Annotated in this window: 51 protein-coding genes and 1 pseudogene (1 of these 52 running past the window's edge); 23 read left to right on the top strand and 29 right to left on the bottom strand. The window is 66.2% G+C overall.

From position 1 onward, the window contains the following. The 7 genes from L6Q96_13580 to L6Q96_13550 form a co-directional block, all read left to right on the top strand. Window positions 1-34, top strand: the 3' portion of a protein-coding gene (locus L6Q96_13580) for a Crp/Fnr family transcriptional regulator (protein MCK6555590.1). 677 nt of this gene lie to the left of the window's left edge; 34 of the gene's 711 nt are visible here — the last part of the coding sequence; its start codon lies beyond the left edge, outside the window; the stop codon is at window positions 32-34. Between the two features lie 43 nt (window positions 35-77). Beyond that, the gene (locus L6Q96_13575; protein ID MCK6555589.1) at window positions 78-1,226 is read left to right on the top strand and encodes a TIGR04053 family radical SAM/SPASM domain-containing protein; all 1,149 of its coding nucleotides are present in this window, start codon (window positions 78-80) and stop codon (window positions 1,224-1,226) included. A 90-nt stretch (window positions 1,227-1,316) separates the two neighbouring features. Further along, window positions 1,317-3,623, top strand: a complete 2,307-nt coding sequence (locus tag L6Q96_13570; protein ID MCK6555588.1) for a PAS domain S-box protein — start codon at window positions 1,317-1,319, stop codon at window positions 3,621-3,623. A 210-nt stretch (window positions 3,624-3,833) separates the two neighbouring features. Continuing rightward, window positions 3,834-5,138 carry a HAMP domain-containing histidine kinase gene (locus L6Q96_13565; GenBank protein MCK6555587.1) on the top strand — a complete coding sequence of 435 codons (1,305 nt, stop codon included), beginning with the start codon at window positions 3,834-3,836 and terminating at the stop codon, window positions 5,136-5,138. Between the two features lie 153 nt (window positions 5,139-5,291). Beyond that, window positions 5,292-7,502 (top strand): hypothetical protein, encoded by a 2,211-nt coding sequence (locus L6Q96_13560; GenBank protein MCK6555586.1) that lies wholly within the window; start codon window positions 5,292-5,294, stop codon window positions 7,500-7,502. Beyond that, window positions 7,502-8,482 carry an alpha-L-glutamate ligase-like protein gene (locus tag L6Q96_13555; GenBank protein MCK6555585.1) on the top strand — a complete coding sequence of 327 codons (981 nt, stop codon included), beginning with the start codon at window positions 7,502-7,504 and terminating at the stop codon, window positions 8,480-8,482. The genes L6Q96_13560 and L6Q96_13555 overlap by 1 nt, the downstream gene beginning before the upstream one ends. Next, window positions 8,479-10,191, top strand: coding sequence for a glycosyltransferase family 39 protein (locus L6Q96_13550; protein MCK6555584.1), 1,713 nt, complete (start codon window positions 8,479-8,481; stop codon window positions 10,189-10,191). Before L6Q96_13555 ends, L6Q96_13550 begins: the two co-directional genes overlap by 4 nt. Here the strand turns inward: L6Q96_13550 and glgA are convergent. The 3 genes from glgA to lon all read right to left on the bottom strand — a co-directional run bounded on the left by glgA (window position 10,109) and on the right by lon (window position 15,459). Beyond that, window positions 10,109-11,641 carry a glycogen synthase GlgA gene (glgA, locus tag L6Q96_13545; GenBank protein MCK6555583.1) on the bottom strand — a complete coding sequence of 511 codons (1,533 nt, stop codon included), beginning with the start codon at window positions 11,639-11,641 and terminating at the stop codon, window positions 10,109-10,111. The genes L6Q96_13550 and glgA overlap by 83 nt on opposite strands. A 229-nt stretch (window positions 11,642-11,870) precedes the next feature. Next, window positions 11,871-12,869, bottom strand: coding sequence for a galactose-1-phosphate uridylyltransferase (gene galT / locus L6Q96_13540; GenBank protein MCK6555582.1), 999 nt, complete (start codon window positions 12,867-12,869; stop codon window positions 11,871-11,873). Between the two features lie 136 nt (window positions 12,870-13,005). Further along, on the bottom strand, window positions 13,006-15,459 hold the full coding sequence (lon, locus tag L6Q96_13535; protein MCK6555581.1) for an endopeptidase La: 2,454 nt from the start codon (window positions 15,457-15,459) through the stop codon (window positions 13,006-13,008). Between the two features lie 127 nt (window positions 15,460-15,586). On the opposite strand from lon, the gene L6Q96_13530 reads away from it, so the two are divergent. Beyond that, window positions 15,587-16,009: a DUF2203 domain-containing protein gene (locus tag L6Q96_13530; protein MCK6555580.1), complete on the top strand. Its 423-nt coding sequence runs from the start codon at window positions 15,587-15,589 to the stop codon at window positions 16,007-16,009. A gap of 232 nt (window positions 16,010-16,241) precedes the next feature. Here L6Q96_13530 and L6Q96_13525 read toward each other — a convergent pair. Continuing rightward, window positions 16,242-16,340, bottom strand: a pseudogene (locus L6Q96_13525) (cutinase family protein). An 883-nt stretch (window positions 16,341-17,223) separates the two neighbouring features. Here L6Q96_13525 and L6Q96_13520 point away from each other — a divergent pair. The 4 genes from L6Q96_13520 (at window position 17,224) to modC (ending at window position 20,920) form a co-directional block, all read left to right on the top strand. Beyond that, the gene (locus tag L6Q96_13520; protein MCK6555579.1) at window positions 17,224-18,069 is read left to right on the top strand and encodes an LLM class F420-dependent oxidoreductase; all 846 of its coding nucleotides are present in this window, start codon (window positions 17,224-17,226) and stop codon (window positions 18,067-18,069) included. A 215-nt stretch (window positions 18,070-18,284) separates the two neighbouring features. Continuing rightward, entirely contained in the window at window positions 18,285-19,025 is a 741-nt protein-coding gene (modA, locus tag L6Q96_13515) for a molybdate ABC transporter substrate-binding protein (GenBank protein ID MCK6555578.1), read from the top strand. A 156-nt stretch (window positions 19,026-19,181) separates the two neighbouring features. Beyond that, window positions 19,182-19,853: a molybdate ABC transporter permease subunit gene (modB, locus tag L6Q96_13510; GenBank protein ID MCK6555577.1), complete on the top strand. Its 672-nt coding sequence runs from the start codon at window positions 19,182-19,184 to the stop codon at window positions 19,851-19,853. After that, window positions 19,850-20,920: a molybdenum ABC transporter ATP-binding protein gene (gene modC, locus L6Q96_13505; GenBank protein MCK6555576.1), complete on the top strand. Its 1,071-nt coding sequence runs from the start codon at window positions 19,850-19,852 to the stop codon at window positions 20,918-20,920. Before modB ends, modC begins: the two co-directional genes overlap by 4 nt. A gap of 41 nt (window positions 20,921-20,961) precedes the next feature. On the opposite strand, the gene L6Q96_13500 is transcribed toward modC, so the two are convergent. Together L6Q96_13500 and L6Q96_13495 are read right to left on the bottom strand one after the other, a co-directional pair. Beyond that, window positions 20,962-21,519, bottom strand: coding sequence for a carboxymuconolactone decarboxylase family protein (locus L6Q96_13500; GenBank protein MCK6555575.1), 558 nt, complete (start codon window positions 21,517-21,519; stop codon window positions 20,962-20,964). Window positions 21,520-21,551: 32 nt separating this feature from the next. Beyond that, window positions 21,552-22,205: a phosphoribosylanthranilate isomerase gene (locus L6Q96_13495; GenBank protein MCK6555574.1), complete on the bottom strand. Its 654-nt coding sequence runs from the start codon at window positions 22,203-22,205 to the stop codon at window positions 21,552-21,554. A 163-nt stretch (window positions 22,206-22,368) separates the two neighbouring features. Between L6Q96_13495 and L6Q96_13490 the strand changes: the two genes are divergently transcribed. The 4 genes from L6Q96_13490 (at window position 22,369) to L6Q96_13475 (ending at window position 25,249) form a co-directional block, all read left to right on the top strand. Continuing rightward, the gene (locus L6Q96_13490) at window positions 22,369-23,034 is read left to right on the top strand and encodes a thermonuclease family protein (GenBank protein MCK6555573.1); all 666 of its coding nucleotides are present in this window, start codon (window positions 22,369-22,371) and stop codon (window positions 23,032-23,034) included. Window positions 23,035-23,083: 49 nt separating this feature from the next. Continuing rightward, window positions 23,084-24,229: a DUF2961 domain-containing protein gene (locus L6Q96_13485; protein ID MCK6555572.1), complete on the top strand. Its 1,146-nt coding sequence runs from the start codon at window positions 23,084-23,086 to the stop codon at window positions 24,227-24,229. A gap of 100 nt (window positions 24,230-24,329) precedes the next feature. After that, the gene (locus tag L6Q96_13480; GenBank protein MCK6555571.1) at window positions 24,330-24,674 is read left to right on the top strand and encodes a hypothetical protein; all 345 of its coding nucleotides are present in this window, start codon (window positions 24,330-24,332) and stop codon (window positions 24,672-24,674) included. A gap of 62 nt (window positions 24,675-24,736) precedes the next feature. Next, window positions 24,737-25,249 (top strand): DUF456 family protein, encoded by a 513-nt coding sequence (locus tag L6Q96_13475; protein ID MCK6555570.1) that lies wholly within the window; start codon window positions 24,737-24,739, stop codon window positions 25,247-25,249. Between the two features lie 12 nt (window positions 25,250-25,261). Here L6Q96_13475 and L6Q96_13470 read toward each other — a convergent pair whose 3' ends face one another. Next, complete coding sequence (locus L6Q96_13470) at window positions 25,262-25,462, bottom strand: hypothetical protein (GenBank protein ID MCK6555569.1); 201 nt, start codon at window positions 25,460-25,462, stop codon at window positions 25,262-25,264. A 284-nt stretch (window positions 25,463-25,746) separates the two neighbouring features. Between L6Q96_13470 and L6Q96_13465 the strand changes: the two genes are divergently transcribed. The 4 genes from L6Q96_13465 (at window position 25,747) to L6Q96_13450 (ending at window position 27,563) form a co-directional block, all read left to right on the top strand. Beyond that, window positions 25,747-26,193, top strand: a complete 447-nt coding sequence (locus L6Q96_13465; protein MCK6555568.1) for a PspC domain-containing protein — start codon at window positions 25,747-25,749, stop codon at window positions 26,191-26,193. A gap of 71 nt (window positions 26,194-26,264) precedes the next feature. Further along, complete coding sequence (locus L6Q96_13460; GenBank protein ID MCK6555567.1) at window positions 26,265-26,780, top strand: sigma-70 family RNA polymerase sigma factor; 516 nt, start codon at window positions 26,265-26,267, stop codon at window positions 26,778-26,780. Beyond that, the gene (locus L6Q96_13455; protein MCK6555566.1) at window positions 26,777-27,220 is read left to right on the top strand and encodes a hypothetical protein; all 444 of its coding nucleotides are present in this window, start codon (window positions 26,777-26,779) and stop codon (window positions 27,218-27,220) included. The genes L6Q96_13460 and L6Q96_13455 overlap by 4 nt, the downstream gene beginning before the upstream one ends. Window positions 27,221-27,350: 130 nt before the next feature. Continuing rightward, window positions 27,351-27,563 (top strand): PspC domain-containing protein, encoded by a 213-nt coding sequence (locus L6Q96_13450; protein ID MCK6555565.1) that lies wholly within the window; start codon window positions 27,351-27,353, stop codon window positions 27,561-27,563. Between the two features lie 62 nt (window positions 27,564-27,625). Here the strand turns inward: L6Q96_13450 and L6Q96_13445 are convergent, their stop codons facing one another. The 3 genes from L6Q96_13445 to L6Q96_13435 all read right to left on the bottom strand — a co-directional run bounded on the left by L6Q96_13445 (window position 27,626) and on the right by L6Q96_13435 (window position 30,534). Then, complete coding sequence (locus L6Q96_13445) at window positions 27,626-27,961, bottom strand: STAS domain-containing protein (protein ID MCK6555564.1); 336 nt, start codon at window positions 27,959-27,961, stop codon at window positions 27,626-27,628. Between the two features lie 159 nt (window positions 27,962-28,120). Then, window positions 28,121-28,561, bottom strand: a complete 441-nt coding sequence (locus tag L6Q96_13440) for an ATP-binding protein (protein ID MCK6555563.1) — start codon at window positions 28,559-28,561, stop codon at window positions 28,121-28,123. Beyond that, on the bottom strand, window positions 28,558-30,534 hold the full coding sequence (locus L6Q96_13435) for a SpoIIE family protein phosphatase (protein ID MCK6555562.1): 1,977 nt from the start codon (window positions 30,532-30,534) through the stop codon (window positions 28,558-28,560). The genes L6Q96_13440 and L6Q96_13435 overlap by 4 nt, the downstream gene beginning before the upstream one ends. A 144-nt stretch (window positions 30,535-30,678) precedes the next feature. Here L6Q96_13435 and L6Q96_13430 point away from each other — a divergent pair, with 144 nt between their 5' ends. Then, complete coding sequence (locus L6Q96_13430; GenBank protein MCK6555561.1) at window positions 30,679-31,257, top strand: hypothetical protein; 579 nt, start codon at window positions 30,679-30,681, stop codon at window positions 31,255-31,257. Here the strand turns inward: L6Q96_13430 and L6Q96_13425 are convergent. Continuing rightward, on the bottom strand, window positions 31,239-31,550 hold the full coding sequence (locus L6Q96_13425; protein MCK6555560.1) for a hypothetical protein: 312 nt from the start codon (window positions 31,548-31,550) through the stop codon (window positions 31,239-31,241). The two genes, L6Q96_13430 and L6Q96_13425, sit on opposite strands and share 19 nt — an antisense overlap. A 162-nt stretch (window positions 31,551-31,712) precedes the next feature. Then, window positions 31,713-32,504 carry a glutathione S-transferase N-terminal domain-containing protein gene (locus tag L6Q96_13420; GenBank protein MCK6555559.1) on the bottom strand — a complete coding sequence of 264 codons (792 nt, stop codon included), beginning with the start codon at window positions 32,502-32,504 and terminating at the stop codon, window positions 31,713-31,715. Window positions 32,505-32,703: 199 nt separating this feature from the next. Here L6Q96_13420 and L6Q96_13415 point away from each other — a divergent pair, with 199 nt between their 5' ends. After that, on the top strand, window positions 32,704-32,865 hold the full coding sequence (locus L6Q96_13415) for a (2Fe-2S)-binding protein (GenBank protein MCK6555558.1): 162 nt from the start codon (window positions 32,704-32,706) through the stop codon (window positions 32,863-32,865). Window positions 32,866-33,876: 1,011 nt separating this feature from the next. On the opposite strand, the gene ade is transcribed toward L6Q96_13415, so the two are convergent. The 17 genes from ade to queA form a co-directional block, all read right to left on the bottom strand. Continuing rightward, entirely contained in the window at window positions 33,877-35,622 is a 1,746-nt protein-coding gene (ade, locus tag L6Q96_13410) for an adenine deaminase (GenBank protein MCK6555557.1), read from the bottom strand. Beyond that, window positions 35,619-36,179: a hypoxanthine phosphoribosyltransferase gene (hpt, locus tag L6Q96_13405; protein MCK6555556.1), complete on the bottom strand. Its 561-nt coding sequence runs from the start codon at window positions 36,177-36,179 to the stop codon at window positions 35,619-35,621. Before hpt ends, ade begins: the two co-directional genes overlap by 4 nt. Window positions 36,180-36,278: 99 nt before the next feature. Then, window positions 36,279-36,461, bottom strand: a complete 183-nt coding sequence (locus tag L6Q96_13400; GenBank protein ID MCK6555555.1) for a hypothetical protein — start codon at window positions 36,459-36,461, stop codon at window positions 36,279-36,281. Between the two features lie 320 nt (window positions 36,462-36,781). Then, on the bottom strand, window positions 36,782-37,528 hold the full coding sequence (locus L6Q96_13395) for a TlyA family RNA methyltransferase (protein MCK6555554.1): 747 nt from the start codon (window positions 37,526-37,528) through the stop codon (window positions 36,782-36,784). Between the two features lie 4 nt (window positions 37,529-37,532). Then, window positions 37,533-38,426 carry a polyprenyl synthetase family protein gene (locus tag L6Q96_13390; protein MCK6555553.1) on the bottom strand — a complete coding sequence of 298 codons (894 nt, stop codon included), beginning with the start codon at window positions 38,424-38,426 and terminating at the stop codon, window positions 37,533-37,535. Between the two features lie 69 nt (window positions 38,427-38,495). Beyond that, a complete protein-coding gene (gene xseB / locus L6Q96_13385; GenBank protein ID MCK6555552.1) occupies window positions 38,496-38,756 on the bottom strand; it encodes an exodeoxyribonuclease VII small subunit in 261 nt (86 codons plus the stop codon). 51 nt (window positions 38,757-38,807) lie between these two features. After that, window positions 38,808-40,028 carry an exodeoxyribonuclease VII large subunit gene (gene xseA / locus L6Q96_13380; GenBank protein ID MCK6555551.1) on the bottom strand — a complete coding sequence of 407 codons (1,221 nt, stop codon included), beginning with the start codon at window positions 40,026-40,028 and terminating at the stop codon, window positions 38,808-38,810. Window positions 40,029-40,050: 22 nt separating this feature from the next. Next, entirely contained in the window at window positions 40,051-41,211 is a 1,161-nt protein-coding gene (locus L6Q96_13375; protein MCK6555550.1) for a divergent polysaccharide deacetylase family protein, read from the bottom strand. Window positions 41,212-41,286: 75 nt separating this feature from the next. Then, the gene (locus L6Q96_13370; GenBank protein ID MCK6555549.1) at window positions 41,287-42,639 is read right to left on the bottom strand and encodes a S41 family peptidase; all 1,353 of its coding nucleotides are present in this window, start codon (window positions 42,637-42,639) and stop codon (window positions 41,287-41,289) included. Window positions 42,640-42,826: 187 nt separating this feature from the next. Then, window positions 42,827-43,456: a class I SAM-dependent methyltransferase gene (locus L6Q96_13365; protein ID MCK6555548.1), complete on the bottom strand. Its 630-nt coding sequence runs from the start codon at window positions 43,454-43,456 to the stop codon at window positions 42,827-42,829. Window positions 43,457-43,508: 52 nt separating this feature from the next. Further along, window positions 43,509-43,697: a helix-turn-helix domain-containing protein gene (locus tag L6Q96_13360; protein MCK6555547.1), complete on the bottom strand. Its 189-nt coding sequence runs from the start codon at window positions 43,695-43,697 to the stop codon at window positions 43,509-43,511. A 159-nt stretch (window positions 43,698-43,856) separates the two neighbouring features. Continuing rightward, window positions 43,857-45,581: a single-stranded-DNA-specific exonuclease RecJ gene (gene recJ, locus L6Q96_13355; protein MCK6555546.1), complete on the bottom strand. Its 1,725-nt coding sequence runs from the start codon at window positions 45,579-45,581 to the stop codon at window positions 43,857-43,859. 8 nt (window positions 45,582-45,589) lie between these two features. Next, window positions 45,590-46,492 (bottom strand): protein translocase subunit SecF, encoded by a 903-nt coding sequence (secF, locus tag L6Q96_13350; protein MCK6555545.1) that lies wholly within the window; start codon window positions 46,490-46,492, stop codon window positions 45,590-45,592. Window positions 46,493-46,498: 6 nt separating this feature from the next. Next, window positions 46,499-48,058, bottom strand: coding sequence for a protein translocase subunit SecD (gene secD, locus L6Q96_13345; GenBank protein MCK6555544.1), 1,560 nt, complete (start codon window positions 48,056-48,058; stop codon window positions 46,499-46,501). 41 nt (window positions 48,059-48,099) lie between these two features. Continuing rightward, window positions 48,100-48,441: a preprotein translocase subunit YajC gene (yajC, locus tag L6Q96_13340; protein MCK6555543.1), complete on the bottom strand. Its 342-nt coding sequence runs from the start codon at window positions 48,439-48,441 to the stop codon at window positions 48,100-48,102. 2 nt (window positions 48,442-48,443) lie between these two features. Further along, window positions 48,444-49,625: a tRNA guanosine(34) transglycosylase Tgt gene (gene tgt, locus L6Q96_13335; GenBank protein MCK6555542.1), complete on the bottom strand. Its 1,182-nt coding sequence runs from the start codon at window positions 49,623-49,625 to the stop codon at window positions 48,444-48,446. After that, on the bottom strand, window positions 49,622-50,650 hold the full coding sequence (gene queA, locus L6Q96_13330; protein ID MCK6555541.1) for a tRNA preQ1(34) S-adenosylmethionine ribosyltransferase-isomerase QueA: 1,029 nt from the start codon (window positions 50,648-50,650) through the stop codon (window positions 49,622-49,624). Before queA ends, tgt begins: the two co-directional genes overlap by 4 nt. 246 nt (window positions 50,651-50,896) lie before the next feature. On the opposite strand from queA, the gene L6Q96_13325 reads away from it, so the two are divergent. Then, window positions 50,897-57,541 carry a S8 family serine peptidase gene (locus L6Q96_13325; GenBank protein ID MCK6555540.1) on the top strand — a complete coding sequence of 2,215 codons (6,645 nt, stop codon included), beginning with the start codon at window positions 50,897-50,899 and terminating at the stop codon, window positions 57,539-57,541. Window positions 57,542-57,671 lie beyond the last annotated feature (130 nt).

The following is a 57,671-nucleotide window of genomic DNA, read 5'->3' as shown; positions in this document are numbered from 1 at the left end:
CCTGGCTTACCAGGACAGCATCGAGGGCGCGTGAGTTGTGTGGGACTGAGTCAGCCTGTGCTATGGGACCACCGAACATGACGGCGTCTCGACCCTCGGGCCCATTTGGCCTCGATTTTGCCCGCACACCGTTCACGGTCATCTGGGAAGTTACGCGGGCCTGCGACTTGCGCTGTGTTCACTGCCGCGCCGACGCGCAACCGGCGCGTGCCCGGGATGAGCTGACGACTGCCGAAGGCAGGGCTCTGCTCGACCAGATCCGCGACCTGGGCAGTCCGGTGTTCGTTATCACGGGGGGCGACCCACTTAAGCGCCCCGATCTGTTCGAGCTTATCGAGTACGGTGTGGGATGCGGCCTCAACGTTGCGGTGACGCCCAGCGGCACACCGCTGTTCACCCCGGCCGCTGTGGCGCGGCTTGCCGATGCGGGTGTGAAACGCATCGCCCTCAGTCTGGACGGGCCGACGGCGGAGGTGCACGACGCTTTCCGCCAGCAGCCGGGTTCTTACGGTTGGACGGTCGAGGGAATTCGGACGGCCGGCAGGAGCGGTTTGCCGGTTCAGATCAATACCACGGTGACGCGACGGACGCGCGCGTACCTGCCGGCGATGGCCGCCCTCGTTGGCGAGTTGGGTGCGGTGATGTGGAGCGTGTTCTTCCTGGTCACCGTGGGCCGGGCACGTTCCGCCGATCAACTGGACCCTGTCGAGTACGAAGAGATCTTCGCGTACCTCTACGAGCTGTCGAAGAGCTCGACCTTCGCGGTACGAACGACCGCGGCACCGCACTACCGGCGCTACGTTCTGCAACAACAGCGCCTGGAGAAGCGCGCCGGGGTGGTTACGGGCCCGCAGGCGCGCGTCGCGGGTATGGTGGACATGCCGCGTGCCCTGCGTGGCGTGACCGACGGCAATGGCCTGGTGTTCGTGGCGCACACGGGGGAAGTGTACCCGAGCGGATTTCTGCCGATTCGGGCCGGGTCGATCCGGGAAACGCCGCTTGCCGACCTGTATCGGGAGGCCCCGATATTCCGTCGACTCCGCGACACCGCAAGTCTGGACGGCAAGTGCGGTCTGTGCGAATTCCGGCACGTGTGCGGCGGGTCCCGAGCGCGAGCCTTTGCTGTTACCGGCGATCCCATGGCGGCGGAGCCCTCTTGCACTTACGAACCGGGGCCGGCAGTCGAGGGCTCCCTCACCAGCGTAGGCGCCGCAGTTCCACTGTGAGGTCGAGACGGTGCAGGATGGGGACGGGGCGCGCCTCAGCCCGAACGGCATTCTCCGACGCGCCCCGGGTCGGCTGCGACGCACACTACCATGGCGACGGTTCCGATCCGGGTTCTCCTCGTAGAGGACTCCGCGGCCGACGCGGAGTTGATCGTCCACGAATTAGAGCGGGGCGGCTATGCCCCCGAGTGGCAGCGCGTGGAGACCGAGGCGGCGCTCGCGGCCGCCTTGCGCGATGGAGAGTGGGATCTGGTCACCTGCGACTTCCGTTTGCCCTTACTCGACGCGTCGCGCGCACTGGAGCTGATTCGTAACGCCGGGATTCAAGCCCCGGTTATCGTCGTTTCCGCCGAACACAGTCCTCGGGCCGCGGTGACCGCACTCAAAGGTGGCGCGGCCGATTACGTCGAGAAGCAGACGCTTGGCGCGATCGTTCCGAGCATCGCTCGCGAACTCCATCGCGCCGAGGCGCGGCGCGCGCGGCGACTCCTGGCGGCGGCCCAGCGCGAGTGGGAGCAGCGGTTCGCGGCAATATTCCAGGAATCGCTGGATGTCATCCTCATCATCGATGCGGCGACCGGGACTATTCTAGAGGTCAATAAGAGCGCCGAGCGGCTCCTGGGGTATGCTGCTGGGAGCCTTAGCGGCAAGGATTTCTCCACGCTGCTGCCGGCCGACAGCCCGGTGGGGCCAGTAGAGCAGGTGCGGGTGCGCGGCGACGTGTTCGAGCAGCAGGAGTTTCGCTGCGCCGACGGCTCCTCGCGTCCGATGGACCTTACTACAACCATGGTCGAGTGGAACGGCCGCGCGGTCATCATTGCGACCCTGCGGGACGCACTCGAGCGTCGACAGGCGGAGGAGGAGCGGGCGCGCCTGAGTGCCGCCGTGGAGCAGGCGGTCGAATCGATCATGATCACCGATCCCGACGGGCGGATCGTCTATGTGAATGCGGCCTGCGAACGGATGACCGGGTACGGGCGCGCCGAGCTGACGGGGCGGACGGTGGATCTGCTGCGGACCAGCGAACGCGACGCGGCTGCCTTCCAGGAGATGATGTCCGCCCTTTCGGGCGAACAGAACTGGCACTGGGCAGAAGTCCAACGGCGCAAGGACGGGACCTTTTACGAAGCCGACGTCGTCGTGTTCCCGGTGCACGAGAGTTCGGGCCGCCTGATCAACTACGTCGGCCTTGCCCGCGATGTGACTCGCGAACGGCAGGTCGAGGCGCAACTGCGCCAGGCGCACAAACTCGAAGCCATTGAGCGGCTCGCCGGCGGCATCGCGCACGACTTCAACAACCAGCTCACGGTGATCAAAGCGTGTACGCAGTTCCTACTGGCCAAGCTGCCGGGCGATCACCCGGGCCGTCGCGACGCCGATCGCATCAACGATACCGTCGACACCAGCGCGCGGTTGATCCGCCAACTGCTCAACTTCAGTCGACCCCACCCGATCGATACGCGTCCCGAGAGCCTGGCGGCACTCGTCGGCGAAATGGTGCCGATGTTACGGGTGATGCTGGGCGACCACATCCGACTCGAGGTCCGCAGCGCCCCCGAGGTCTGGCCGGTGCGAGCCGACCGCGGCCGGATAGAGCAAGCCGTGATGAATCTCGTTGCCAACGCGCGCGACGCCATGACACCGGGTGGCCGCGCCGGCGTCGGCGATACGGTTACGGTGGAAACCGCGAACGTGACCCTCACGGAACGGGAGCACGGTCTCGTAGAGGACGTCAGGCCCGGCAATTACGTCGTGCTGACGGTGCGGGACAACGGACCCGGCATCGCCCGGGACGTGCGAGAGCACATATTCGAGCCGTTCTTCACCACGAAAGAGATCGGCCAGGGTGCCGGTATGGGTTTGGCCACGGTGTTCGGTATCGTCAAGCAGCATGGGGGCCACATCAACTGTGCCAGCGGCCCGGAGGGTGGCACCGCGTTTCGCATCTACTTCCCGCCCGAACACCCCGTGGTACCCCGTGTGCGCGAGGCCGGTGTTGAGGCTTTGCCCGCTCGAACCGGGCGCCCGACCGTACTGGTGGCGGAGGACGAGGACAACCTGCGCGACCTGCTGGTGCGCGCGCTCGAGGATGCCGGTTACCTCGTGCATAGCGCCGGCGGGGCTGCCGAGGCCCTGGAACTGGTCGGGCGGATCGGCACACCGATCGACGCCATCGTCTCTGACGTCGTCATGCCCGGCGAAAGCGGCGCGCTGCTGGCTCGACGCCTTCGCCGCGCCTACCCGTCGTTACGGGTACTACTGATATCCGGATATCTTGCCGAAGACCTCGACCTCGCCGACATCGCCGGCGCACGCTTCCTGCAAAAGCCTTTCGATATCGAAGCGTTGCTGCACCACGTCGCAGCACTTCTCGGGGACCCTGCGGCCGGCGCCTGAACCGGGGCCGCCGCGGTCCTCCGCCGAGCGGTGGGCTGGGGGTGCGGACCGCAGTCGTGCCGCGCGCGGGGCGCCGCCGAATCCTGTACCCATCGGCACTACTGTGCCGGTCTGACCCAATTTTCGAGGTGGGCACAAGTTTGGTGCGCGAGCCGGGGCGGTTTGGCATGGAACTTGTGGGTGAGGAGGTTGGGGAAGGAGATCATGGGAATGGCAACGAGGAAGTCGACGGTGGTGACGTTGCGGTGGGTGCTGATCATCGCCTTCTCGTACCTGCTGATAGTCGATCCGGTGGCGCAGGCGGTACCCGGGTACGTCGCCTTACTGATCATCGGGGCCCTGGCGTCGAATCTGGTGGTGGCGCGCTTGCCCGAGGCATGGTGCGAGTCTCAGGTGTTCGAGATCGTCATCGTCATCTTCGACGCATTGTGGGTTACGCTTGGCCTGAGCTGGGCACCAAACGTGTCCGGCGATCTGTTTCTGTTGTACTTCCTGGTCATCTTCGTGGCCGCGGTCGGTGGTTCGCTCTCGATGATCGTGGGTAGTGCGGTGGTGGTTGCGGTGGCGTACGGGGCCATGCTGTCGATGCGGGACGGTAGCGAGCCTTACCTGACGACGGCGGCATTGCTGCGGGTGCCGTTTCTGTTCGTGGTGGCGCTCTTCTACGGCTATTTCGTTACCGAGATCCGTGGTCGCCAGTCCGAGGCCAACGATGCGCGGTCGCGCGAGCAGGCCAAGACGGAGTTGCTGGCCGCGGTGAGCCACGATCTCCGTGGACCGCTCGGTAATGCCGAGAACCTGCTGGCCCTGGCGCTGGAGATGCAGGAGGGCGGCGCGTCAGTCGACCGTGGTCTCCTGTTGCGAGCCCAGGTCAACGTGCGGCGGGTGAGTCTGCTGGTCACCAACCTGCTGCAAGCCGCCAGTATCGAAGCCGGCAAGGTGTATTTCCAGCTCGCGCCAGTGCAGGTGAATGACGTCGTCGACGATGTGCTGACCCTCGCTCAGGGCGGCGCTCAGCTCAAGGACATCAGCCTGCGACGCGAGTTGGCCGATGGTCTCCCGGCGATAGTTGCCGACCAGGTTCAGCTCGGCCGTATTCTGGGCAACCTGATCGATAACGCGATCAAGTACACGACAAACGGCGGCAAGGTGGTCGTCAGTTCGAGTGCGGACGAGAGGGCGGTCTGCGTGGCGGTAAGGGACACCGGTCCGGGCCTGTCCGCCGAGCAGTGTACGAGTGTCTTTGCGCCGTACCGCCGCGGCAAGGCCTCGACACGAGCCGCGGGGACCGGGCTTGGTCTCTACATCGTGAAGCGATTGACGGAAGCCCAGGGCGGCTCTGTCACCGTTACGAGCGAGGTTGGTGTGGGTTCGACGTTCACGGTTTCCTTCCCCCGACCCGTGCCGGCGGAGCGGGAGCCCATGGGTTTCCCGACGCGGGCCGTCGAGGTGCTGGCGCCACCCCCCTCCGGCGCTGGTGCCGACGCGGACCCGACATCGGTACGGGCGGCGTGAACGGGACCCACTCGCGGGCACGGTGGCTCACCCTGGCTGCGCCGCCGTGCCCTTATTCTTCCGCGCCACTGCCAACCCCCGGAAACTGTGCGGCCCGTCGGGTTCCCCGATTTCCTTGATCGTCCATAAGCCCGCTGTTAGAGGGGAGCCCGCATGCGGTTCCTGCTTGTGTTCGCGCTAGCGTCCTGGGCGGGCCTGGCGGCGGCGCAGGACCTTCCCGAACCGACTGCCGGCACGGAAGTCTTCAGCGGGGCGGGCGAGGCTCCGGGTCCGGCCGAACGACCGCCGCGTCCGATCACCACGTACTGGAACGTCCAGCTCTTCATGCAGTTGAGCGGCGGCCCGCCATCGGCGCACGTTGCCGCGCTGCTGCCGCTCTCGGATCGGCATCAAACGGTGCTCGAACGGCGCGTCGCCGCCGAGGGCTTTGTCTATCGCGACGTACCGGACGCCCCGAATCTGCGCGGTTCGTTCACCCGCGTCGATCCTGCGGTCGGGTCGGGACGCATCGCCTACGACTTCACGGTGGCGATAACCGACAGCAGTCAGACCGTCCCGTCGGTGCCGCTCGCGGCGCTCGCCGTTCCGGAGCGGCTACGAAGGTATATCGAGGCGTCGCCGTTCATTCAGTCCGCAGACCCGGAGGTGAAGCGAAGGGCGCGGGAGTTGATTGCTGGCGGGCGCAGCGCGGAGGACGCTGCCTGGGCGCTGTTTCAGTACACTGCGGCGTTCGTGCGCGGGGGAGCCGGCGAGGCGACAGAGGACGCTCTTACGGTGCTGCGCGAGGGGCGCGGGAGTACGGCGGGTAAGGCGCGCTTGCTGGCCGCCTTGCTGCGCAGCGTCGGGGTTCCGACGCGTGTGGTTGGCGGGCTCAAACTCGCTGACGCCACCAAGCGCCGAGCGACGATCTCCTGGGTCGAGGCCTTTTTCGGTGACGGATGGGTGCCCCTGGACCCCGGCGGCGGGCACTTCGGCTGGCTGCCGAACGACTATTTGAGCCTGTACCGCGGTGACGAGCCGCTGCTCGTGCACACCTCGGGTACGACCCTCGACTACGGCTTCGTCGTGCACCGCAGCAGTCGTGAAGGTGCTCGTGCGGCGGCGGAACCCACTCCTGGACCGCACGGCGGGGGTCCGGAGACGCAGGTGGGGGGCGAGCAGGTCAGGACGGCCTCGAGCTACGTGGAGCGACCCGTGGCTTCGGTTGTGGTGTTTGCCGATCAGAGCGTTCCGGAAGCGGTTACCCAGCGCCTGCTCCGCGAGGCCCAGGCGGACGAGATCGATGTGGTTCTGCTGACGGCTCGTTTCGAGTCGCGATACTTCCGCGAGCAGTACCTGCAGAGACTGATCCTCAACAACCTGAGTTTGGTCCGGGGTGCCCATGTTGTGCTGGTGGCGACTCACGACGATGCCGGTCTGTACGCCTTGATGGCCCTCGGGGAGAAGCACCTGACGTTGCGGGACGCGCGCGTGGTGGTATCCGGGGGATTCCCGCGCGCGGTCGGCAGGGTGCTCGGCACGGTGCTCTATCGCTTGGTGGTGCCTACCGGCGAGGTCGTGCTGGTCGACCGGCCCGCCGATCTGCTGGCGCTCTGGGAGATGGTGCGCGCCAACGTCATCAATGGCGTGCCGATGGCCGAGGAAGCGAAGAAGTGGGACCTGGACCCGGTGGTTCTGGACCGCCGTAGCTACGAGGATCTGGGAGTGTGGCGCCGTGTCGTGGTCGCCGGCTGGGTGCGGGCGGTGCGGGCTCAGGTTCCGCTGGAGGCTTTGACGCTCATCCTGGTGCTGCCGGTGATCGCGGCGTTGATCGTCGTGGCTCGCACGGTGGTGGGCGTCGAGACCTTCGGGACGTTCTCCCCGGTTATCGTGTCGTTGGCCTTCGTAACCACCGGGCTGCAGTGGGGGGCCGCGATCTTTGCGGCCATCGTCGGCGTCGGGGCCGTAGTCCGCGGTCTGCTGCAGCGGGTGCGGCTGCAACTGGTGGCCCGGTTGGCAATCCTCATTGCGATCGTTGCCGGTACGATGGCGGGTCTGACCGTACTCGGAGCGTCGTTCGGGATCGGGGCGCTGATCAACGTCAGCATCTTTCCGATGGTCATCATGGCCGGGGTGATCGAGAACTTCTCTTCGTCTCAGGCGGAGCTGGGGACCCGTGAGGCGATTCGGCTGGCGGTCAACACGTTGGTCCTGGCGGCGATCTGTTACCTTGCCGTCGATTTTACCGGGTTACAGTCAGTACTGTTGAGTTTTCCGGAGTTGCTGGTGGCGGCTATCGCCGTCGACATCGGCCTCGGGAAGTGGCGCGGATTGCGACTGCTAGAGTACGTCCGTTTCTTCGACCTCGGCCGGCGGGCGAACTGATGGTCGGTCTGTACAGACGGGTGCGGCGTCTGCGGCGCGAGGTCCTCGGGATCAACCGACGCAACGGCGAGGTTCTGCTGCGGGTGAATCCGCAGCGGTTGGTGGCCCTGGTCGACGACAAGGCTCGGACGAAGGCGGTACTTGTCGAGCACGGGATTCCCGTTCCGGTCACGTTCGGGGCGTACACTTCGACGCGACAGCTCGGCGATTTGCTCGATGAGGCGATGCGGCGGCAGGAGTTCGTCTTGAAGCCGGCCAGAGGTGCGGGTGGGGAGGGCATACTGGTCGTGGTGGGGCGCCGGGCAGAGCGCTTCCTGACAGCCGGCGGTGCGCAGGTGTCCGCGGCCGATTTGCTGTCGCGGGCTGCCGACATTCTGGCCGGAGCCTTCGCCATGAGCCAGGCCCGCGACCAGGTCATTCTGGAAGAGCGCCTCGTGCCCGAGCGTACCCTGGCTGCATATACGCCCGGGGGCGTTGCGGACGTGCGCGTCGTGGTGTTCCACGGCGTACCGATCATGGCCATGGCGCGGCTGCCGACTCGGCAGTCGGCCGGGCGGGCGAACCTGCATGTCGGGGGCATCGGCGTCGGGCTGGAGTTGGCGACTGGCCGTGCCGTGCATGCGATCCGGTGGGGAAAAGAGATCGCCCGACATCCGGACACGGGCCAGGAACTAGCGGGGCTGCGCATTCCGGCATGGTCGGAGGTGGTGCGCATTGCGGCCGCCAGTCACGACGCCGTGCCGCTCGGGTATTTCGGCATCGACATCGTCATCGATGCGCGGCGCGGTCCGGTGGTGCTGGAACTGAATGCGCGACCGGGATTGGCAATCCAGTTGGCGACGGGGTGTGGGTTGCGGCCGCTGCTGACGGCAGTGGAGGCTCGGCATGACGCCTGCCACGATGTCGCGGCGCGCATTTCCCTCGGGTTGGGGCTTGCGGGCGATATCGAAGGGCCGATCGAGGGAGAGCGACGTTCGTGAGCACGCGGGTACGCGTGACGGCACGGGCGGGGGCCTTACTGCTCGGTGTGGTCGCGTGCGCGGCCTGGTCGACCAGCGCGGCCGAGTACGGTTGGCCGTTCCGCCTGTGGGTTGCTGCGCTGGTCCTTTACGTTACCGGTTTTTCCCGGGCGCGGCATCCGGTTGCGGGGCCGCCTGTGCCGATGTGGGTCGGCCTGGTTGCGGTGGTTATCGTGGCGGCGGCATTTCGCCTCCCCGGTCTTGCGTCGATTCCTGGCAGCATCAGCATCGACGAGTTGCTCCCGGGTGCGGAGGCGTTGCGCATCGCACGCGGTGAAGGGCCTAACGTGTTCGCCAGTCTCGGGTGGTTCACCATGCCGAGACTGAGCTTCGTTGTGCAGGGAGGCGTGCTGGCCCTCGCCGGGGACGAGCCGTTCCGGGCGTTGCGCCTCGCTTCGGCGCTCATGGGTCTGGCGGGGCTGCTGGCGACCTTCGGCCTCGGGCGCCGGTTGGTTGGGGACCGGGCGGCGCTCGCCGGGACTTTCCTCATGGCGGTGTCGCTCTGGCATCTGCACAACAGTCGGACCGGGTTTCCTTTCTGGCAGTCCTCGTTCGGCACGGCGTTGGCGCTCTATCTTCTTATCCGCGGTAGACAGGATGGCAGCGCCGCGATCGTCGCCCTCGCCGGCGTGGTAACGGGTCTCGTGCTGCAGTGGTATTTCCCGGTCCGCATCCTTCTACTGCTGACTCCGTTGCTCCTCGTGATCGACTGGTTTGAGCGTGGCGATCGCGTTGCCGAGGCGGTCGCGGATGCGGGTTGGTTTATTCTTGGGGTCTTGCTGGCGCTGGGGCCGCTGTTGACGGTGGTGCCCTGGGGGGACCTCACGGGGCACTCCCTGGACGTCATGCAGGCTCCGGGACGGAGCGGCTGGACCGCGAGTCTGGTTGCGGAGCACCTCGGCGAGAGTCTGCGCATGTTCAGCCGCTGGACGTATCTTGCCGTCTTGCATCGGTCTCCGGCCGGTCTGCTGGATGCGGGTACACGCGCGGCATTGGTGGTGGGCATCGCGGTGGCGCTGCTGCGGGGACGACCGGCACCGCTGTTTCTGGTGGGCTGGCTTGGCCTGACGTTGTTAGTGGGCGTCGTGTTGACCGACTCGCCGCGGGCGTCATACCGCCTGGCCGCGGCGATGCCGGCGGTCTTTCTACTGGCGGGCTTTGGGGCCGACCGGTTACTTGCGGCGGCGCCGGCGGATGGGCAATGGTACGCGCGCACGGTGCGACCGGCCGTGGTTGCCGCCGCGATGCTCGGGGTGATGGCGCACAATGCCTACCTCTTCTTCGGGGAATATCTCCGCGAGGACGGACGAGAGACGACGCAAGCGGCGGCGTTGCGCGAGGCCGCGGCGCGCTGCGACGGTCGGCAGGTGGTGCTGGCGCTGGGAATCCAGCATGGCGCGGAGATGGAGGTCTTCTGCAAAGGTGCGATGAGTGTCGCACCGGCCGACGCGGTGGTCGCGATCGCACCCGATCGCCCGGTTACCGTCCTGCTGGCACCCGACGCGACGACCTTACTCGGGGATCTGCGTTCATGCTTTGCGGGCGCGACCGTGCGCACGATTCGCGGCCGCGATGGCGAGGCCCTTGTTATGGCGTTCGACGTCCCCTTCCCGCGTGGTCCTGGCGTTCCGGGTTGCCGCATCCGGCCGTTATGGGAAGCGACTCCGTGAGTGAAGCATCCGGTCGTATGCGCCGGTAGAGGTCCATGTAAGCCTGAGCGGAGCGGTCCCAGGAGAAATCGGCGCGCATACCGTTACGGCGAATCGTCGGCCAGTCCGGGCTGCCGTAGAGGTCGAGCGCGCGTTCGAGACAAGCGCGCAGCGCGGACGCAGTGTAGGATTTGAACTTGAACCCGGTACCGCTGCCGGTCTCGTGGTCAAACTCGGCGATGGTGTCCTCCAGCCCTCCGGTAGCATGCACTACGGGAACGGTGCCGTAACGCAGGCTGTAGATCTGGTTGAGCCCGCACGGTTCGTACCGTGAGGGCATCAGGAAAATATCGCTTCCGGCCTCGATCTTGTGGGCGAGAGGCTCGTCAAAGCCGATCCGCACCGCCAGCTGACGCGGGAACTGCGCCCGCAAGTCGCCGAGCAGGCGGGCGTACTGGTCGTCTCCGGTGCCAAGTATCGCCAGTTGCAGGTTGTGTCGCTGCAGCATTGCCGGGACGACCTCGGCAAGGAGATCGAAACCCTTCTGGGCGGCGAGTCGCGAAACGATACCGATCAATGGCGTCTTCGGAGAGCAGGGCAGGCCGATCGTCTGCTGCAGGTCGACCTTGCACGCGAGTTTGCCGGCGGGATCGTTGGCGGAGTACCGGGCGGCGATGAACGGATCGTGTTCCGGGTTCCAGTCGCGGTAGTCGACCCCGTTCAGGATGCCCAAAAGGTCGCTGCGGCGCTGGCGCAGCAGGCCCTCGAGCCCGTAGCCCAGCTCGCGGGTCTGAATCTCGCGAGCATACGTTGGACTCACGGTCGTCAGCGCATCGGCGGCGACCAATCCACCCTTCAAGTAATTGATGCGCCCGTAGAACTCGAGCCAGTCGGCGGTGAAGTAGCGCCAGTCGAGGTTCAACAGCGGCCAGTGCGTGCGTTCGAACAGACCCTGATAACCGAGGTTGTGCACGGTCTGCACGGTCTTGACGCCGACCAGACTCGGGTAGCGCGCAGCATCGAGACGCAGGAAGACGGGAGCCAGGGCGGTTTGCCAGTCGTGGCAATGCAGGATGTGGGGCGCACCGAGGTGCTGGAGGAGGGCAGGGATCGCGCGGCCAAAGAAGGCGAATCTCTCCGCGTTGTCCGGATAGTCGCCGCTGGGGGTACCGTAAAGGCCGGCACGGTCGAAGTACTGTTCGGCCTCGATCAAGTAGACGGGAATGGTTTCGTGCAGTGTCGTGGCAAGCACGCCGCCGGTCAGGATGCGATTGGCGATGGGGATTTCGAGCTCGATATCGAGGCGTTGCACGGAAAAGCCGCGGCGCGAAATAACCGCGTAGGCGGGGAGAACGACGGTCACGTCCACGCCGAGCCGCTGCAGGGCGCGCGGCAGCGCCCCGAGAACGTCGGCCAGCCCTCCGGTCTTCGCGAAAGGTACCGCCTCGGCAGCCGCCATTACGACGTGCATGAGGCTCCCTCGATGCCGCGGGGCCGCGGGTGCGCCGCACAGCGGTCCGTAGGCGGCACGGAATCGATCGTGCAAATCCAGCGACACATCGTGCCCGGGTGCGGCCTTTCTTCGGGGCGACGAGGTGAGGGGACGAGATGCCCGACGAATACTGCCGCGTTTCCGACAGCCCGGGCCGGGGCGCTAAGGACGCTCGACACGACGATCGATCAGGCGGGCGCGGCACCCTTCAGGGGGTGGCGTCTCGCAACAGCGCCGCGGCGTCTTCGGGCGGTACGGGGTTGATGTAGAAGCCGGTGCCCCACTCGAAACCGGCCACCTGCGTGAGCTTGGGCATGATCTCGATGTGCCAGTGGTAGTAGGTATGGTCGGCGTCGTTTACCGGCGAGGAATGGATCACGTAGTTGTAAGGCGGCGCCGTCAGCACACGGTTGAGGCGACGGAGGATCTCCTGCACGGCACGGGCGAGGTTGCGGTATTCGTGCTTGGTGGCTTCCTCGAAGCGGGGGCTGTGGCGCCTGGGGAGAATCCAGGCCTCCATGGGGAAGCGCGGTGCGAACGGGCAGAGGGTGACGAAGTCGTCGTTTTCGGCGACCAGACGGCGGCCGTCGTCCAGCTCCTGCAGGATGAGATCGCAATAGACGCAGCGTTCCTTGTAACGGTAATACTGATGGGCACCCTGCAGCTCCTCGGCGACGTTCAGCGGTACGATCGGCAACGCGATAAGCTGCGAATGCGTGTGTTCGACGCTGGCACCCGCTTCGGCCCCGACGTTCTTGAATATCAGAATGTAGCGGAAGCGAACGTCCTTCTTTAGATCGTGCACGCGATCGTGGTACGACCACAGCACATCCTCGATTTGCTCCACGCTGAGCTCGCCCAGATCCACCTGGTGGTCCGGGGTCTCGATGATCACCTCGTGCGCTCCGACGCCGTTCATGAGATCGAAGATGCCGTCGCCCCGGCGGCCGATTTCCCCTTCGATGCGCAGCGCGGGAAACTTGTTGGAGATAACGCGCACGCTCCAGCCCGGGGCGTTGGCGCGACTGCCGTTGCTCCTGAATGCCAGCACTTCCGCGGGCGTCTGCGCCTCGTTGCCGGCGCAGAAGTCGCACTCGGCGGCGCGGAGGTTGGTTTGAACCCGCCTGAAATCGACCGGACGACGAGCGCGTTCGGTGGCAATGATCACCCATCGCCCCATAATGGGATCTTTCCGCAATTCCGGCATAAATCGGCCCCGCCTTATTTTTATCGCGCATCGCCCCGGTACTCGCAAGGACGATGACCCGGCCATGCCGGTCGGGTCCGCCGACAGGCGGCGAAGGCGCCGTCGGGAAAGCGGTCGGGTCGCTCGAGCGCCCGGGTCAGGATGCCGCGACGGCGCTCCGGGATTCGCTGCCGCCGGCCTGCGGTTCGAGGGCGTGTTTGAGCACCTCTTCGATCGTATCGACGAACAGGAACTGCATCTGATCGCGGACCGTGTTGGGAACGTCCTCGAGGTCTTTTTCGTTGCGCTTCGGCAGGATCACGCAGCGGACCCCGGCGCGATGCGCGCCGAGGACCTTCTCCTTGATACCGCCGACGGCCAGCACCTTGCCGCGCAAAGTGATCTCGCCGGTCATGGCCAGGTCGTGGCGTACGAACCGTCCGGTGAGCAGGGAAACCAGAGAAGTCGCCACCGTCACTCCCGCCGACGGGCCGTCTTTCGGTACGGCGCCCGCCGGTACGTGTATGTGGATGTCGAGGTTTTCGAAAAAGTCGGGTGCGATGCCCAGGCGCTCCGCCCGGGCGCGGATGAAACTCAGCGCCGCCTGCGCCGACTCCTTCATGACTTCGCCCAGATGGCCGGTGAGGGTCAGTCCCTTCTTGCCGCCCATCTTGGTGGACTCGATGAACATGATGTCGCCGCCCATCGGCGTCCATGCCAGACCGATCGCGACACCGGGATCCTGCAGCCGCTCGGCGATTTCCGAGAAGAAGCGCTCCGGTCCGAGCAACTCGTGGATTTGCTCGGGGGTCATGATTGCGGGTTCCGTCTTCCCTTCGGTCACGCGACGGGCGACCTTGCGGCAGAGGCTGCCGATCTCGCGTTCGATGTTACGGAGGCCGGCCTCGCGAGTGTAGTGGCGGATCAGATGTACGAGTCCATCGTCTGGAAAGGAGATCTGGCCCGCCGCGAGCCCGTTCTCGTGCATTTGCTTGGGGATGAGGTGGCGGCGGGCGATCTCGAGCTTTTCTTCCTCGGTGTATCCGGCCAGCTCGATAACCTCCATGCGGTCGCGCAGCGGCGGCGGAATAGGATCGAGCAGATTGGCTGTGGTGACGAACATCACCTTCGAAAGATCGAACGGTACGTCGAGATAGTGATCGACAAACGTACTGTTCTGTTCCGGATCGAGCACTTCGAGCAGCGCCGAGGCGGGGTCGCCGCGGAAATCCGCGCCGAGCTTGTCGATTTCGTCGAGTATGAAGAGCGGATTGTTCGAGCCGGCCTGTCTCAGGTTCTGGATGATGCGACCGGGGAGAGAGCCGATGTACGTTCGCCGATGGCCGCGGATCTCGGCTTCGTCGCGGACGCCGCCGAGGGACATGCGGACGAACTTGCGGCCGAGGGCGCGAGCGATGGAGCGGCCGAGCGAGGTCTTCCCGGTTCCCGGTGGACCGACAAAGCAGAGGATCGGACCGCGCGAGTCGCGCTTGAGCTGGCGGACCGCGAGGAATTCGAGGATGCGATCCTTGATCTTCTCGAGATCGTAGTGGTCTTCGTCGAGGATCCCGCGGGCGTGCGGGATGTCGAGGTTGTCCTCGGTCGAGACTGCCCACGGCAGCGTAACCAGCCATTCGAGGTAGGTGCGGACGACGGTGTGCTCCGCCGACTCGGGCGGGATGATGCGCAGGCGATCGAGCTCGGTTTCGGCCGCCTTACGCGCCTCCTGTGGAAGTTTCGCCTCATCCAGCTTTTGCCGCAGCTCTTCGAGCTCGGCACCGCGCGGGTCGCCCTCGCCGAGTTCCTTCTGGATGGCGCGCATCTGCTGGCGCAGGTAGAACTCCTTCTGGTTCTTGGTGAGTTCCGACTGAACCTGCGACTGGATCTTGTGCCCGAGTTCGAGCAACTCGATTTCGCGGTTGAGGATGAGCGACAGCTTCTCGAGACGCAGGCGCACGTCGAGAGTGCTCAGCAGCTCCTGCTTCTCCTCGAGCGAGATGTTGAGGTTCGACGCGACGAGATCCGTCACCTTGCCGGGGTCGCGGATGTTCATGACCACCACCTGCAGTTCGTCCGGCAGGTAAGGGATCATCGACACGAACTTGGCGAACTGGTTCACCATGTGCGCCTGCATGGCGTCGAGGTCCTTGGAGCCGTTGAGGACGTCGGCAAGGTGGCGCACGCGGGCTCGGTGCCGCGGCGTAGTCTGCGTGTACTCTGTCGTTTCGATGCGCCGCAGTCCCTGGACGAGGATGCGAACGCTCCCGTCGGGGTACTTGAGCATCTTCAGGATGCGGCCGGCGGCCCCGCGGTGATACAGGGCCTGCGGTGTGGGCTCTTCTTCCTCCGGGTTCTTCTGCGCGATCAGTCCGAGCATGCGATCGCCGGCGAGGGCTTCCTCGACGACCTTGAGGGAGCTGCCCCGGGAGATGAGCAGCGGCACGATCGCCGACGGAAACACCACCACGCCACGAAGCGGCAGGATCGGCAGCTCCTCCGGAACGGTGACGTCGCTCAGGTCTTCCTCGAAGCCGAGAAAGCGATGCTTCTTGGGCTCGTCCTGTTCGTCGGGCTCGTCGCCGCCCACATTCGAATCGAGAGGCTCAGACATGCGCGGAATCTAATACAGGTGGGTGGGAGCGACAAGGTACGTGCGTCGGTCTCGCCGATACGTGCGTGGAGTTTGACAAGAACCGGGGCGCTCGATAACGCAACCCGTAATCGGCGGGAGGTCTGGCGTGAGTGACCGGCTCTTCAGCGTGCGGCAAGCGAACGCGTTGATTCCAAAACTGGAGCTCATCATGGAACGTCTGCAACGCGGCACTCACGTGCTGCGCGAGGGAGTGGCGGAGCTGGCGCGGGTGACCGGCGCACCGGCGGACGATCTGACCATGGCCGAGATCGTCGAGTTGCGGCCGGACCTGCAGCCGGTGATCGCGGAGGTGGAAGCTCTGCTCGGCGAGATCGAGGACTGTGGCGGTAAGTTCAAGGGACTGGAACTCGGTCTGGTCGATTTCCCGGCCGAGATCGACGGCGAGGTGGTGCTCCTGTGTTGGCAGTATGGCGAGAAGGAGATCTCGCACTACCACACCGTCGAGGGCGGCTTTGCGAGCCGCAAGCCTCTGCATCCGCGCGCCCAGCCACCGCGTTACCTCCAGTAAACGAAGGGCGACGCGGTCAGCGCCGCACGTGACACCCGCTGAACCAGCCGCCCGGGGTTGTGGGTGTGGTCGTCGGCAGCGATACCGTCGGCGTGCGGGTCGGTGCGGGTTTGGTCGGGGTTGCGACCGCGGCGGCGGCCACGGTGCTCGCCGCCGTGGGTTTGGTGCCGGCGGTTGCGGCCGCGGCGGGAGTCTCGGTGCCGGCGGCCGGCGCTGTGCGTGGGGGCAAGGCGGGTGCCGCCGGCCCACTCAAGGTTGGCGCTGCGCCGGGCGTTGCGCCAACCGGCAGAGCTCCGGTTTCGGGCGCGACCGGGGCCGGCGTCGGCCCGGGGTCGCCGTGCTCGGGCACCGGTGCGGCGAGCGTGGGCGGGATGGCTCTTTGACCGACGGGGGCGGCCGGAGCGGATCCCGGCGCGGCCGGCGCGGATTGACCCGCAGCCGGTGCGCCCGGCGGTGCGGGCTCGGCGCCCCCCGCGGCCACCGGCGGTGCGCCGGTGAGGCCGCCGTCAACCGCGCTACCCGGACGGGAGGATCCGCGGGAACCGCCGCTGACGGAGAGGATGCCGGGGCGGGTGTCGATGTCGAAAATGGGCTGGCCGGCACCGGTACCGCCGCGCACCTTCGAGAATTGGAAGACGCAGTCGCCTTCGGGCGCCGAGGTCGGGATGGTGAAGGCGCAGCAGAACAGGGTCCCATCCTCGATCGGATCCGTATTGTCGAAGGCGAGTAGCAGGGTGCGCACGCAGTTGGGGCTGTTGCCGCACATCGGTCCACCGATGACGGTGGTGAGCTGTTTGCCACTCTGGGCGGCAGCGGGTCCCACGGTACACTCGGCGCTGTCTCCGGAGCCGCGAATGACGTTGGCGCAGCGTGCATCCAGCAGGATGTTTCCCTGGATGCCCGCGATTCGCCGCTCGCCGCCGGTGAGCGTGACACACATGTCGACCGAGGCGCCTGCCGGGGCGCTGTTGTGCGATATCGAAAGCGTTGTCGCCGCGGCGGCGGCAGCTGGTAGCGCAAGGACCCCGATCGCGACCGCCGACAGCGCCGGAGCGGTTAGCCACGACAACCCTGTATGCCTCATCTCGTCTCCTTGACGGCCGCCCTCGCGTGGCGCCGGTGCCGTTTCTTACCACGCCGTCCCGATCGGGGCTAACCTGACTGGCGTTCGCCCGTGCGCTTTGCCAAGGTGCTCCTCACAGGAGGAGCGCGGCATGCAGTTCGGCCTGATGATGTTCGCTACGGATTACTCCATACGCCCCGATGACCTGGCGCGGGCGGCCGAGGAGCGTGGCTTCGAGTCGCTGTGGTTCCCCGAACACACGCATATACCGGCGAGCCGTGTGTCGCCGTGGCCTGGCGGCGGACCGCTGCCGGAGGACTACTGGCACACCCACGACCTGTTCGTGGCGCTGACGATGGCGGCCGCGGTGACCACGAAGCTCAAGGTGGCGAGCGGCATCTGTTTGCTCATCCAACGCGACCCGATCATCACCGCAAAAGAGGTGGCGACGCTCGATGCGCTGTCGAACGGGCGGTTGATATTCGGGATCGGCGGCGGGTGGAACGCCGAGGAGATGGCCAATCACGGTACGGCTTTCAAGACCCGCTGGGAGCTGTTGCGGGAGCGGGTGCTGGCAATGAAGGAAATATGGGCGCGCGACGAAGCCGAATACCACGGGCGGTTTGTCGACTTCGATAAGATCTGGTCATGGCCCAAGCCGGCGCAGAAACCGCACCCACCGATTCTGCTCGGGGGCCATTCGGCCCAGGTACGACAACGAGTTGCCGATTACTGCGACGGCTGGCTGCCGCTCGGGCTCAATGCCGAGGCGGTCGTGGCGGGTATCGACGATGTGCGGGCGCGGGCCGAGAAACGAGGGCGCGATCCGCGCACGCTGCAGTGCACCATTTTCGGAGCGGCCGCGGACGCCGACGCGATCGAGTGCTACCGCAAGGCCGGGGTGGACCGGGTAACGCTCGGGTTGCCGGCGGCGGACCGGGACACCGTGTTGCGTGTCCTCGACCGGCACGCGGCGTTCGTGGGGTCGCTGGGGTGAGCGGACGACGCACGAGGCTACGAGCAGGCGTCGTTGCCCTCGTGTTGGCTATTGGGGCGGCGATATGGAGTGGCTGTGGAGAGAACCGCATCACGGGATTCGGGACCACGCCGACACCGTCGCCGCCGCCGACGGTGACCCCGACCGTGCAAATGGCATGAAGACATGGAGTGGGACCGGCGCCGCGTGCACAAGTGTGGGGTGAGCATCTCGGGATGCATCGGATTACGGTTATCGTCGCGTTGATCTGTGCGTCGGCAGCGTGGGCCGACGATGTGTCGGTGGCCGTCGCCTCCAACTTCGCGGCGCCGATGCGGCGCCTCGCGGCCGGTTTCGAGAGGGAAACCGGGCACAAGATCGTGGCGTCGTTCGGGTCGACGGGGCAGTTCTATGCGCAGATCCGCAACGGGGCGCCGTTCGACGTGCTGCTGGCCGCCGACGCCGCCACTCCGGAAAGACTCGAAGCGGACGGACTGGCGATCGCCGGGAGCCGTTTCACCTACGCCGTCGGCGTGCTCGTCCTGTGGTCGGCCAAGCCAGGATTCGTCGATGACCGGGGCGCGGTGTTGAAGGCCGGGAACTTCCGACATCTTGCGATCGCCAACCCCAGGCTGGCGCCCTACGGTGCGTCCGCGGTCGGCACGCTCGGGGCGCTCGGTCTGTTGGCGGTGGTGCAGCCTAAATTCGTGGTCGCCGAGAACGTGTCCCAGGCGTATCAATTCGTCGCCAGTGGCAACTGCGAGCTGGGCTTTGTGGCGCTGTCGCAGGTGCAGACCGATGGCCGCATTACGGCGGGTTCGGCATGGACCGTTCCGGCAGATCTCCATCCGCCGATTCGTCAGGACGCGGCGGTACTAGTAAAGGGGAGGGGAAAGCGCGCCGTGGACGCCTTCGTCGGGTATTTACAGGGCGAGGCCGCGCGGACGGTCATCAGGTCTTTCGGTTACATGTTATGACCCGGTGCGGTAAACGAATGACCGACGCGGGAGCGCCGGCGGCGGAAACGGTAGCGGCGAACACGGGAGGGGCGGCTGCGGGTCCGCGAGCCGTCTTTGCGTTCGGCGGTCCGGGCGCGGGCCGCCGGTCGGAAGAGGGACCGTGAGGTGGTGGCAATGCTGAGCGCGGACGATATCGCGGCGATCAGGATCACGGTTGCGTTGGCGACCGTTAGCACCGTGCTTCTCCTGGTCGTCGGCACACCGATTGCCTGGTGGTTGGCGCGCACCCATAGTCGACTCAAAGGTCCCATCGCTGCCGTGGTAACGTTGCCGCTGGTGCTGCCACCGACGGTGCTCGGCTTCTACCTGTTGGTGCTGATGGGACCGCACGGGCCGATCGGCCGCATGACGGAGGAGATGGGGTTGGGACTGCTGCCGTTCACGTTCCCGGGTCTGGTGGTGGCGTCGGTCATCTACACGATGCCGTTCGTAGTGCAGCCGCTGCAGCAGGCCTTTGAGGCGGTGGGCGATCGGCCCATCGAGGTGGCGGCGACGTTGCGGGCCGCGCCGTGGGACACGTTCTTCTCCGTGATTCTGCCCCTGGCGCGGCCGGGTGTGATTACCGCCGCGATCCTGGGCTTCGCCCACACCGTGGGCGAGTTCGGCGTGGTACTGATGATCGGCGGCAACATCCCCGGCAAGACCAGGGTGCTGTCGATGAGCGTGTACAATTACGTCGAGGCTTTCGAATACGAGCGGGCCCACTGGCTTGCGGGTGGGTTGCTGGCCTTCTCGTTCGCGGTCTTGCTGATGCTGTCGGTCTTCAAGCCGGGGCGCCGGCCGTGAGCGTGCGCGCGCGCTTTCGTCTCGCCTACAGCGGCTTCTCGCTGGACGTCGATTTGGAGCTGCCCGGGGACGGCGTTACCATGCTCTTCGGCGCCTCGGGCTCGGGGAAGACCACGCTCCTGCGCTGCATTGCCGGGTTGGAGCGGACCGATCACGGATTTCTGGCGGTCAACGGCGAAGTCTGGCAGGACGGCCGGCGCCGGGTTCCAACCCATCTCCGAGCGCTGGGTTACGTATTCCAGGAGGCGCGGCTCTTCCCGCACCTTTCGGTGGCCGCCAATCTGGATTTCGGCCGGCGGCGCATCGCCGCCGGTGACCGGCGCGTGTCGCTCGATCATGCCATCGAGTTGCTCGGCATAGGACATCTGCTGGCCAGAAGGCCCGAGCGGCTTTCGGGCGGCGAACAGCAGCGGGTGGCGATCGCGCGCGCGCTGGCCACCAGCCCTCGGCTGTTGTTGATGGACGAACCATTGGCGGCCCTCGATCTGGCCCGCCGCCAGGAGGTTCTACCTTACCTCGAACGCTTGCGCGACGATCTGGCGATCCCGGTCGTCTACGTGACGCACACACCGGACGAAGTGGCGCGCCTCGCCGACTACGTCGTGGTCATGGAAGACGGTCGCGACGTGGCACACGGGCCGCTGACCGAAACGCTGGCTCGCCTCGATCTGCCGCTTCGCCTCGGGGACGATGCGGGCGTGGTGCTGGACTGCACGGTGGTAGAGCGTGATGCCGAGTGGCACCTCGCCAGGGTGGCGTTTGCCGGCGGGTCGCTGTGGGTGCGCGATCTCGGCCGCGAGCCCGGACAGCGCGCGCGCGTGCGTGTTCTGGCGCGCGATGTCAGCATCGCGCGCGAACCCGTGGTCGCCACGAGCATCCTCAATACGCTGCCCGCGCGCGTCCTCGCGATCGGCACCGACGCTCATCCGGCACTCATGCTGGTCCGCGTGCAGGTAGGCGAGGTGCCCATCCTGGCGCGCATTACGCGCCGGTCCGTCGCCGCTCTCGATATCGAGCCGGGCGGCGCGGTGTGGATACAGATCAAGACCGTGGCGCTGGTCGGTTGAGGCGACCGGCGCGCGGGGCACCCGGGGGGCGGAAGTGGCCGCTAAAGCTCTTGCTTGAGTGCCTCGACCACCGCCAGCCCGGCGCCCGGTTCGAGATCGATATCCGTCGTCTCCATGACGCGAGCAACTGTCATATAGAAGCCGATGGCGAGGATCAGCTCGACGATTTCCTGCGATGAAAAGCGGCGAGCCATGGCGGCGAACGTGGAGTCCGAAGCCCGCACGTCGCGCAGGACCTCGGTAGTAAAGTCGAGGACGAGCCTTTCCTCGTCGGTGAAGCATGGAGCGTCACTGTCACCGCGTTCGAGCGCGTCGATCTGTTCCGGCGTGGCTCCTGTGGACAGGGCGATGGGCACGTGTTGCACCCATTCGTAACGGGCCGGGGAAAGCTGCGCGACGCGGAGAATAGCCAGTTCGCGCAAGCGGGCGTCGAGCTTCTGCTCGCCGAGGATAGAGGCTCCGAGGCGTATCCACGCCCGGAAGTTCGTTTGCGCGTGCGCCATCATCTTGAAGATGTTCAGGGGCACGGGCAGACGCGCGAGAAGGTCGCGGACCGGTTCGGGGGCGGTGTCGGCGTTCACGTAGGGAATTCTAGCCATGGCGGGTGGTAAACCTCTGCGCGCGTGTCAGGTCAAGCCATCTTCGCGCGGACGATGAAGTCGCGGATGCGAGTGAAGTCGCGGCGGCCGTCGGGATGTTCCACGCCGGTATGAACGTCGACGCCCCACGGACGTACCGCGTGGATCGCGGCGGCGACGTTGGCCGGGTTGAGGCCGCCGGCAAGCATAACCGGTACGCGAACGGCGTCGACAATGGCGCGGCTGATCGACCAGTCGTGGGTCTTGCCGGTGGCACCGTGACGGCCGGTGTCCGGGTCGTAGGTGTCGAGGATGAGGGCATCGACGCGTTGCTCCAACCGGCGGGCGGCGGCGATGACCTCGGGCCCCGTAACATGGACGGCGCGAATGATCTTCAGGTGGGGCAGGGCCGCGCGCACCATAAGCAGATCGCCGATGGGGAACTCCCCGTGTAACTGCAGCGCGCCGACACCAAGCGGGCGGCAGAGGTCGATGGCCTCGCGGGCGGTACGCACGTAGGTAATTGCAACGGTGGTGATGCACGGCGGCAGCGCGGCAACGATACTGCGCGCCCGTGCCTCGGTAAGGCCGTCGTGCACGCCCGTGGGTAGACGGAGGGTGAGGCCGATAGCATCCCCGCCCGCGCTTTCGATGACGCGAGCCTCGTCAACGGTGGAAACGCCGGCGATTTGCACGCGCACGGGCATGGGAGGCGTACTACTACACCCGCGGGGATTACCCGGGAAATAGGGGGCGGCAGCGTGGCCGTCGCGGGCCTGTCGAAGGCGCCGCCACGGTATGCACTGACCGCGGCGGTGCGGGCTTGACGGTTGCGACGAGTACGGAGATGGTGCGCGGGGAGGAAAGCTGGTGGGACAACCGGTCGTGAGAGGTACGCTGGCGGCGGCCCTCGGTGCGCTGCTGGCGGTGGTTGCGGGCTTCCTTCTAGTAGGAGGCGATGCCAGAGGCGACTCGTGGACTACGGTCGCGACCGTGATCGATGGCGACACAATCCGTGTCGGCGACCGGTGGCAGCAGACAACTGTACGCTTGATTGGTGTGGACACTCCGGAGGTCGCGCATGGCGAGCGGCCGGGAGAACCGTTCGGTCGCGAGGCGACCGAGTTTACGCGGCGAGCACTAACCGGGCGCCGGGTGCGTCTGGAGGTGCGGCCGGAAGACCGGATCGACGCGTACGGGCGGTTGCTGGCCTACGTCTTCCTCGAAGACGGTACGTTCTTCAATCGCGAGCTGGTGCGTCAGGGCTATGCGCGGGCTTACACGCGGTTCCGGTTCGCGTATCGAGACGAGTTTCGGCGGCTCGAAGCCGAGGCGCGTGCGGCGGGACGGGGCATGTGGGCGGCCGCGGCTCGCGCGGGGTCGCCGATCGAGGGGCGGATCATGGGCAATCGCCGCTCCCGCGTATACCACCTGCCGGGCCAGCGCACGTACGGGAGCGTCAGCGAGCGCAACCGCGTGTACTTCGAGAGTGAGGCGGAGGCGGTGCGGCAGGGTTATCGGAGGGCGCGGGATTAGCGGCCCGCGCGGGACGCCCCAGTGGGGCGCGGGACAAGGAGCACGGCATATGCAGCGCGAGGGAGCGAGGATGGATCTCGGATCGGGGAGCCTGGCGGGTTTGGCGCGATTGCGGAATTACCGCAGCCGTCGCCTGTCGTCTTGGGACCGCAGCGGGGGCAATCTGGATTGCCTGGCGGTTCAGCCGGGCGAGTGCGTGTCGCTCGGTAAGATCGATGGCCCGGGGTGCGTAAGGCACGTCTGGATGACGATGATGTCGGTGCCGGCGGAAACGCACGAACTGCGGCAGACTGTGTTCCGCGCGTACTGGGATGGGGCGCCGCAACCTGGCATCGAGGTGCCGTTGGGCGACTTTTTCGGGGTGGGCTTCGGGCTGCGGCGCAACTTCGTGTCGTTGCCGCTGCAGATGAGCCCGCAGGACGGCAAAGGCTTCAACTGCTGGTTTCCGATGCCGTTTACGGACGGTGCGCGTTTCGAGATCGAGAACCAGGGGGCGAGCGTCAGGCTATTGTTCTTCTACATCGACTACGAGGAACATCCGCAGGCCGATCCCGACCTGGCGCGCTTTTGTGCGTGGTGGAACCGGGTGGAACAAACGGCCGGGACGGCACGGGCCATGGGGTATGGGCGCGGCGATTATCAGCTCGACGAGCGGAGGCCGGTGGGGATTGGCATGGGGATGAACGGTCCCTGGCTGCAGCCGAACCTCACCGGGAAGGACAACTACGTCATTCTCGACGTCACGGGCCGTGGCCATTACGTCGGTTGCAACCTGAATGTCGACGTCTTCGAGCGGCAGGTGAACGATTGGTACGGCGAGGGCGACGACATGATCTTCGTCGATGGCGAACCGTGGCCGCCGCGGCTCCACGGCACTGGCACCGAAGACTACTTCTGTACCGCCTTCTGCCCGAAGCAGGAGTACAGCGCACCCTATCACGGTATCAGCGTCTACAGTGGCACTGATGCCTGGCCCTGGGGCGGGAAGAACTCGATGTACCGGTTCCATATCGAGGACCCGGTCCGTTTCGAGCGATCGATCCGCGTAACTATCGAGACCGGGCACAACAACGCACTGGCCAACGACTACTCGAGTACGGCGTACTGGTATCAGGCCGACCCGCCGAGGCTGCCGCCCCTGTTGCCGGTCGAGGCCCGTTTGCCGCGGCCGGACCCGCCCGAGTTGTCGCGCTAGCGAGGGTTCGCGGCGACCGCCTTTGCGGCAGCCCTGGATTTCCCGATTCAGGTTGGGGTGTGGGCGCCGCGCCCGGTACAATGCGGCAGGAGGTTGCGATATGCGCACAGGGCTCTCGAGGTTGCTGGTTGTTGCCTTGCTGTCGTGGTCGGCTGCCGGTTGGGCGCAGGACTTCGATCTGGATGACGATCAGGACTATAGTGGTACGGGGGGCGGGCCGGTAGTCGACGAGCCGATTGACGGGCCGGACGTTGGTGGCGGACCGGTTGGAGACGAACCCATCGGCGGGCCGATGGTCGAAGGCGCTCCGGTGGTCGACGCGCCAATATTCGGTCCGCCCGTCGGCGGTGCCGCCGTAGGGGTGGGCGACGGGCCGGTTGGAGGTCCCGTGGTCGAAGGCCCTCCTCCGGGCGATCCACCGATCGAGGGTGAACCGCTCTATTGACGTTACTCGTGGCGTCCTCGGTGCCGATGCCTGTGATTCGTCCTGTCCATGTGGGGTGTTGAGTGGAAACGGTCCTCTACGTTCTCGGTGTCTTCGTTCTGTTTGCAGTGTGCGTGGCCGCCCTGTTTTCTCTCGTGTTCGGCTTGCCGGGTACGTTCGTGATCCTCGGCGCCGCGTTAATATATGCTTGGGCGACGGGCTTCGGGGCCGTTAGCTGGGCGACGATCGGGTGGTTGACCGGACTGGCCGTGCTCGGCGAGGGGATCGAGTTTCTGGCCAGTAGTGCGGGGGCGGCCAGCGCGCGTCCTTCCTGGCGGGTATTTGCGGGAGCACTCCTTGGCAGTTTCGTAGGTGGGCTGCTCGGGGTGCCGTTTCTGTTCGGGGTGGGGGCGCTTCTGGGGGCTTTGGCCGGGGCGTTTGCCGGCGCGGCGTTAGCGGTGGCGTGGGAAGGCGGCGATACCGGTGCTGCGTTTGCGACTGGGTTTGCGGCTATGCGCGGACGCCTTCTCGGATTCGTGCTCAAGGCAGCCGTAGCCGTGGCGATGGTGGTTCTGTTGGCCGCGGCGCTGATCTGATCCGGCTTCTTCCTACCAGCGATAGCGGACCGTGACGCCGGCATCGCCCGGGGTGAACAGGTCGACCTGGACGCCTCGTTTCGGTGCGCCGAAGTCCTCCTCGTGCATTTGCGACACGGAGTTCCGGGAGAAGACCTCGCGAGCTATGGCGAAGAGGCCGCGATTGACCATGTCCCCCAGCGTGATCGGCTTCGAGGGGATATCGCGCTGCATGATGTCTTCTTGCGGTGGCTCGGGGGATTGGGCTGGGCAGTGACCCGTGGCCACACAGGCGATTGCGAAGCTTGCTGTGGCACACAGGATCAACCGTTGCGTCCACCGGGGCACGGTGGCGGCCAGCCCGGCCGCCAGGGCCGGAACTCTGGACCCGCGCGCGCGCATGTACAATCCCTATTACTCTGCGGGTCACGCTTTTCAAACAAGAAAACACGCCTGATGTGAGAGGAGTCGAACTTTCCGGCGGGTCCCCGCGTATTACGGCGTAAGGAGGAGCCGCGATGAGCACGAAGCGTTGTCCATATTGTGCCGAGGAGATCAACGTCGAGGCCGTACGCTGCCGTTACTGCCGGAGTCGGTTGACGTCCTTCGGTGTGGACCGGTGGCACAGAAGCCATGCGGAGGCTCGGCTGGGCGGGGTTTGCGCTGCGGTCGGTCACGCGCTGGCGGTGCCGGTTGCGGCGGTGCGCCTCGTCTTCGTCGTATTGACGTTCTTCCACTTTCTGGGGCCGCTGCTGTACGGGGCGCTGTGGTTGGTGATTCCCCGCGACCCGGGGGGCGAGTCGGCGTTGGAGCAGATGTTGGGCCGAGCCCTGGAGTTAGCGGGATGGTTAGGGGGACGGCAGGAACCCCGGGGGGACGAGCCGCGACCCGATGTGGGTGCGCGACGTGTAGGCAACGGGGACGGCCAGGAGTATACGGTGCCGGAGGTGCGTGACGCTCCGTGACCGCGAAGCGTCCCGGTGCAACCGGTCCGGGCGGGCGCGTGTGAGCTGCGCGGAGTCGACCGACGGCGCGGATGACGGACGAGGAACTCGTCAGCGAGTTGGCGCTTGGCAGTGAGGACGCCCTCTGCGAGCTGTTGCGGCGCTACGAGCGACCGCTGGCCGGCTTCGTTTATCGGAATACGGGTGGGCGAGATGTCGAGGACTTGTATCAGGAGACCTGGGCTCGGGTGGTTCGCCAGGCGTCTCGCTTCGACAGCCAACGTCGGTTCTCGACCTGGATGTTCCAGATCGCCCTCAATCTTTGCCGCGATTGGCATCGGCGACGTCCGCCCGAACCGGTCGACCCGGCCGCCTGCGACGCGGTAGCTGCGGTGGGTATGGAGCGTACGGAGGCGGCTCTCGATGCCGCCGCAATGCTGGCGTTGTTGCCGGAAGCGCAACGAGAGGTGGTGACCTTGCGCTACTACGAGGATCTTACGGAGGCCGAGGTGGCCGACATCGTGGGCTGTCCCCTGGGGACGGTCAAGAGCCGTCTGCACGCAGCCCTGGCGCGCATGACGGCGGCGGTGCGCGGGGAGGCGTCATGAGCCGGTCGGTGACCCGAGACGGGCTGCGCGGTCACGTGTTGGCGTGCGAGACCTGCCGGGCCAAGCCACCCCCCGTGGAGAAGATAGAGGCGGTGCTTGCGGCGGGCCGGGTTGGCGTCGATGTGGGGGCGCTGTCGCAGCGAACCATGGTGCAGTTGCGGCCGGAACTGACGCGGCGGGCGCGCCGTGCCTACGGGCGTGAGGTGGCCGCCGCCGTGCTGGTTGGTCTGCTGCCCCTCCCGGCGGTGCTCCTGTACAACGCCTACGTTCTCAGCCTGGTATACCGCGCTGCGACGATGGTCTTGCCGGCCGGTGTGGCCCTGTACGTGGTGGCTACCTACGCGGCGTTTCTGGTCTTGCTGTGCGGGATTACATACGCGGCGGTGCCGCTAGTGATGGGGCGGCAGTACCGGTGGTCTGCTGCCGCCGTTCCGACGTGAGGGTGCGATGCGACGTTGTCCATATTGCGCAGAAGAGATCCGCGACGAAGCGGTTAAATGCCGTTGGTGCGGCAGCTTGCTCGACGGCTCGCCTCTAACCCGACCCTGGCAGCGCTCTCGCCGAGGCAAGATGATTGCCGGCGTGTGCGCAGGGTTGGCCCGGCAGTTCGGCGTCTCGGTGACCGCCCTCCGGCTGGCAGCCGTTCTGTTGACCCTGCTGGGCGCCGGGTGGGGGGTGATCGTCTACATCGTGCTGTGGGTGATCATGCCGTACGACGATGACGGCTCCGGCGGCGCCGAGGCGGGTCGGCAGCGGTCGGGCCAGGGGGAGTTCGAGCGATAAGGCGAGGCGGAAAAGCCGCGCGCTCCCGGGAGGGCGAGTGCAATGCCCTTCCCGGCGATTCGCTAGCGCCCTGCGGCGAGTGCGTCCCCGGTGGTCGGGAAGACGCGAAAGATCGCCGAGAAGCCCGCCATGTCGAAGACCTCTTTGATTTCGTCGCGCAGTGCGGCCAGCGCAAGGGCGCCGCCGCCGGGGGCGACGCGCTTGGCGGCAAGAAGGAGCGCGCGCAGCCCGGCGCTGCTGATGTACTCCAGCGGAGCGCAGTCGACCACAATCCGTCTTTCGCCACCGTCGATTGCCGTGAGCAGGGTCTTCTCCAGACTCGAGGCGTTGCTCGCGTCCACCCGCCCGGTAACGGTCAGAATAAGGAAGCCGTTTTGTCGTGATTCGGTGATGTCCATAAGCCCTCTTTGTCTGCGTGCCGTCGCCGCTGTGACTCGCGCTGAGCATTCTATCAACAACAGGCTCGGGCGCGGAGACCCGTCCCGGGTTCGGGCCGGGCACCTTGTCCTTGCACCTCCGCTCTCCTGGCCACGTGTCATGCCGATCTTCCAGACGGGTTATCCCACGACTTGCTTACGCAGCAAGAGGCGGTTGCGGGTACCGACGCGTTCGTACGCGACGCTGTCCATGCAGCGGCGCAGGAAGTGAATGCCGAGGCCGCCGACGGGGCGTTCCTCGATCGGCAGATCGAGACGCGGCGGCGGGACCTCCAGTGGGTTGAAGGGCCGCGCATCGTCTTCGACTTCGATGGCAACGTGTCGTCCCTCCGCAGTGGTGTCGAGGCTGATCCGGACAGCGATGGAGTGAGGTTCGGTGTCGTCGTAGCCGTAGGCGACAATATTGGTAACCCACTCCTCGAGGGCCAGATTCAGCTCGAACAAGAGCGGCCCCGGCAGGCAGTAATTGGCCCCGAACGCTTCGACGGCGACACGCAAACGCTCGAGTTCGCGCAGATCGTTGCGCAGGTAGATATCGGCACTACCGCTCGCGGGCTTCATGCGTCCGCTTCACCTCCGGTCCAGCGGATCGCGAGGACGGTGACGTCGTCACTTTGCGGTGCCGTCGATCCCCACTTGTCTACGGCATCGAGAACCGCGTGGATAACGGCTACCGGGGTCAGACCTTTGAGCGTGTCCAGCACGACGCGCAAGCGGGCTTCGGTGAACAGCGAGCCTTCGGGGTCCATCGCTTCGGTGACGCCGTCGGTGTACAGCAACAGTCCATCGCCGGGCTGAAGGCGTGACGTCGCCACTCCGTAGTGGAGATGGTCGAGAACGCCGAGCGCGGTTCCCCCGGTGCCCGGCAGGGATTCGGCACTACCATCCGCGCGCAGAACGAAAGGTGGGTTGTGTCCGCCGTTGGCGTAATCGAGGTGGCCGCTTTCCAGATCCAGGATGCCGTAGAAGAGCGTCACGAACATCGCGGCGTTGTTTTCGAGGCAGAGGAGCCGATTGACCCTGCGCAGGCACTCGCCGGGGGTGAGGCCAGAGACGGCCGTAGAGCGCAGGAGCGTGCGGGTCATGGCCATGAAGATGGCGGCCGGGATGCCCTTGCCGGACACGTCCGCGATGGCGAACCCAACGTGGGCGTCGTCGACCAGAAAGATGTCGTAGAAGTCGCCACCGACCTCCCGCGCAGGCAGCATCTCGGCGAAGATCTCGATCTCGGGGTGATCGGGAAACGGCGGAAAGCGGCGCGGCAGGATCGACTGCTGAATTCGGCGCGCAACGTCGAGCTCGCTTCGGATGGCGACGAGCTGGTCGTGCTCCGCCAGGTATGCCTTGAGGTCCCCTTGCATCTGTCGGAACGCTGTCGCCAGTGTGCCGATTTCGTCCGTGGATCGCACCTCGGGGAGGGGCGTGTCGAGGTTGCCGCGAGCGATTTCTTCGGTGGCCGTCGAGAGCGTGACGAGTGGACGGGCGATCGAGCGCGAGATGGCGACGACGACGAGAAGCAGGAGCGCGCCGCCGGTGGTGGCCAGGCCAATCTGCGCGTATGTGAGCGCGACGACATCGTCGAGCAGGTCGTCTTCCGGAAAGACCACCGCCAGAGTCCAGCCGGTAGAAGGAACCGGCGCATAGACGAAGAAGGAATCGCTCTCGGCGACGGTCGAATAAGCGCGGCCGACACCGGTGCCGTCGTGGACCATGTCTTCGGCAATCCGGCGGAGGTCGGCATTCCGCTGTCGCTCCGCCAGACTGAAGATGGTTTCCCGCAGCACGTACTCGCGGCGCGGGTGCGTGATGATCGTGCCCGCTTTGGAAATCAGGAAGGCGTAGCCGCTGTTGTAGAGGCGCAACGAGGCGACGTAGGCTTCCAGCCAGTCGAGTGCCATATCCGCAGTCACCACGCCCGCAAAACGCGCTTGAGCGTCGGAGATCCTCGTGAAAGGCGCCGAGTAGGTGGCCATGAGGATGTTGCCGCCGCCCTCGTCGAAGTAGGGCTCGCTCCAGGTGCCGTGGCCGAGGTCGCGTGGTCTTTCGAACCAGCTCATCGTGAAGTAGTGGTACGTGTCGCCGCCCAGCCAGCGGAGGTCGATGGTGCCGGGATCCTTGCGGTAGAAGTACGGGGCGAAATACTGCCGCTGGCGGTCGAAGCCATACGGGGCGAAGGCGATCGTGGAGCCGTACGTGGTCGGGCTCGCCTCGACCGTGGTGCGCACGAGAGCTAGGATTTCGTCCTCGGTGTAATCGGAATTGGAAAGCAGGACGCCGAGGTAATCGGGCACACGAGCGGTGGACTGCACCACCGCGCCCACGTGGTTGACGGCCGATCGTGCCAGGTTGGTGGCGCCGCGTTCCGCCTCTGCAAGGATGAGGCGGCGGGCGACGTGGTAGTTATATGCGAGCATCAGGGCGACGACGGTCCCGCCACCCGCAAAGACGAGGACGGTCAGGCGAAAGGCGAGGCCCCGGCGAACCTTGCGCGTCGCCGCGGCGGCCGCCGGAGCGACTGACGCCTTCTCTGTCACGGCACTCGAGGTGCCTCGTTCGATTACGTTTGCCGCGATCTTCGTTCCTTCTTTGGATATAGTATAGGGGGTGCCGGGGTCGGCTCAAACGCGCGACGCGAGGTCGACGCCTGACCCCTGGTGATGGAAGGAGGAAGGCAATCCATGGGTGCAAGCGACGGACGCATAGACCTGATGCAGGACTTCACCAGACTCTACCAGCGCGAGGAGATGCTGGCGTTCTTCGATTTCCGTATCGCGCCCCCGGGGCGCGAAGCGATCGGCGGCCTCTGCCGCATCTCGCGCCCGAAGGATGCCGCGTCGAAAGTCCGCTATCTGTCTCTCACGTTCGTGGTCGATACGCCGGACGAGGCCGCCCGGCAGGCCGCGATGACCGCGCTCGACCGGATCGCGCCGGCACCGCTGCGCCAGACCCTGCCCGAGATCCGCGAGGTGCTTCCGGTGCCGAGCCTCAGCGGCTCGGACGAGAGTCTTGTGACCCAGATCGACTTGCTGGTGCATACCGACCCTGCGCGAGCCTTCATCGCGGGTCAGTTGGTGCCGGTGATCGGTCGACTTGCCGGCCTCGAGATAACGGACTTCGTGTGGTGGGAAGCGCCGAAGGCGCCGCCGACCTCCCCCCCGAAGGCGGCGGCGCCAACGTCGGCACGCGCAGCGGCGGCGGACGTCTCGCTGGTCGGACGCTTGCGCCGCTTCCTGCGCGATCAACTGGGGATTAACTGAGTGACCGGACGCCTCGGCTTGCCGGCTTGGGCGCCGTCAACCACCGCCCCCTCGCCGTTCTTCTCGCAGCAGGTCAATTCGTCCCCCGTGCTCGATTCGTCGCCGCTGACCGTCACGCTCGCCAGGGCCGCGATCTTCGCTTCCTCAGCGCGGAGTTGTTCGTACACCTCGAGCAGACGACTGCGGACACGTGGCGCGCGCACGCGGGTGGCCAGCGCGAATATCCGATTGGCCGCCTCGCGCAGGCGGAACACCGCTATGCTCCAGAGTTCCCGGTCTTGCATGTCGGTCATCGACGCACCTCCCGTCTTCCGAGACGATGCGTAACGCAATGAACATGCCAGCGGCTGGCGAACCCGGGCCTTAAACGCGAGTGACCGTGGGCGCGAACCGGTGTCCAGCCGCCTGGACGTCAGGGCCATGAGATTCCAGTTCTCTGGACGAGTCAGGCGGCGCTACCGCAGGCCCGCGCGGCCCTTTGTCCCGCTCACCTTGCCTTTGCGCGTCGCCGCCCGCCGCGTAGGTGAGTCTTCGTGGGTCGGTGTCCCGTAGTGTTTGCGGAGATAGGAGACGATATCGTCGGACTCGTACATCTCCTCTCCGCGGTTGGGATCGATGAGATATGGGACCATTACTTTGCCGCCACGGCGTTCGAGTTCGCGACGCTTGGGACTGCCCTTGGGCACATTGTGAACGAGGTGCACCAGGTCAAGCTCGGTCAGGGTTTCACGCACCTTTCGGCAGTACGGCGAGCCCTCCATGTTGTAGAGCTCGAGAGGACGCAGGTCGTGGCGCTGCGATGTCCGGCAGCGAGTCCCGGCACCCAATCGGGCGGCACTGGCGGCTGCCGAGACGAGGTCGTCCACGAGGCCGGGAATCGGCACACTCCAACCAGCGGGTCGAGATCCACCGTAGGTTCGATTCAGATAGACGACGATATCTTCGGACTCGTACATGGCCTCGCCGGTGTTCGGGTCGACGAGATAGGGGACCTGAACCTTGCCGCCGCGCTTGCGTAACTCGACACGGCGGGCACTTCCACGGGCGACCGGGTAGGAGATGTAGTCGAGATCAAGCTCGCTGAGGACCTCACGGACCTTACGGCAATAGGGGCAACCCTCGAAATCGTAGAGATCCAAAGGTTCCGCGGGGCCTTGTCGATCTGCGGCCGTGATTCGCGGATAGAGTCCACGACCCAGGCGGATCACCGTGGCCGTGAAAGAGGACAGATCGTTCGCGATTCCCATGCGCTCCCTCCCGGGCGAGTTCGAGACTATGCCCGGTACCGGGGCCGATCAAGCCGAGCGGGGGCTGTATTCGTGACGCGTGCAGGGTAAATTCGAAGCTGTGTCTGTGATCTACGATCCACAAAGCATACGCCGCAGGCCGAGCGACGCCGAAATAAAGGCGCGTCTCAGGATCGTCTGCGTGTGTAAGGGAATAAGGATGGGCCGCATTTGTGACGCGATCGCGGCCGGAGCACGGACGGTTGCGGAGGTGAATCGCGTGACGGGCAGTGGCAGTGGCGACTGCGGCGCGACCCGCTGCGGTCCAGTCATCGAGGAACTCGTCCGCAGCGGCGGACGCCTGGTACTGGGGCAGGGATAGGGACGGTTCTTGAAGCGGGGGGAGGTTCGGACGGGGCGGCGCAAGGGAGGGGACGCCTCCCCGTCCGAACGGTGAGCACGGCGTACCAGAACGCCGTGGAAGTTAGCTGGGTGAAACGTGGGCCATTACGCGAACACAACCGTGGTCTTGAAGGGCAACGGTGGCTTGCAGCGGACCAATCCAATGACCCGCCCGTCGCGACGCACCGAGTACGCTTTCCAGTTGGGCAACCAGGTTAGTTTGAGAGTCATCCCGTTCTCCGTCAGTCAACCTTAAGCGAAGCACGCGCCGTGCCAACGCTGGGCGGCGATACCGGCATGTCGCATGGCGATTCTCCACGCGCCTGACGAGCGTCAATGGCGCTGCAGGTGCGTGAAAACGGCAACAGAGTGACGGGAGGCCGGGGCGCCCAAGCCGGATACGCGGCGCACGCACCCCGTTGGCAGCGGCGGAGCCGTCCACCAAATTGTTGAAAACAAGTGGGAAAGTGCGTTGGGGTGAAGGTGGGAGCGGCGACTCCCAGGACCCTACCCGAACGACGCGCACAACGCCGAAAGAGAGAGCGGCGGTGTAACTTCGCGTAGCACTTACGGGCGGGCGGCCCCGCATCCGGGGGTTGCGTGGGGCTGGCTCGCCCGCTGCCGAGTCGTTCCAAGGTTTATGCGAAGTGGACTGCGATCCGGAACGGCAAGGGCTGACTACACCGAATCATACCGATGATGCGCCCGTCGCGACGAACTGCGTATGCCCTCCAGTTGGGCAACCACGTCAGCTTCACCATCCTGCACCTCCTCACACCACTCTGGCATTTGACTCAGCAGGAGCCGTGCCATCCGTGGTGCGACCACAGATCTGACCGGCGTGACCAAGCAACGGGATAAGCACGGGTTGGAACCCCAGAGAATGTGGGTTGGGTTTCGACACTTGCCGCCGGCCGCTGGGCGAAGCCCTGTTGAACGGTCGCTGGTATGCGTGACTTTGTACGGTCGGTCGCCGCAAGGTGCCGGCAGCTCAGTCGTCCCCAAGGACAGGCACGACGGTGAAACGCTCCACATCGACCAGGCCACGGTCGGTCAGCCGCAGCGCCGGAATCACCGGTAAAGCCAGAAACGAGAGCGCCATGAAGGGATCGTCCAGGTACGAGCCGAGGCCGTGCGCCGCGTCGAGCACGGCGCACATCTGCGCTGCTACCTGCGGTCCGGAACGGTCGGACATGAGCCCGGCGATCGGCAACGGGACGGCGGCGAGGATCGCGCCGGTCCGCACCGCCACGAGTCCGCCGCCGATTTGCTCCACCGCGCGCAGGGCAAACATCAGCTCGGCGTCGCTGGTCCCGGCGACGACGATGTTGTGCGAGTCGTGTGCGACCGTCGACGCGAGAGCCCCGGCCTGCAATCCGAAGCCGCGGACGAAGCCGACGCCGACCGAACCGGTGGCGTGATGCCGCTCCACCACGATGAGCTTGCAGAGGTCACGCGATGGATCGGCTATCGCACAGCCATCACGGATCAGCATCGGCAGAACGGCGCGCCCGGTGGTCAATTGATTCGGGATCAGGTCGATCACTTTACCGTGACGATGACCGTTGGCCGGAAGCGCGATCGGTCCAAGATTTGACCAGCCGATGTCGATCGCCGGGGCGGGCGCGCGCATGGATGGGGGCAGATCGATGCACAGACTTCCGTCGCGCGCGACAACACAGCCGCCGGCGATGACGATCCGAGCGCGGAACGTCTCGAGGCTGTCGATGAGCGCGAGGTCGGCGCGATATCCGGGGGCCACGGCCCCACGGTCACCGAGACGGAAATGGGCGGCCGGAGAGGCGGTGACGAGAGCGATGGCGGTCAGCGGCGAGAGGCCGGCAGCGACGGCCCGGCGCAGCAGGAAATCGACGTGGCCCTCCGTGAGCAGGTCCGTCGGATGGCGGTCGTCGGTAACCAGGCCACAGCGCCACGCCGTGGCGGGAGTGACGAGCGGCAGGAGTGCGGCGAGGTTCTTGGCCACCGTTCCTTCCCGAATGAAGATCTGCATGCCGGCGCGCAATTTCTCGGTCGCTTCGGAAAGACTGGTGGACTCGTGGTCGGAACCGATCCCCGCGGCCACGTAGGCGTTAAGGGCGGCGCCGGAGAGGCCGGGTGCGTGCCCGTCGACAGACTTGTGTCCGGCGAGGCGGATCTTCGCCAGTACATCGGCGTCGCCCCTGATAACGCCCGGGTAGTTCATGACCTCGGCAAGCCCAAGTACCCGCGGATGATCGATCAGAGTTGCCAGTTCCGCGGTCCCGAGCTGCGCGCCGGCGGACTCGAGTGCGGTCGCCGGTACGCACGACGGAAGCATAAAGAACACGGAAAGCGGCAGGTCCGCGGTCGACTCCAGCATGTAGTCGATCCCGGCGAGGCCCCATACGTTGGCGATCTCGTGCGGGTCGGCCACCACGGTGGTGGTGCCGAGAGGAACAACGACGCGTGCGAATTCCGCAGGCGTCAGCATGGTCGACTCGATGTGGATATGGGCGTCGATGAAACCGGGGGCGACAAACAGGCCGGTAGCATCGATGTATTCCCTTCCCCGAGAGGTCCCTATCCCGGCGACGAAACCGTCGGCCAGCGCCACGTCGGCGGGATAGATCTCGCCGGAGAAGACGTTGATGAGCTGTCCACCGGCGACGATCAGATCGGCCGGTTCGTCGCCGCGAGCGACGGCGATGCGCCGGGCCAGTTGCGCGGGCGTGGGCGCCAACCGGACCGTGTCGTTCACGTGTTGCCCCGCTTTGCGCCCTTTGGCGACGAGTCGTCCACTGCGCCTACATAGGGCAGGCCGCGCCCCTGTCCATCGAGGTCCAGCCCGTAACCGATTGCCCAGCGGTCCGGAATGGCGAAAGCGACATAGTCGGCCTCGATGGGTACGAGGCGCCGGTCGGGTTTGTCGAGAAGCACGCAGGTACGAAGGGAGGCCGGGGCGAGCGACGAGACGCGATCGCGCGCGTAGCGCAGGGTGAGACCCGTGTCGAGAATGTCGTCGACCAGCAGGACGTGGTGGCCGCGAATGTCGATACTCAAGTCCTTGCGGATCTGCACCGTGTCGCTGGCCCGGGCGGGGGTGCCGTAATGGGAGACGGCCATGAAGTCGATCCAAGTTTCGACACCTTCTAGCGAAAGTGCACGGACCAGATCGGCGACGAACACGAAGCTTCCGGTTAGCAGACCGATAACGGTGAGAGCCGAGCCTTCCGTTTCGCTGCGCACGGCTCTGGCCACGCCGGCGACCCGCGTTGCGATGGTGGCGGCGTCGAGCAGGACGCTATGCTTGACCACTGGCTATCCTCTGACGGCGGTCCGACCGATAGACTCTCCCTCTATCACGAGAACCACCCGAGTGCGGAACGCGAGGCTCGGATGTGGTTCGACGTATACTCACCGATCGAGGTTGAACCGCAGCAGGTGGCGATAGATGCGGGTTGCGCCCCTCTGCCCGCCGAGCCAAGGTAGGTCCGGACCGTCGAGCGGGCTGCTGTAGTCGTAGACGACACGCTCGTTCGTGTCCGCCGCGTCGAGGACGGCGGCGAAGGAGCAGTCGCCGCGCGAGGGTAGGTCCAACAGCCAGGCGAAGCGATCCTCGCCGCGGGCGCAGGCGGAGATTAAGCCAGGCGATGCCGGCCATCGGTGCGACCGTGGCGATCAGCGTTGCCTGTCGGGCGATGTCGCGAATGGACATGCGCGGTCCTTTTCCAGATGACTCGTTAACCCACCATACCTCGATACGCGCCGGAAAGGACGGCGCTACCCGGTTCGAACGGATACAACCTGCGGTGTGAACCGGTCAACCGCTCGGCCCGAGGAACATCCGGGATTTGTTTGCCCGTCGAAGCGAGTCACAAATGCCGTCGGAGGGGGGCGGCGGAGGAGACTTCCACAGGCTACGCGGGCGGGGTGGTGAACGACAGGAACACCTCTCGATTGCCCTTCGGGCCGGGGAGCGGGGATTCGCACTCGCCGTGGCAAGCGAGGCCCATGGCGATGCCGGTCGTGCGGATCGACTCGACCGCGGCCCGGCGTTGTGCTGGGTCGCGGACCACGCCGCCCTTGCCCACCGCTCCCTTGCCGACCTCGAACTGCGGCTTCACGAGCGCGAGGATGCGTCCGCCGGGTCTCACCAGCGGCGCCACCGCGGGCAGCACCAGGCGGAGCGAGATGAACGACACATCGACGACGGCGATGTCGGCAGCGTGCCCAAGCTGCTCCGGTCGGAAGTGCCGGATGTTGGTGCGCTCGATGAGCGTCACCCGCGGATCCTGCCGCAGCGACCACGCGAACTGTCCGTAACCCACGTCGATGGCCGTAACGTGCCGGGCACCGCGCTGCAGCAGGCAATCGGTGAAGCCGCCCGTAGAAGCCCCGACATCGAGCGCGGTGGCGCCGGTGGCGGAAATCTTCCAGTGCTCGAGGGCGGCGGCAAGCTTGAGACCGCCACGGCCGACGAACGGTATGCCGGCGCCGCGCACTTCGATTGTCGAGGCGCCGCCGATCATGGTGCCCGGCTTGTCGACGCGCACGCCGTCGACCCACACTTCGCCGGCCATGACGAGCTGGCGAGCCCGTTCTCGACTCGCTGCCAGACCCCGATCGACGAGCAGCAAGTCGACGCGTTCGCGGGTCGACGGCATCGTGTTACGCCGGTGCGGCGCGGCCGACGACGAAGCCGGCGATCTCACGCAACGGCTGGGATTTGCGGCCGAACGGCCGGAGCTGCTCCTGCATGTCGGCGAGTAACTCCTGCGCGCGCGCCTTGGCGGCGGGCATTCCCAGCACAGCCGGGAAGGTCGCTTTATGCCGGACCATGTCACGGCCCTCGATCTTGCCTGTGGTCGAGGTGCCGCCCTCCACGTCGAGAATGTCGTCCGTGATTTGAAAGGCGAGACCAAGATACTCGGCAAAGAGCGTCAGCCGGCGCAGTTGCGAGGCCCGGGCGCCGCCGAGGATGGCACCGCCACGGACGGCAGCCCGAATCAACGCGCCGGTCTTGCGGACGTGGATTAGCTCGACCGTAGGCAGATCGGCGTCGGTGTCCTCGGCTTCCATGTCGGCAGCTTGGCCGGCGACCATGCCGCGAGCGCCCGCGGCTACCGCCAGCTCGACCAGCACCTGCACGGCTCGACTTTGCCTTGCGCCGGCCGCGGCGACCGACTCGGCCATCACGCGAAACGCCTCGGTGAGCAGGGCATCTCCGGCGAGAATGGCCAGGGCCTCGCCGAAGACGACATGGTTCGAGGGTTTGCCGCGGCGCAAGCTGTCGTCATCCATGGCCGGCAAGTCGTCATGGATGAGCGAGTACGCGTGAATCATCTCCAGGGCGCAGGCGAACGGCAGCGTCCGCGCGAGCTGGCCGCCAACCGCCTCCGTGGCCGCGAGGGCGAGGACGGGCCGGATTCGCTTTCCGCCGGAAAACAAGCTGTAGCGCATTGCCTCGTGCAGTCGGTCGTTGCCTCCGGCGCCGCCCAGGCACTGATCAAGGCAGCGATTGATTTGCAGTTCCCGCTTGCTGAGGTACCGAGTAAGATCCACTGTCATATTCCTCATCGGCCACGACACTCACAACCGTCGACTCTCGAACGGCGGCTGTGCCGCGTGGCGTCAAGTTTTCCCGTCGGCGTCGCCGGGGAGGGCATTACGGCGGAGCGTCCCGTCGCTGTCTCGGGTGAGCACCTCGACGCGGGCCTCGGCCGCGCTCAGTGCCTCACTCAGTTGGCGCACGAGCGTCACGCCGGTCTCGAAAGTAGCCAGTGCCGCCTCGAGTGGCAGGTCGCCGCGTTCGAGCTGCCCGACAAGACGCTCCAATTCGGCGAGCGCCTCGTCGAAGCGCTGAGGGGGCGTTTCCTGGGCCTGGTTGGTCACCGTCTTTCTCCGGGTCGTTCGGGGTACCATAAATGGATGGTGTGGCGTTAGTCAGGCGGGATCCTTCTCTTCCACCCGCACGCGGGCGCCACCGCGAGCGAAGCGTATCCGCAGGTGTTCGCCTATTTCCAGTGGGGAGGCGTCGCGCACGATGGCGCCATCGTGTTCGCGGCGCACGATGCAAAAACCGCGATCGAGCACGGCCAGCGGACTGAGGGCGTGCAGTCGTTCGCCGGCGGCGCGCACTTGCTGGCGCGCCAGGCGCAGACGGTTTTCCATGGCTCGGATCGCCCGTTCCCCCAGTTCGTCAGTGCGAACCTGAAGCGTGCGGACGATCTGACGCGGGTCGCGCAAGCGCCGCACAAGCCCGTCGAGGCGTTCGATCCGTTGCCGCAAGAGCCGCCGGCAAGCGGCCTGTAACGCGGTGGTCGCAGCGCTCACGCGCTTGTCCAGATCGCGCCGATCGGGTACCGCCAGCGCCGCGGCCGCCGTCGGCGTGGCGGCGCGACGGTCGGCGACAAGGTCGGCGATGGTTACGTCGATCTCGTGGCCGACGGCGGAAACCACGGGGACCCGGGAGGCGACGATGGCGCGGGCGACGCGCTCGTCGTTGAAGGCCCACAGATCCTCGATGGACCCGCCCCCGCGTCCAACGAGCATCACATCGATGCCTGGCACCTCCTGCAAATCCGCGATGGCGGCGACAATGTCCGGAGCTGCCTCATCGCCCTGCACGCGGACCGGTCGGATGACCGCATGGACGCCGGGCCAGCGGCTGCGCAAGGTGACCAACATGTCGTGCACCGCGGCGCCACCCAGCGCCGTGACGATGCCCACGACACGCGGCAGAAAGGGCAGGGGCCGCTTGCGGTCTTCCGCAAACAGGCCCTCGGCGGCGAGACGTCGCTTGAGTTGTTCGAGTGCGAGTTGGAGTGCGCCAAAGCCTCGCGGTTCCAGCGCATCGACATAGAACTGCAGCGCACCCCGCACCGGGTATACGTCGACACGTCCCCGCGCGATGACCTCCATGCCGTCTTGAAGCTGAAAGGGTAGCCGGGTCCGGGCCGAACGAAACATCACGGCCGCGACCTGCGCTTCTTCGTCCTTCAAACTGAAGTACACGTGACCCGACTGCGGCGTGCGGAGGTTGGAGACCTCCCCCACCACCCAGCACTCGCCAAACGCCGACTGCAGAACGGTCTGAACGAGGCGCGTCAGCTCCGAGACGGTGAGAAGTGCCGGGAGGGACGCTTGCTCGGTGCGCGGCGGCATGCGCCCGACTGTAACAGACCGGTTAGCCGGGCGACAAGAATCGATCGAAGATGATGCTAGAGGCAGGCACGATCTCTATCCCGGCGGCGGTGAGATCGGTCAAGGCGGCACGCAGTGCGGTAACGGTCGCGGGACCGGCACGCAGGATGACCAGGGCGTTACCCCTGGCCTGGGCGATCTGCCGCAACTTTTCGAACTGGGTACTGATTGCCTGTTCGTCCTGGGTCTCGTGTACCACCATGGATGCCTTGCCACACGGAAGCGTCAGCTCACCGGCAACGTCGCACGCAACATTGGAGGGGTCGGTCACGCCGTCAATGAAGAACAGGGCGTCCTCTTTGAGGCGTTCCAGAACCCAGCGCGCTTGCACCGGGTTGCTCAGCGGCCCTCCTTCGCGGTCGTCGGTGACGCCGACGGCTCTGGGGATGGAGGCGAGGCTATCGTTGAGGCTGCGGAGCACGGCGGCCTGGTCGATGACGCCACCACCGCGGGCGGCGGGGACGGGTTCGGGAAGGTGCACGAGAACCTGGCGTTGATAGAGGTTTGCCAGCTCTGCCACCTCACGGGCGAAAGGCTCGAGAGGCTGCACGGCAAGGGTCAGCGCGGCGTCGAGAGTGGCCAGTTCGCGAGCCACAAGGAGGTTGCTGCCGAGGTTGTCGACTATGATGGCGACGCGCGGATGATGGCGCGCCCACTGCAGCGCCACCGTGTGGGTGAGCAGGCCGTCAACGCCGACTTGCACCTGCACGGAGGTGGGGTGTTCGCTGACGCGCAACGTGACGCCGGGGGCGGCATCGCGCAGCGGCTCGAAACCGCGCAGGCTTTCGGCCGCGGCCTGTGCGGTTGGGACCAGGACCTCGTACCGGCGGTGAATCCACCGCACGTTGTCGGCTCCCTGCGGTTCCTCGCTCGGCGCGGGTAGGTGAAGCGGGAGTTTGGCGAGTGCGGTGGTTACACGACCGACGCGTGCGGGAAAGTCGGCCAGCCAGTTGGTCGGGATTGGCGGCGGCTCCTCGGTCTGCTCGCCGATCTCTCCCTCCGCAACGCGCTGCTTCTGACCGTCGTGGAGTGCCAGGCCGCTGGCGAAAACCACCACGCCGAACAGGGCGCTCAGTGGAACACTGAAGAGCCAATCCCAGTGAAAGCGCCGCGGTGTGGCCGCCCGCGTATGCCGTTCCCGCACGCCGTCAACCCGCCCCGCTCGGAGAGGCGATGTGTGGCTGGCCGGGAGGTGGAAACGGGACTGCGTTGTGCCCGATCATGAAGCCTTTTGGGCGACCACGGTTCGGTACACGTTCCAGCTCTTCAGCATCTCCAGAGCCCGGTCGAGCTGCGGGTCCTTTCCGAGCTCGCCTTCGCGAATTGTCGAGGCGGCATCGCCCTCGACGTCGAGCACGCGGTCTTCGTCCGGACCGGCAGCCGCCGGGGGGGCCGGCTGCTCGGGCCCCGGCAGGTGACCGGGGAGGTTCTGCTCGCGGATACGCGGCACGCCCGCGGCGGCTGTCTTCACCCCGGGGGGAATGTTCTCCACCACCACATCCGGGGTGATGCCGGTAGCCTGAATGGATCTCCCGTTCGGCGTGTAGTAGCGCGCAGTCGTCAGGCGGATCGCCGCGTTGGCCTCTAGGGGCAGAATGGTCTGTACCGATCCCTTGCCGAAGGTCTGGGTGCCGAGCACGATGGCGCGTTTGTGATCCTGCAAGGCCCCCGCGACGATCTCGGACGCGCTGGCACTGCCGGCGTTGACGAGAACCACCATGGGGAAATCGATACGGGTATTGCTCTTGTGCGCGAAGTACTTCTGTTTCTGGTTTTCCAGACGGCCGTCGGTGTAGACCACCAGACCCGAATCGATGAACTCGTCGGTGACCTTGATCGCCTGGGTCAGCAACCCGCCCGGATTGTTGCGCAGGTCGAGGACCATGCCGGACAGTTGGCCGCCGTTCTGCTTCTCGAGGCGCGCGATTGACTCCTGCACGTCGTCGTCGGTGCGTTCCTGGAACTGGGTGATGCGAAGATAGCCGAAGCCCTTGTCGAGTATGCGCGCTTTGACGCTCTGGATCTTGATGACCTCGCGCGTCAGCGCGAGATCGATAAGCTGCGGAGCGCCTTCGCGCCGCAACGTCAGGTGGACCTTGGTGCCTTTAGGCCCGCGCATCTTCTTTACCGCTTCCACCAGCGGCATGTCTTTGGTGAACTCGTCTTCGATCTTGATGATTTGGTCGCCTGACTTGATCCCCGCCTGGTAGGCCGGCGTGTCCTCAATCGGTGAAACCACGGTGAGAACGCCGTTGCGAATCGTGATCTCTATGCCCAGACCGCCGAAACTACCGCGCGTGTCGACCTGCAATTCCCGGTAAATGTCCGGCGGCAAATAGGCGCTGTGGGGATCGAGGGCGTTGAGCATGCCCATCACGGCGCCGTCGATGAGTTGCTTGGTCGTGACCGAGTCGACGTAATTCTTTTGAACCAGCGTAAGGACGTTTGTGAACACCTCGATGCCGTCGTACGCGTCGCGCGCGACGGCAAACACCCGTCCGCCCAGCCACAGACTGGCGAGCACAACACACACTACGACCGTCTTGCCGACGAAGTGGCGTGATCTTTTCATGCGATGCTGAACCCTTTCGCTTCGCAGTATAGCGAAGCGATTGCGATGTCACAATTATGATTGCGGTGCGGCGGATCGTGGCGCAGTGGGTGGCGACACGGCCCTGGGCTTTCGCCGGGGCGACTGGAGAGGGCCGATCTCGACAGACAGGAGTAGGGGACGGATGGGGTTACGGGCAGGAGTGGCCCTACGAAAGCGCGGTGCCGATGACCACCGTGAACAGCGAATGCCTCGAAGTCTTGTATTGCTCCCGGATCCGTAGCGGTACCCCGTCAAACACTTCCCCCTGGGCGAGGGCATGCCAACCCAGCTTCCGCGTTACCGGCTCGATCAGGGTATCGAGGGCGGCGAGAAGCCTCTGACGGCTGCGAAAATGGTTGATCACGACTATGGTCGCCCCGGGCTTGGCCACACGTATGGCTTCCTGCATGAGGCGACGGGCATCGGGAACTACGCTGACCACGTGGAACGCCATGACGTAGTCGAAGGACTTTTCCGGAAATTTGAGGTTTAGCGCGTCCATCTCCTGGACTTGAATATGCCGCCAACCGTTCCAATCGATCTTTTCCTGGGCCCGCTCGAGCATGTCCGGGGCCAGATCGATGCCGACCACCTGGCAGTGGGCGGGGTAAGCCGAGAGCGCGAGTCCCGTACCGACGCCGACCTCTAACACGCGAGCCCCCGGCTGGATCTGCAGCCGCCGTACTGCCTGAGCGATGCGCGGGTAGAACACGCGGCTGAAGATACGGTCGTAGAAGTGCGCGAATTCGTAGTAGAGCTTGCTCTGGTGGGCTTGGGTTTCTTCGAGCAGCGGCATGCGGGCTCCTTGGCGACTGGGCAACCGAGCGCGATGGATTATGGCGGGGCAGTCAGGCCGCGGTATCGCCGCGTAACTCACGCGTGAACACCGTGACATCACGTCGGCGAAAGCGCCACTGCCGTCCCTTCTTGAACGCCGGTAAGATGCTCTTCCGTGCGAACTCGTTGACGGTATCCGGACTGAGATCGAGAATTCGTGCCACTTCTTTGCTGTTAAGGATCGAGTCGTCTTTCTCCATGGCAGCGTCCTCCCCGCGGAACATGGGGCGTCCCGGACAACGGGCGCAAGCTGGTAACACGGCGTGCTAGGGCAGTCAAGACAAGCGCCGGTTTAACCCCGCACCCCCTCTGGCGATCGGCGGTAAGTCGTTGATATTCAAGCCGTTTATTCGGCGAATTTACTGAGGGGCTGGAGCGCGGAGAGCGCGGAGGCGCAGTTGCGTGGTGGTCGCGCCGTTCCACTCGTTTCGTTGCGGAGAGAACAGAATGTCCAGGCGGTCGTTCTGCGCCGTCGCGCAGCCGCCCATACCGAAGCCGATCGCCGGCAGAGTCCGTCCGTTCTGCCGCAAAGTGAGGCGCAGATGACTCCCGTTTTCACCCACGAGCCGGCGCTGCACCACCTCGACGTTGCGGGCGAGAAACACGGGGGCGGGGTTGCCCGGACCGTGGGGCTCCAGAACCGCCAGCTCATCAATGAGTGCCGGTCCGATCCGGGCGAAGTCGATTTCGGCGTCGACCTGGCGGACCGGCGAGAAATCCGCAGCCGTAGTGGCAGCCCGCACCGCCGATTCGAAGCGGTTGCGCAGTTCGCCGATACGATCGCCGCAGATGGTCAAACCAATAGCCATGTAGTGACCGCCGAAGGCATCGAGCAGGTCCGCGCAAGTGCGTAACGCCCCATGCAGGTCGAGTCCATCGATGCTGCGTCCCGAACCGCGGCCGACGCCGGTCGTCGGGTCGATCGCAATCAGCACCGTCGGCCGGTAATAGCGCTCGACGAGGCGACTGGCCACGATGCCAATCACGCCCGGATGCCATTCGGTCGAGGCCAGCGTGATGCTCCGTCCGGTGGTCTGAGCCGGGTCCGCGTCGATCTGACGGATCGCATCGGCGAGAATCTCTCTCTCGATTTCCTGCCGGGAGCGGTTCTCGCCATCGAGTTCCGCGGCCAACTCCGTCGCCCGCGCAACATCGTCCGTGGTGAGCAACTCGAACGAGCGCATGGCATCGGCCAGCCGTCCGCCGGCGTTGAGCCGCGGGGCAAGGCGGAAACTGACCGCCGTGGTCGAGACCGCCTCCACCGCACTGACCGCCTTGAGGGCGACTATCCCGGGCCGGTCGGTGTCCATGATCTCGCGCAGCCCGTACTTCACGAGAACGCGATTCTCCTCGACGAGCGGAACAATGTCCGCCAGAGTGCCGAGGGCGACGAGATCCAGATGCCGGCGCACGTCGGGGAGCGGCGTCACGCCCCGGGCGCGCAGGTGCATACGCACGCCGAGGGCGAGGTAGAACGCCACGCCGGCACCGCATAAGCCCTTGAACGGGAATCCGGCGTCGGCCTCGATCGGATTGAGGACAGCCACGGCGGGAAGCGGCGTCCCGGACACCTGGTGGTGGTCGCAAACGATCGTGTCGATGCCCAGGGTCTTGGCGAGGGCGATCTCGTGATGACTGACGCCGCCACAGTCGACCGTTACCATCAGGGTGACGCCGGCCGCGGCGAGTTGCCGCACACCGGCCTCCTTGAGGCCATATCCGTCGCGCAACCGTTGCGGAATATAGACTACCGGCTCGTTTCCCAGGCTGCGCAGGAACCGCGCGAGCAGCGCCGCGCCGCTGACGCCGTCGACGTCGTAGTCGCCGTGAATCCCTATGCGCTCGCCACGCGCCAGCGCCGCGGTCACCCGCTCGGCGGCGGCCGGCATCTGCCGAAACAGCATCGGCGAACGGAGGTCCGTCGATAGCTTGGCCCCGAGGAATGCCGTCGCCGCCTCCGGTGTCGTGACGCCACGCACGGCCAGCAGGTGACCGAGCAGCGGCGACACCCTGGCTGCGTCAGTAATCAGAGACGCGGCGCCGTCCGGGCAGGGCCGCAGCCGCCAGCGCCGGGCAATCGCCATGTTCCCGGTCAGGTACGGCGCTCCGGAAAGTAGAGCACGATGGGCGAGGCGATGAAGATCGACGAGTACGTTCCGACGACAAACCCCACCAGCAGGGCGAAGGCGAATCCGTTGATGACGTTGCCGCCGAGGAGGTAGAGCGACAGCAATACCATCACCGCCGTGCCCGTGGTCAGAATCGTCCGGCTCAGGGTTTCGTTGATGCTGCGGTTGATCACGGTCGCGAGGCTATCGCGGCGGTTCTTGCGCAGGTTCTCCCGGATACGGTCGGACACGATCACGGTGTCGTTGACGGAGAAGCCGACGATGGTGAGCAGCGCCGCTACGATGGTCAGATCGAACTCGTAGTTGAACAGCGTGAGGACCCCGGTGGCAATGATGATGTCGTGGGCGAGGGCAGTCGCCGCACCAACGCCGAACCGCACATCGAAGCGAAACCAGATGTAGGCACCCATCATCAAAGTGGCGAAGAGGACCGAGAGCAGCGCCTGGCGGCGCAGGACGCTGCCGACGCGAGGTCCGACCATCTCCTCGCGCATGATCTCGACCTTATCGGCACCGAACTTTGCTTTAAGGGCCTCGGCAACCTTCGCGCCGAAACTGGTCGTCTCTTCGCCGCTGACCGGCAGCCGCACGAGGAACTCGCCTTCGGAGCCGCCCCCGGCAAAATCCTGGATGGTCGCGTCGCCGAAACCCTGGCTGGCCAGGGCCTCACGGATCTCGCCGATCGGCGTCTTTTCTGTGAAGCGCAGTTGGATGAGCGTGCCGCCGCTGAAGTCGACCCCATAGATGGGGCCGCCGTGCTTCACGAGCACGGCGATGCTCAGCAAGATCAGGATACCGGAGGCAAGCAGCGCGATGCGCATCTTGCTAACGAAGTCGATTCTTGTGCCTGGCTTGATGATTTCCATTGGACGTCACACGCTCACGGTTTGCAGCCGGCGGTAGGCCAGCAGGTAGTCGTAAACCACACGCGTACAGAACACGGCCGTGAAGACCGTCGACACGATACCGAGGCACAGAGTAACGGCAAAACCTTTGATCGGACCCGTGCCGAACTGGAAAAGAATGATCCCCGACAGGAAGGTCGTGATGTTCGAGTCGAGGATCGCCGGCAGGGCACGCTCGTAACCGGCCTCGATCGCCGCCCGTGCGGTCTTGCCGAGGCGCAACTCCTCGCGGATGCGCTCGTTGATCAGCACGTTGGCATCGACGGCCATGCCGAGGGTCAGCACGATACCGGCAATGCCGGGTAACGTCAGGGTGGCCTGGAATCCGGCCAGGGCCGAGAGCAGAAACAGCATGTTCAGCACCAGCGCGAGATCGGCGACGATGCCAGCGCCCCTGTAGTAGACCAACATGAACAGGACGACGAGCACCCCTCCGACAACGAACGACAACACGCCCTGACGGATCGAGTCGCGCCCGAGTGACGGGCCGACCGTGCGCTCTTCGGCGATGGTGACCGGGGCGGGCAGGGCGCCGGCGCGCAGCACGATTGCCAGGTCGCGGGCCTCCTTGATGTCGAAGCTGCCGGTGATAGACGCATGGCCGCCGCCGATGCGCTCGCGAATTACCGGCGCCGAGTAAACCGTATTGTCGAGTACGATGGCGAGCCGCCGCCCGACGTTGGCAGCCGTCAGGTCCTCGAACATCTTCGCGCCGCGGCTGTTCAGCTCCAGGGCCACGTAAGGCCCTTCGAGCTGCGTGGCCGGTCGCACCGCCGCATCGGCAATGACCTCGCCGGTCATCAGGGTCTTCGTTTCGACAAGATACTGAACGCGCTGCGCGCGGCCGCCAACGCGCTCGGTGTCCACGCCGGTCAGGACCTCGGTGCCGGCCGGTGGCGGAGTCCGGCCCTCGGCAACCTCCCTTGGATCGGCAGCTTCCGAGAGGATCTTGAACTCGAGCACGGCCGTGCGGCCGATCAAATCCTTGGCCCGCTGCGGATCCTGAATGCCCGGGAGTTGGATTACGATGTCCTGCGCGCCCTGACGCTGGATGATCGGCTCCGAAACGCCGAACTGGTCGACGCGGTTGCGAATGGTTTCGAGCGACTGGTCGAGGGCGAACTCGCGCAGCCGGCGTTCTTCGCGCTTCGACAGCGCGAGATCGAGATTGACGCTGCCGTTCTGGGTTTGCGACCCTGTCACCTCGAGGTCCGGGAAGCGCTCCTTCAGGAGATCGGTGACCGCCGCGCGGTCGCTGTTCGGCACCCTGACCTCGATGCGTCCGTCGCGGCGCGTGACGCTGTCGGCGTTCAACTTGGCCTCCGTCAGCTCGCGGCGCAGCGCTTCCACGGTCTGGTCGAGCGAGTTCTGCACCGCTTTCTGCAGGTCTACCGACAGCAGCAGGTGCGTGCCGCCCTGGAGATCGAGGCCCAGGTGGATACGCTGGCTCGGCAGGTAGTCCTTCCATGCCTGCGGCAGCTCGGTAACGAACGTCGGTACCAGGTACACGACCGCCGCGAGGACCATCGCGGCGATCGCACCGATGCGATAGAGGAGGGAGCGGTTCTTCACTTCTGCTTGTCCTTCTCTTTGGAGTCGCCGTTGGCGGCGCTGGTAGCGAGTGCGGCGATCTGCGGACGATCGATTCGAACGCGAACGTTCGGTGCGATCTCCAGGGTGACGATTCGATCGGAGAGCTGGACGACCTTGCCGTAAAGGCCGCCGGCGGTAACCACCTCGTCGTTCTTCTTCAGGCTGTCGAGCATTTGCCGGTGGTCGCGCGCCTTCTGTTGCTGTGGCCGGATGACGAGGAAGTACATGACCACGAAGATCAGAACGATAGGAGCGAACTGAAGGAGAGCCGACGGGGCGTCCCCAACTGCCCCCTGGGCCCACGCGCTACCAAGCATGACTAGGTTCCCTCCGACAGTTCGGCGATGCGGTCCGGCGCCCAGGCGGCAAACGTGCCGGCGGCGATTGCCGCCCGCATGTCGGCCATCAGGGCCTGGTAGAAGTGCACGTTGTGCAGGCTGGCTAAGGTAGCGCCGAGCATCTCGTTTGTGGTCGCCAGATGGCGGAGGTACGCGCGCGAAAACGAACGGCAAACGTAACAGCTACAGGTCGAATCGGGCGGGTCCTCGTCGTTTGCGTACCGGGCGAGACGCACGTTGAGGCGCCCGCGCGCCGTGAACAACATACCGTTGCGGCCGTTCCGGGTCGGCAGCACGCAGTCGAACAGGTCGAATCCCATGCCGACGAACCGAATCAAGTCATCCGGCAGACCCACGCCCATCAGGTAGCGTGGGCGCCCGTCCGGCAGCGCCGCGGTGGTCGCCGCAGCCAGCTCCCACGTCACCTCGCGATCCTCCCCTACACTTAAACCCCCCACGGCATAGCCGGGAAAGTCGAGCGCTACAAGCTCGGCGGCCTGCCGGATTCGCAGATCGACGTGGAGTCCCCCCTGCACGATGGCGAAGGCCATCTGCCCGGCAGGCCGGACCACGTCGCGCGAGCGCCTGGCCCACGCCAGAGTCCGGACTGCGGCGCGCTCGACCTCGGCCCGGGGCGCGTCGGCGGCGACACACTCGTCGAGCACCATGGCGATGTCGACGCCGAGGTCGGCCTGGATGCGCAAAGCGTCCTCCGGACTCAAGAACAGCCTGGAGCCGTCGAGATGCGACCGGAACGTGACGCCTGCGTCGGTGACCGTCCGCAGCGGGGCGAGGCTGAAGATCTGATAGCCGCCGCTGTCGGTGAGGATCGGTCCGTCCCACGCCATGAACCGGTGCAGGCCGCCGCAGTCGCGAATCGTTGCCGTGCCCGGCCGCTGCGCCAGGTGGTAGGCATTGGCGAGGAGTATCTGCACGCCGGCGGCGCGAAGCTGGCTCGGCGTCAGCCCTTTGACCGTTGCCTGCGTGGCCACGGGCATGAAGGCCGGCGTGTCGACGACACCGTGGGCGGTTACCAGAGTGGCCCGACGACCGTCGCTGCCGGGCGCCCGAGCGATCGTCGCGAACGTTCCGGGTGGACCGAGATCGTCGGGCAAGGGTCGCGTCACCGGAGCCGGGGCTGCCGTCTGCGGTATCGGTGTCATTGGACGAACATCGCGTCGCCGTAACTGTAAAACCGATAACGGCGGCGAATCGCCTCCGCGTATGCATGCATCAGAGATTCATAGCCCACAAAGGCACTTACCAGCAGCAGCAGCGTCGAGCCCGGCAGGTGGAAATTGGTCAGCAGGGCGTCGACGACCCGGAACCGGTGGCCGGGCACGATAAAGCGATCGGCCCAGCGCCCGCCGGGCGCCACGGTCCCGTCGACGACGGCGGATTCGAGGGCTCGGGTGGTCGTCGTCCCGACGGCGATCACGCGGCCGCCGGCAGCGCGCGTTGCCGCAATTGCGGCCACGGTGGCGGGCGGAATGGTGCTCCATTCGGCTTCCATGACGTGGCGCCGCACGTCCTCGCAACGCACCGGCCGGAAGGTGCCCGGCCCGACGTGCAAGGTCAGCGTCGCGAAGCGGGCTCCCCGTTCTTGCGCCGCGGCGACGAGGGCCGGGGTGAAGTGCAGGCCGGCCGTGGGGGCGGCAATGGCCCCGCTAACGGCGGCAAACATGGTCTGGTAACGCTCGCGGTCCAGCGGCAACGGGCCGTCAGGACGCTTGATGTACGGCGGCAAGGGCAGCTCCCCATGCTCCGCCAGCCACGCCGTTACGTCGAGTCCCTCATCCACACGGAGACAGTAACGGCCGCCGCCGAGGCGCTGTGCGACGCCCGCGCGAACGCCGCCCTCGCAGTCGATGACGGTGCCCGGAGAAAGTCGCTTCGCCGGCTTGCCGAGGCAGAGCCAGTGGCCGGGAGCTTCAGCGCGGATCCAGAGCAGCTCCACGGCGGCGTTGCCCGCGGTCCGCCCGAAAGTTCGCGCCGGAATTACGCGGGTATCGTTCACGATCACCAGGTCACCGGGACGCAGGAACGCCGGCAGGTCGGCGACGGTCGAGTGTTCGAGTTGGTCGGAACCTCTCGCAAGTACCAGCATCCGGGCCGCATCGCGGTCCGGCGCCGGGGATTGCGCGATCAACTCCGGTGGTAGCGGGAAGTCGTAGTCGGCGAGCCGTATCTGTGCGTCGCCACACCCGCGTGGGGTCGTCGTCATCTCCATAGGAATCCGGGAATGGCCACCGTGCGCCGGCGAACACATCCGGCCGCTTACCGCCGGCCCACGGCGCGCGGGTTGAACCATACCCCGCGGTGCGGAGTCAAGGCGCGTTCTGGACGCTACCAGAATACTCTTGACGGCGAATTTCACCGCAGCGTATAAGGCGGCGTCTCGCGACGAACCGTCCTTCCGCGGGCAGGGGGAGCCATGTACGACACATCACGCCGGGTGGGGCTGAGGCTGTGTGCGCCGGTTACCGGGCGCGCCGTTACGGATCCGGGCCGTCGGGTGCAGTCAGGGAGTGCGGCCCGCAAGGCCGTTGCACCCGTAAGCCGGCCTGCGGCCGGTTCGCTTCGGATAGCGCTGGCGGTTGCGATGCTGCTGGCCTCGCCGAGTGCGCCGCTGATCGGAGCAGGGACCGCGAGGGCGCTTATGCCCGGGCCTCCGGGCGAGTCCTCGGGACAAGACCGTGCGTCGGCTGCTTCGGAATTCGATGCGGTCATCGTCGAGCTGGTCTCTCCACCGGCGGCGGTAACGGGAGCGGGCGGGCTTCCGGCGGCGGGCGCCGAACGCGATCGGCTGCGGCGCGCGATCGTGAGCCTCGAGCGACAGCACCGCAGTGCGCGGGGGGTGGGTACTGCCAGTGCCGCCCCGATCGTTGACCGTGAGTTCCGAGTCGTCCTCAACGGTTTCGCGGCGCGCCTCTTGCCGGAGACCGCTTCCGCGGTGCGGGCGTGGCCGACCGTGAAGCGGGTTGTGCCGGATGGCCGGGTGCAGGCTCTGCTTGACGTGAGCGTACCGCTGGTGCGGGCGCCGCAGTTCTGGGCCGATCTCGGGTACCGCGGCGCCGGCACGAAGATCGCCGTGATCGACACCGGAGTCGATTACACGCATGCGGACCTCGGGGGTTGCTTCGGGTCGGGCTGCAAGGTGATCGGCGGCTACGACTTCGTCAGCGGCGACAGCGACCCCGCCGACGATAACGGCCACGGTACCCATGTGGCGGCGACCGCGGCGGGTTCCGGTGGGCTCGCCGGCGTGGCGCCGGAGGCGCAGATTCTGGCGTACAAGGTGCTGGACGCGGGCGGTTACGGATCATGGTCGAGCGTGATTGGCGGCATCGAGCTGGCAACCGACCCGAACGGCGATGGCGACCCGAGCGATCATGCCACGGTGGCCAATCTCAGTCTGGGCGGCCCTGGCGACGAGAATGATGTCGTGTCTGCGGCCATCGACAACGCGACGGTGGCCGGGATGCTGTGTGTCATTGCCGCCGGGAACTCGGGGCCCGGTTATTTCACGCTTGGCAGTCCCGGGGTGGCGCGCACTGCTCTTACCGTCGCCGCTACCGACGACGCCGACGGCGTGGCCTGGTTCAGTTCCCGCGGACCGACAGAGGTCGAAGGACTCCTGAAGCCCGAGATGGCGGCGCCCGGCGTGGACGTCTGCGCCGCCATGGCGGTGAACACAATGCTCGGCCCGCTCTGCATCGACGGGCAGCACATGTACATTTCGGGAACCTCAATGGCCACGCCCCATGTTGCGGGGGCCGCTGCTCTGCTGCGTGGGTTGAGGCCGGCTCTGACGCCGGAGGAGGTCAAGGCACTCCTTCAGCAGTCGGCGCACCAGTTGCCGTTCGATGTCACGACCGTCGGGGCGGGACGCCTCGATGTGCGTCAGGCGGCGGATAAACAGACCATACTGAGCCCGGCGCCACTCAATTTCGGCGTCGATCGCGACCTGAGCGGCACGTGGGTGCGGTCGCGTTCGGTTACCGTCCGCAACCTCGGTAGCCAGGCCAAGAACTACGAACTCAGCGTGGGAAGCGGTTTTCCGGCGGGCGTGGCCGTGATGCTGACCCCGAGCGTGTTCACACTGCAAGCCGGTGCGGCCGCGACGGTGGCCGTCGAGATTTCGGTCGACAACGCGCTGGTTCCCGACAGTGCGGCCCCGCCGTACGTCTACAGCGCTGCCCTGACCGCAACGGTGGGCGCCGAGCAAGAGTCGATCGCGATCGGCTTCGCCAGGTTGACGCCTCCGACGAACGACGAGTGTACCGCTGCGGCCGTGATTGCGGCGACGCCGTATGACGACCTGCGCTCGACCTCCGGGGCCACGGTGGCGCCTGGAGACCCCGCCGTTCCGTGCGGCTGCGGCGCCGACTCCGCTACCGTTTGGTATGCGTATACGGCAACGGCGGACGGCATTCTGCGGGTCGACACCGGCGGGAGCAATTACTTCACCGTGGTGTCGGCGTTTACGGGCACCTGCGGGTCGACGACGCCGGTCGTATGTGGTCACTCGTACCTTACCGTACCCGTCGTCGCGGGAACCTCATATCTGCTCCAGGTAGCCAGCTATTGCCAGCAACCCGGCGGCAACCTGCACCTGACGGCGACGTTTGCGACGGATGTCGATGGCGACGGGGTCGGCGATGACGTCGACAACTGCGCCAGCCTGCCCAACCCGGGTCAAGAAGATGTCGACGGCGACGGTATCGGCGACGCCTGCGATCCGTGCGTGGACAGCGATCAGGATGGTTTCGGCAATCCCGGATACCCGACGAACTCCTGCCTCACGGACAACTGCCCGTACGCGCCCAACGTCGATCAGTCCGACGGCGACGGCGATGGCGTGGGCGATGCCTGCGACAACTGCGCCACGCTGGCCAACGCGGGACAGGAGGATTGCGACTACGACGGGCAGGGGAACGCGTGTGACCCGGACGATCCGGACGGCGACGGTCTGAGCGGGGCGGCCGGGGACAACTGCGCCTGTGCAGCGAACCCGGAGCAACGCGACGTCGACGGCGACGGTTACGGCGATCTGTGCGACGACTGCGCCGGGCCGGGCGTGACCGACTACTACGACGGCGACGGGGTCTGCGACGGGCGCGACAACTGCCCGTATCATTACAACCCGAACCAGCGCGACACCGACGGCGACGGCCGCGGCGACGCGTGCGACCCGGTGTGCGTCGGGCTGGGAGCGGGCGACGTCTACGATTCGGACGCGGACGGCGTCTGCGACGGGGCGGACAACTGCCCCTACGCCTTCAACCCGGTGCAGTCGGATTGCGACGGCGACGGCGTCGGGGATGCGTGCGATGCGGGGACGGTGGACTATGACTCCGACGGCGTTGCCGACGGCTGCGACCGCTGCCCGACGGCGGCCGACCCGATTCAGAGCGACTGCGATGGGGACGGGGTCGGCGATGTTTGCGATGCGGACACGGTGGACGCGGACGGCGACGGCGTGGCGGACGCGTGCGACAATTGCCCGAGCAACTGGAATGCGGAACAGCGCGACTGGGACGGCGACGGGCGCGGCGATTACTGCGACAACTGCGCGACCACGTCCAATACGGACCAGACCGACGCGGATGGCGACTGGGCGGGGGATGCCTGCGATACGTGTCCCGTCGTGGCCCTCGCCTGGGGGGACTCGGACCGGGACGGCGTGGACGATGCGTGCGACACCTGCGTCGATCACGATCGCGACGGGCGTGGTACCCCGGGCTACCCGGCGGCGACATGTCCGACGGACATTTGCCCGTACAACTACGATCCCGCGCAGACGGATGTGGACGGCGATGGACTGGGGGATGCCTGCGACAACTGCCCGACGGTGCCCAATCCTGAGCAATCCAACTTGGACGGCGATCCTCTGGGCGACGCGTGCGACGATTGCACCGATTTCGATGGTGACGGCTTCGGGCTGCCGGGACTCCCTGCCAGTGTGTGCCCGGCGGACAACTGCTGGTACGGTTACAATCCCGGCCAGGAAGACACCCTCGACGGTGACGGGGTTGGGGACCTCTGCGATGCCTGTGTCGGTCCTGGAGCTTACGATGCCGACGGCGACGGGGTGTGCGACGCCGTCGACAACTGCGTCGCCACAAACAACCCGGATCAGGCCGATGCCGACGGCGACGGTCGTGGCGATGCCTGCGACAACTGCATTGCCAACTTCAACCCGCGGCCCGTTCCCTTCCTGTCCACCGGCCATCTCTACAAGGTCGCCGCGCAAGGCGCGGAGCCGGGGTTCGAACAGCCAGGATTCGACGATTCCGGTTTCCGTGTGGGCGGTGGCGGGTTCGGCACCGGCCAGTGTGCATTGGATGCCGCTACCTATTGGCCGCCTTACACCGATCTCCTGGTGCGCAAATGGTTCCTCGTTCCCGCCGGCGCAAGCGGTCTGACCGTGCGCATCGCGATCGACAACGCCGTTCAGGTGTTCGTCAATGGCGTGGACGTCTCCGGCGGGCTCCAGGGACGCGGCGGCTGCGCGACGCGTAGCGACTTCGCCTTCGCCGTGCCGGACGCGGCGCTGCAGGCCGGGATGAACCTGCTCGCTGTGCGGGCGGTCGATTACGGCGGTGCCACGTACTTCGACGCTGAACTCGACTGGACCGGTTCGTGTAACTTCTACTACACGCGACCGTGCGGTAACGGCGCCGTGGATGCCGCCGAGGAGTGCGATGACGGCGGCATCTGCATCGGCGGAAACACGGCCGGCGCGTCGTGTACTTCGGACGCTCAGTGCGGTTTCGACCAGCCCGGCGTTTGCGAAGGCGGGTTCAAGGTGGGTTCGGCGTGCCGCTACGACTCCGACTGCCCCGACTCCGTGTGCGTGCGGTGCCGGACCTTCGGCGGCGACGGGTGTGCGGCCAACTGCACGTGGGAGACCAGCGTCACCTTCCCGCTCGAGCCCGGTGTGATCGAAGGGGTGAACGTCAAGCCGGGAACCAGCGGAGTAAAGCTCTTCAGCGACGTGATCGGTGAACTGCCGCTGGCGCTGACCGGACAGCAGACACTCACCATCGGGAAGGAACGCGACGGCAACATGCCCGCCGTCATCAAGGCGGCGAGCGTGCAGTTCCCCAAGATCCCGATATACAGTATCGCCTGTGCCTGCGTCCGTGCTCTACCGGTCAAGACCTGTGGCGGCACCCTGTTCACGGAAGACGGTCAGTTGGCCGGGAACTGCAGCGACAACATTCCGCTGCCGGTGACCTGCCCGGCCGAGCGGCCGTGTACCTTCGTGAACGGTCCCGGCAACTCCGCGGCCGGGGTGATCGGGTGCCACGGCCTGCAGCCGGTCGACATCGCGTTTACGCAGGACTGCAACGGTGAGGAAGGCGGGGCTCCGATGGCGCCGGCGTTCGTCCTCAGCGGCTCCGGTCCACCGGGGTCGGCCGTTATGTTGAACACGTTACAGGTCGGGACGCAGACCGGTCTGTGCTCTGGGAGCTTCTGCACCGATGCCGATCCGATCGGGCAACGCGGCAACCCGACGATTGCACCTTACACGACCGGTGCGGCCACGAGTGCGGCGCTGAACATCAGCAACCTCCCGGGCTTCCATCTGGGACCTCATTCGACCAGCGGTTCGGTGTTCAGTTGCGCTGCTCTCACGGCGAACCCGCCGAGTGCCGGCGGGGCCAACCTCGCTACCGCGTTCCCTTCGTGCGATGCGCCGACGGTCGCCGATACGGTTGTCGTGGGCAATGTTGTTGCGGCGGGTGCGCCGCCGGGGGTGCAGGTTGGCCTGCCGCCCAGTGCCTCGGGCGGCCGGGGCAGCAATGTCGTCGTTCCGGTGTCGATTTCCGGGAGCAGCGGTATCGCGGCGGCGGATCTGACCGTCCGTTTCGACCCGGGCGTCATCGAGGTGGTGCAGGTCGCGACCACCCCCGTGTCGGTGCATTGCACGGTGACCGCGAACGAGGTCACCCCCGGGGAATTGTTCATCGGGGTCGCATGTTCAAGTCCGGTTACCGCCGGCGGATCGCTCGTCGACGTAACGTTCCGGTTGCTCGGGGACTGCGACGCGAGCAGTGTCCTGGACCTGAGCCGTTGCCTCCTCGACGAGGGCAACGTTCCGTGCAGCGCGGTCGACGGCGGGTTGAGCGTGGTGTGCAAGCTGCGGGGACGCGTGTCCTACTACAGCGATCCGAGTCGCGCCGTACCGGGAACGAAGATAGCCCTCGTCGGTGCACCGTCGTTCGACGGCGACACCGATTGCAGTGGGAGCTTTGGCCTCGGCGGCTTTGCCGACGGGAACTGGCAGCTCGAACCGACGAAAACAGGCGATTTCGGCACCGGGATCAGCTCACTGGATGCCGCTTACGTGCTGCAGAACGTCGTCGGTCTGAGGACGCTGAACGAGGGGCAGAGGCTGGCCGGAGACGTTACGGGCAACGGTGGGTCGCCTTCGGCGCTCGACGCCGCGCAGATCCTGCGGTTTGTGGTCCGGCTCATTACGCGGCTTCCGATTGGCGACCTGTGCGGTTCTGACTGGGGTTTCATTCCGGCGCCGGCCGGCCCGTACACCCCGGTGCCACCGGCGATGAACGGCGCGTGCGGGCGTGGGCGTATCGACTACGCACCACTGGTCGGGCAGGCGACGGGACAGGACTTCGTCGGCGCCCTGTTCGGGGACGTGACGGGGAACTGGCGATCGGACGGGTGCGGTGGCGGCGGTGGCGCCGCCGGTCTCGCGGCGGGATCGAGCCCTGCTGGCGAAGTTAGCCTGGGACGGGCGAGGCGTCGCGACGGCTTGCTGCGGGTACCGGTTGACGTATCCGATGCGAACGGATTCAACGCGCTCGATCTGCGCGTTGCTTTCGATCCGGCGTTGCTGCGACCGCGCGGTGTGCGCCGGGTAGCGGGCGTACCTGAGATCGCCGTTGCGAGTAACGAGATCGAGCCGGGTGTCCTCGCCGTGGCACTGGCCGGCGGTCAGAAGCTCGGGAATGGAACGGTGGTGATGTTGCAGTTCGAGACGATCGGAACCGGGCACGCGGTTGGCGATGTCGATATCGTCTCGGCCGACCTCCAGAGTGCGGAATGAGTAACGGGGAGACAGGGTCTGACTGCCCGGCGAGTTCGTGCCTCAGGCTGCCGTTCGGCATCCACCCCGTACCCGTACTCAGCGAAGCGGTACACGTACTCGTACCCGGATCCGGACTGAGGGCACGCAG

The organism is Candidatus Binatia bacterium, from assembly GCA_023150935.1.
GTDB lineage: Bacteria > Desulfobacterota > Binatia > HRBIN30 > HRBIN30 > JAKLJW01.
This window is presented reverse-complemented; position numbering and strand designations above follow the sequence as displayed.

Bases quoted from the DNA above. Each gene is read 5' to 3' on its own strand.
- L6Q96_13440 (MCK6555563.1), bottom strand. From the start codon at position 28,561: ATGAAGCCCGCGAGCGGTAGTGCCGATATCTACCTGCGCAACGATCTG.
- L6Q96_13460 (MCK6555567.1), top strand. From the start codon at position 26,265: ATGACGGACGAGGAACTCGTCAGCGAGTTGGCGCTTGGCAGTGAGGAC.
- L6Q96_13480 (MCK6555571.1), top strand. From the start codon at position 24,330: ATGCGCACAGGGCTCTCGAGGTTGCTGGTTGTTGCCTTGCTGTCGTGG.
- L6Q96_13495 (MCK6555574.1), bottom strand. From the start codon at position 22,205: ATGCCCGTGCGCGTGCAAATCGCCGGCGTTTCCACCGTTGACGAGGCT.
- L6Q96_13500 (MCK6555575.1), bottom strand. From the start codon at position 21,519: ATGGCTAGAATTCCCTACGTGAACGCCGACACCGCCCCCGAACCGGTC.
- L6Q96_13360 (MCK6555547.1), bottom strand. From the start codon at position 43,697: ATGGAGAAAGACGACTCGATCCTTAACAGCAAAGAAGTGGCACGAATT.
- L6Q96_13415 (MCK6555558.1), top strand. From the start codon at position 32,704: ATGGGCCGCATTTGTGACGCGATCGCGGCCGGAGCACGGACGGTTGCG.
- L6Q96_13560 (MCK6555586.1), top strand. From the start codon at position 5,292: ATGCGGTTCCTGCTTGTGTTCGCGCTAGCGTCCTGGGCGGGCCTGGCG.
- L6Q96_13520 (MCK6555579.1), top strand. From the start codon at position 17,224: ATGCAGTTCGGCCTGATGATGTTCGCTACGGATTACTCCATACGCCCC.
- glgA (MCK6555583.1), bottom strand. From the start codon at position 11,641: ATGCACGTCGTAATGGCGGCTGCCGAGGCGGTACCTTTCGCGAAGACC.
- modA (MCK6555578.1), top strand. From the start codon at position 18,285: ATGCATCGGATTACGGTTATCGTCGCGTTGATCTGTGCGTCGGCAGCG.
- L6Q96_13445 (MCK6555564.1), bottom strand. From the start codon at position 27,961: ATGGACATCACCGAATCACGACAAAACGGCTTCCTTATTCTGACCGTT.
- L6Q96_13555 (MCK6555585.1), top strand. From the start codon at position 7,502: ATGGTCGGTCTGTACAGACGGGTGCGGCGTCTGCGGCGCGAGGTCCTC.
- L6Q96_13420 (MCK6555559.1), bottom strand. From the start codon at position 32,504: ATGGGAATCGCGAACGATCTGTCCTCTTTCACGGCCACGGTGATCCGC.
- yajC (MCK6555543.1), bottom strand. From the start codon at position 48,441: ATGCTTGGTAGCGCGTGGGCCCAGGGGGCAGTTGGGGACGCCCCGTCG.
- L6Q96_13465 (MCK6555568.1), top strand. From the start codon at position 25,747: ATGAGCACGAAGCGTTGTCCATATTGTGCCGAGGAGATCAACGTCGAG.
- recJ (MCK6555546.1), bottom strand. From the start codon at position 45,581: ATGGCGATTGCCCGGCGCTGGCGGCTGCGGCCCTGCCCGGACGGCGCC.
- galT (MCK6555582.1), bottom strand. From the start codon at position 12,869: ATGCCGGAATTGCGGAAAGATCCCATTATGGGGCGATGGGTGATCATT.
- L6Q96_13455 (MCK6555566.1), top strand. From the start codon at position 26,777: ATGAGCCGGTCGGTGACCCGAGACGGGCTGCGCGGTCACGTGTTGGCG.
- L6Q96_13395 (MCK6555554.1), bottom strand. From the start codon at position 37,528: ATGCCGTCGACCCGCGAACGCGTCGACTTGCTGCTCGTCGATCGGGGT.
- L6Q96_13430 (MCK6555561.1), top strand. From the start codon at position 30,679: ATGGGTGCAAGCGACGGACGCATAGACCTGATGCAGGACTTCACCAGA.
- L6Q96_13570 (MCK6555588.1), top strand. From the start codon at position 1,317: ATGGCGACGGTTCCGATCCGGGTTCTCCTCGTAGAGGACTCCGCGGCC.
- L6Q96_13565 (MCK6555587.1), top strand. From the start codon at position 3,834: ATGGCAACGAGGAAGTCGACGGTGGTGACGTTGCGGTGGGTGCTGATC.
- L6Q96_13450 (MCK6555565.1), top strand. From the start codon at position 27,351: ATGATTGCCGGCGTGTGCGCAGGGTTGGCCCGGCAGTTCGGCGTCTCG.
- lon (MCK6555581.1), bottom strand. From the start codon at position 15,459: ATGTCTGAGCCTCTCGATTCGAATGTGGGCGGCGACGAGCCCGACGAA.
- tgt (MCK6555542.1), bottom strand. From the start codon at position 49,625: ATGACACCGATACCGCAGACGGCAGCCCCGGCTCCGGTGACGCGACCC.
- L6Q96_13365 (MCK6555548.1), bottom strand. From the start codon at position 43,456: ATGCCGCTGCTCGAAGAAACCCAAGCCCACCAGAGCAAGCTCTACTAC.
- xseA (MCK6555551.1), bottom strand. From the start codon at position 40,028: ATGCCGCCGCGCACCGAGCAAGCGTCCCTCCCGGCACTTCTCACCGTC.
- secF (MCK6555545.1), bottom strand. From the start codon at position 46,492: ATGGAAATCATCAAGCCAGGCACAAGAATCGACTTCGTTAGCAAGATG.
- L6Q96_13370 (MCK6555549.1), bottom strand. From the start codon at position 42,639: ATGAAAAGATCACGCCACTTCGTCGGCAAGACGGTCGTAGTGTGTGTT.
- L6Q96_13575 (MCK6555589.1), top strand. From the start codon at position 78: ATGACGGCGTCTCGACCCTCGGGCCCATTTGGCCTCGATTTTGCCCGC.
- secD (MCK6555544.1), bottom strand. From the start codon at position 48,058: ATGGTCCTCGCGGCGGTCGTGTACCTGGTACCGACGTTCGTTACCGAG.
- L6Q96_13485 (MCK6555572.1), top strand. From the start codon at position 23,084: ATGCAGCGCGAGGGAGCGAGGATGGATCTCGGATCGGGGAGCCTGGCG.
- L6Q96_13425 (MCK6555560.1), bottom strand. From the start codon at position 31,550: ATGACCGACATGCAAGACCGGGAACTCTGGAGCATAGCGGTGTTCCGC.
- L6Q96_13470 (MCK6555569.1), bottom strand. From the start codon at position 25,462: ATGCAGCGCGATATCCCCTCGAAGCCGATCACGCTGGGGGACATGGTC.
- L6Q96_13325 (MCK6555540.1), top strand. From the start codon at position 50,897: ATGTACGACACATCACGCCGGGTGGGGCTGAGGCTGTGTGCGCCGGTT.
- modB (MCK6555577.1), top strand. From the start codon at position 19,182: ATGCTGAGCGCGGACGATATCGCGGCGATCAGGATCACGGTTGCGTTG.